The sequence below is a fragment of the Paenibacillus sp. alder61 genome (genome assembly GCF_020179875.1).
Lineage (GTDB): Bacteria > Bacillota > Bacilli > Paenibacillales > Paenibacillaceae > Fontibacillus > Fontibacillus faecis.
On record NZ_JAIUDG010000031.1, the window covers coordinates 1 to 57,671 of the forward strand.

53 protein-coding genes and 1 riboswitch (1 of these 54 running past the window's edge) are annotated in these 57,671 nt (G+C 54.4%); of the genes, 3 read left to right on the top strand and 50 right to left on the bottom strand.

Translation table 11 applies throughout. From position 1 onward, the window contains the following. Window positions 1–43: 43 nt before the first annotated feature. From LBW89_RS24820 to LBW89_RS24870, 11 genes are all read right to left on the bottom strand, one after another. On the bottom strand, window positions 44–511 hold the full coding sequence (locus LBW89_RS24820; RefSeq protein WP_225040713.1) for a GDSL family lipase: 468 nt from the start codon (window positions 509–511) through the stop codon (window positions 44–46). A 45-nt stretch (window positions 512–556) separates the two neighbouring features. After that, a complete protein-coding gene (locus LBW89_RS24825) occupies window positions 557–1,399 on the bottom strand; it encodes a carbohydrate ABC transporter permease (protein ID WP_148449651.1) in 843 nt (280 codons plus the stop codon). 2 nt (window positions 1,400–1,401) lie between these two features. Then, the gene (locus tag LBW89_RS24830) at window positions 1,402–2,304 is read right to left on the bottom strand and encodes a carbohydrate ABC transporter permease (RefSeq protein ID WP_148449653.1); all 903 of its coding nucleotides are present in this window, start codon (window positions 2,302–2,304) and stop codon (window positions 1,402–1,404) included. 48 nt (window positions 2,305–2,352) lie between these two features. Continuing rightward, entirely contained in the window at window positions 2,353–3,636 is a 1,284-nt protein-coding gene (locus tag LBW89_RS24835) for an ABC transporter substrate-binding protein (protein WP_148449655.1), read from the bottom strand. Between the two features lie 136 nt (window positions 3,637–3,772). After that, window positions 3,773–5,011, bottom strand: coding sequence for a response regulator transcription factor (locus LBW89_RS24840; protein ID WP_148449656.1), 1,239 nt, complete (start codon window positions 5,009–5,011; stop codon window positions 3,773–3,775). Further along, a complete protein-coding gene (locus tag LBW89_RS24845) occupies window positions 4,986–6,773 on the bottom strand; it encodes a histidine kinase (protein WP_148449658.1) in 1,788 nt (595 codons plus the stop codon). Before LBW89_RS24845 ends, LBW89_RS24840 begins: the two co-directional genes overlap by 26 nt. A 43-nt stretch (window positions 6,774–6,816) precedes the next feature. Next, on the bottom strand, window positions 6,817–7,749 hold the full coding sequence (locus tag LBW89_RS24850; RefSeq protein WP_148449660.1) for a hypothetical protein: 933 nt from the start codon (window positions 7,747–7,749) through the stop codon (window positions 6,817–6,819). 32 nt (window positions 7,750–7,781) lie between these two features. Further along, the gene (locus tag LBW89_RS24855) at window positions 7,782–8,342 is read right to left on the bottom strand and encodes a hypothetical protein (RefSeq protein WP_148449661.1); all 561 of its coding nucleotides are present in this window, start codon (window positions 8,340–8,342) and stop codon (window positions 7,782–7,784) included. A 9-nt stretch (window positions 8,343–8,351) separates the two neighbouring features. Continuing rightward, window positions 8,352–9,287, bottom strand: a complete 936-nt coding sequence (locus LBW89_RS24860; RefSeq protein WP_148449663.1) for a Gfo/Idh/MocA family protein — start codon at window positions 9,285–9,287, stop codon at window positions 8,352–8,354. A gap of 258 nt (window positions 9,288–9,545) precedes the next feature. Then, a complete protein-coding gene (locus tag LBW89_RS24865) occupies window positions 9,546–10,838 on the bottom strand; it encodes an arsenic transporter (RefSeq protein WP_225040714.1) in 1,293 nt (430 codons plus the stop codon). Between the two features lie 98 nt (window positions 10,839–10,936). Further along, window positions 10,937–12,199 (bottom strand): MFS transporter, encoded by a 1,263-nt coding sequence (locus tag LBW89_RS24870; protein WP_148449667.1) that lies wholly within the window; start codon window positions 12,197–12,199, stop codon window positions 10,937–10,939. A 209-nt stretch (window positions 12,200–12,408) separates the two neighbouring features. Between LBW89_RS24870 and chrA the strand changes: the two genes are divergently transcribed. Further along, complete coding sequence (chrA, locus tag LBW89_RS24875) at window positions 12,409–13,668, top strand: chromate efflux transporter (protein ID WP_225040716.1); 1,260 nt, start codon at window positions 12,409–12,411, stop codon at window positions 13,666–13,668. Window positions 13,669–14,410: 742 nt separating this feature from the next. Further along, entirely contained in the window at window positions 14,411–15,220 is an 810-nt protein-coding gene (locus LBW89_RS24880; protein ID WP_148449673.1) for an alpha/beta fold hydrolase, read from the top strand. Window positions 15,221–15,257: 37 nt separating this feature from the next. Here the strand turns inward: LBW89_RS24880 and LBW89_RS24885 are convergent, their stop codons facing one another. The 31 genes from LBW89_RS24885 to LBW89_RS25035 all read right to left on the bottom strand — a co-directional run bounded on the left by LBW89_RS24885 (window position 15,258) and on the right by LBW89_RS25035 (window position 47,947). After that, complete coding sequence (locus LBW89_RS24885; protein ID WP_225040718.1) at window positions 15,258–16,142, bottom strand: NAD-dependent epimerase/dehydratase family protein; 885 nt, start codon at window positions 16,140–16,142, stop codon at window positions 15,258–15,260. 29 nt (window positions 16,143–16,171) lie between these two features. Further along, window positions 16,172–16,573 (bottom strand): hypothetical protein, encoded by a 402-nt coding sequence (locus tag LBW89_RS24890; RefSeq protein ID WP_225040720.1) that lies wholly within the window; start codon window positions 16,571–16,573, stop codon window positions 16,172–16,174. Then, a complete protein-coding gene (locus LBW89_RS24895; RefSeq protein ID WP_225040722.1) occupies window positions 16,570–17,403 on the bottom strand; it encodes a DUF817 domain-containing protein in 834 nt (277 codons plus the stop codon). Before LBW89_RS24895 ends, LBW89_RS24890 begins: the two co-directional genes overlap by 4 nt. 286 nt (window positions 17,404–17,689) lie before the next feature. Next, the gene (locus LBW89_RS24900) at window positions 17,690–18,907 is read right to left on the bottom strand and encodes an MFS transporter (protein WP_225040724.1); all 1,218 of its coding nucleotides are present in this window, start codon (window positions 18,905–18,907) and stop codon (window positions 17,690–17,692) included. Between the two features lie 288 nt (window positions 18,908–19,195). Next, complete coding sequence (locus LBW89_RS24905; protein ID WP_148449682.1) at window positions 19,196–20,038, bottom strand: aldo/keto reductase; 843 nt, start codon at window positions 20,036–20,038, stop codon at window positions 19,196–19,198. A 79-nt stretch (window positions 20,039–20,117) separates the two neighbouring features. Beyond that, the gene (locus LBW89_RS24910; protein ID WP_225040726.1) at window positions 20,118–21,116 is read right to left on the bottom strand and encodes a dihydrodipicolinate synthase family protein; all 999 of its coding nucleotides are present in this window, start codon (window positions 21,114–21,116) and stop codon (window positions 20,118–20,120) included. Between the two features lie 92 nt (window positions 21,117–21,208). Next, entirely contained in the window at window positions 21,209–22,525 is a 1,317-nt protein-coding gene (locus tag LBW89_RS24915; protein ID WP_225040728.1) for a hypothetical protein, read from the bottom strand. An 86-nt stretch (window positions 22,526–22,611) separates the two neighbouring features. Then, window positions 22,612–23,796 carry a M20 metallopeptidase family protein gene (locus tag LBW89_RS24920; protein WP_148449687.1) on the bottom strand — a complete coding sequence of 395 codons (1,185 nt, stop codon included), beginning with the start codon at window positions 23,794–23,796 and terminating at the stop codon, window positions 22,612–22,614. Continuing rightward, entirely contained in the window at window positions 23,789–25,126 is a 1,338-nt protein-coding gene (locus tag LBW89_RS24925) for a transcriptional regulator (RefSeq protein WP_225040730.1), read from the bottom strand. The genes LBW89_RS24920 and LBW89_RS24925 overlap by 8 nt, the downstream gene beginning before the upstream one ends. Window positions 25,127–25,143: 17 nt before the next feature. Continuing rightward, the gene (locus LBW89_RS24930; RefSeq protein WP_148449689.1) at window positions 25,144–26,016 is read right to left on the bottom strand and encodes a sugar phosphate isomerase/epimerase family protein; all 873 of its coding nucleotides are present in this window, start codon (window positions 26,014–26,016) and stop codon (window positions 25,144–25,146) included. Beyond that, on the bottom strand, window positions 26,003–26,983 hold the full coding sequence (locus tag LBW89_RS24935; RefSeq protein WP_148449691.1) for a Gfo/Idh/MocA family protein: 981 nt from the start codon (window positions 26,981–26,983) through the stop codon (window positions 26,003–26,005). Before LBW89_RS24935 ends, LBW89_RS24930 begins: the two co-directional genes overlap by 14 nt. A gap of 775 nt (window positions 26,984–27,758) precedes the next feature. After that, a complete protein-coding gene (locus tag LBW89_RS24940; RefSeq protein ID WP_148449692.1) occupies window positions 27,759–28,583 on the bottom strand; it encodes a carbohydrate ABC transporter permease in 825 nt (274 codons plus the stop codon). A gap of 25 nt (window positions 28,584–28,608) precedes the next feature. Next, window positions 28,609–29,550: a carbohydrate ABC transporter permease gene (locus tag LBW89_RS24945; protein WP_225040732.1), complete on the bottom strand. Its 942-nt coding sequence runs from the start codon at window positions 29,548–29,550 to the stop codon at window positions 28,609–28,611. A 153-nt stretch (window positions 29,551–29,703) separates the two neighbouring features. After that, complete coding sequence (locus LBW89_RS24950; protein ID WP_148449696.1) at window positions 29,704–31,092, bottom strand: ABC transporter substrate-binding protein; 1,389 nt, start codon at window positions 31,090–31,092, stop codon at window positions 29,704–29,706. Window positions 31,093–31,269: 177 nt separating this feature from the next. Next, the gene (locus tag LBW89_RS24955) at window positions 31,270–33,315 is read right to left on the bottom strand and encodes an alginate lyase family protein (protein WP_225040735.1); all 2,046 of its coding nucleotides are present in this window, start codon (window positions 33,313–33,315) and stop codon (window positions 31,270–31,272) included. Continuing rightward, window positions 33,312–34,400 (bottom strand): dihydrodipicolinate synthase family protein, encoded by a 1,089-nt coding sequence (locus tag LBW89_RS24960; protein WP_148449700.1) that lies wholly within the window; start codon window positions 34,398–34,400, stop codon window positions 33,312–33,314. The genes LBW89_RS24955 and LBW89_RS24960 overlap by 4 nt, the downstream gene beginning before the upstream one ends. Beyond that, window positions 34,400–35,416, bottom strand: coding sequence for an NAD-dependent epimerase/dehydratase family protein (locus LBW89_RS24965; RefSeq protein WP_148449701.1), 1,017 nt, complete (start codon window positions 35,414–35,416; stop codon window positions 34,400–34,402). The genes LBW89_RS24960 and LBW89_RS24965 overlap by 1 nt, the downstream gene beginning before the upstream one ends. A 177-nt stretch (window positions 35,417–35,593) precedes the next feature. After that, complete coding sequence (locus LBW89_RS24970) at window positions 35,594–36,085, bottom strand: RNA polymerase sigma factor (protein ID WP_148449702.1); 492 nt, start codon at window positions 36,083–36,085, stop codon at window positions 35,594–35,596. A gap of 11 nt (window positions 36,086–36,096) precedes the next feature. After that, window positions 36,097–37,029, bottom strand: a complete 933-nt coding sequence (locus LBW89_RS24975; protein WP_170286989.1) for a D-alanyl-D-alanine carboxypeptidase family protein — start codon at window positions 37,027–37,029, stop codon at window positions 36,097–36,099. A 231-nt stretch (window positions 37,030–37,260) separates the two neighbouring features. Further along, complete coding sequence (locus tag LBW89_RS24980) at window positions 37,261–38,382, bottom strand: sensor histidine kinase (RefSeq protein ID WP_148449704.1); 1,122 nt, start codon at window positions 38,380–38,382, stop codon at window positions 37,261–37,263. Next, window positions 38,372–39,067 carry a response regulator transcription factor gene (locus LBW89_RS24985; RefSeq protein ID WP_148449705.1) on the bottom strand — a complete coding sequence of 232 codons (696 nt, stop codon included), beginning with the start codon at window positions 39,065–39,067 and terminating at the stop codon, window positions 38,372–38,374. Before LBW89_RS24985 ends, LBW89_RS24980 begins: the two co-directional genes overlap by 11 nt. A gap of 121 nt (window positions 39,068–39,188) precedes the next feature. Continuing rightward, window positions 39,189–40,292, bottom strand: a complete 1,104-nt coding sequence (locus tag LBW89_RS24990; RefSeq protein WP_225040737.1) for a sensor histidine kinase — start codon at window positions 40,290–40,292, stop codon at window positions 39,189–39,191. Further along, complete coding sequence (locus LBW89_RS24995; RefSeq protein ID WP_148449706.1) at window positions 40,289–40,966, bottom strand: response regulator transcription factor; 678 nt, start codon at window positions 40,964–40,966, stop codon at window positions 40,289–40,291. Before LBW89_RS24995 ends, LBW89_RS24990 begins: the two co-directional genes overlap by 4 nt. Before the next feature lie 5 nt (window positions 40,967–40,971). After that, window positions 40,972–42,738: an ABC transporter ATP-binding protein gene (locus LBW89_RS25000; RefSeq protein WP_148449707.1), complete on the bottom strand. Its 1,767-nt coding sequence runs from the start codon at window positions 42,736–42,738 to the stop codon at window positions 40,972–40,974. 101 nt (window positions 42,739–42,839) lie between these two features. Beyond that, window positions 42,840–43,559 carry an MgtC/SapB family protein gene (locus tag LBW89_RS25005; protein ID WP_211373238.1) on the bottom strand — a complete coding sequence of 240 codons (720 nt, stop codon included), beginning with the start codon at window positions 43,557–43,559 and terminating at the stop codon, window positions 42,840–42,842. Window positions 43,560–43,734: 175 nt separating this feature from the next. Then, entirely contained in the window at window positions 43,735–44,751 is a 1,017-nt protein-coding gene (locus tag LBW89_RS25010; RefSeq protein WP_148449708.1) for a potassium channel protein, read from the bottom strand. Window positions 44,752–44,778: 27 nt separating this feature from the next. Then, on the bottom strand, window positions 44,779–45,171 hold the full coding sequence (locus LBW89_RS25015; RefSeq protein WP_148449709.1) for a DUF350 domain-containing protein: 393 nt from the start codon (window positions 45,169–45,171) through the stop codon (window positions 44,779–44,781). Continuing rightward, complete coding sequence (locus LBW89_RS25020) at window positions 45,171–45,797, bottom strand: hypothetical protein (protein WP_148449710.1); 627 nt, start codon at window positions 45,795–45,797, stop codon at window positions 45,171–45,173. Before LBW89_RS25020 ends, LBW89_RS25015 begins: the two co-directional genes overlap by 1 nt. Next, on the bottom strand, window positions 45,798–46,994 hold the full coding sequence (locus LBW89_RS25025) for a glutathionylspermidine synthase family protein (protein ID WP_148449711.1): 1,197 nt from the start codon (window positions 46,992–46,994) through the stop codon (window positions 45,798–45,800). It lies immediately after the preceding gene. Beyond that, window positions 46,991–47,707 carry a hypothetical protein gene (locus LBW89_RS25030; RefSeq protein ID WP_148449712.1) on the bottom strand — a complete coding sequence of 239 codons (717 nt, stop codon included), beginning with the start codon at window positions 47,705–47,707 and terminating at the stop codon, window positions 46,991–46,993. The genes LBW89_RS25025 and LBW89_RS25030 overlap by 4 nt, the downstream gene beginning before the upstream one ends. Window positions 47,708–47,731: 24 nt before the next feature. Further along, on the bottom strand, window positions 47,732–47,947 hold the full coding sequence (locus tag LBW89_RS25035) for a hypothetical protein (RefSeq protein WP_148449713.1): 216 nt from the start codon (window positions 47,945–47,947) through the stop codon (window positions 47,732–47,734). A gap of 376 nt (window positions 47,948–48,323) precedes the next feature. On the opposite strand from LBW89_RS25035, the gene LBW89_RS25040 reads away from it, so the two are divergent. Beyond that, entirely contained in the window at window positions 48,324–49,214 is an 891-nt protein-coding gene (locus LBW89_RS25040; protein ID WP_170286990.1) for a putative RNA methyltransferase, read from the top strand. Here LBW89_RS25040 and LBW89_RS25045 read toward each other — a convergent pair. From LBW89_RS25045 to LBW89_RS25080, 8 genes are all read right to left on the bottom strand, one after another. Then, the gene (locus LBW89_RS25045) at window positions 49,192–49,692 is read right to left on the bottom strand and encodes a metal-dependent hydrolase (protein ID WP_148449715.1); all 501 of its coding nucleotides are present in this window, start codon (window positions 49,690–49,692) and stop codon (window positions 49,192–49,194) included. The genes LBW89_RS25040 and LBW89_RS25045 overlap by 23 nt on opposite strands. A gap of 139 nt (window positions 49,693–49,831) precedes the next feature. Next, the gene (locus LBW89_RS25050) at window positions 49,832–50,458 is read right to left on the bottom strand and encodes an FMN-dependent NADH-azoreductase (RefSeq protein WP_148449716.1); all 627 of its coding nucleotides are present in this window, start codon (window positions 50,456–50,458) and stop codon (window positions 49,832–49,834) included. Between the two features lie 105 nt (window positions 50,459–50,563). Continuing rightward, window positions 50,564–52,858: a 5-methyltetrahydropteroyltriglutamate--homocysteine S-methyltransferase gene (gene metE, locus LBW89_RS25055; protein ID WP_148449717.1), complete on the bottom strand. Its 2,295-nt coding sequence runs from the start codon at window positions 52,856–52,858 to the stop codon at window positions 50,564–50,566. Window positions 52,859–53,014: 156 nt separating this feature from the next. Further along, a riboswitch (cobalamin riboswitch) is annotated at window positions 53,015–53,216 on the bottom strand. 73 nt (window positions 53,217–53,289) lie between these two features. Continuing rightward, on the bottom strand, window positions 53,290–53,652 hold the full coding sequence (locus LBW89_RS25060) for a helix-turn-helix transcriptional regulator (protein WP_148449718.1): 363 nt from the start codon (window positions 53,650–53,652) through the stop codon (window positions 53,290–53,292). A gap of 583 nt (window positions 53,653–54,235) precedes the next feature. Further along, window positions 54,236–55,621 (bottom strand): NTP transferase domain-containing protein, encoded by a 1,386-nt coding sequence (locus LBW89_RS27785; RefSeq protein WP_148449719.1) that lies wholly within the window; start codon window positions 55,619–55,621, stop codon window positions 54,236–54,238. A gap of 11 nt (window positions 55,622–55,632) precedes the next feature. Beyond that, window positions 55,633–56,355, bottom strand: coding sequence for an SIS domain-containing protein (locus tag LBW89_RS25070; protein ID WP_148449720.1), 723 nt, complete (start codon window positions 56,353–56,355; stop codon window positions 55,633–55,635). A 15-nt stretch (window positions 56,356–56,370) separates the two neighbouring features. Next, on the bottom strand, window positions 56,371–57,363 hold the full coding sequence (locus LBW89_RS25075) for an ROK family protein (RefSeq protein WP_170286991.1): 993 nt from the start codon (window positions 57,361–57,363) through the stop codon (window positions 56,371–56,373). After that, a protein-coding gene (locus LBW89_RS25080) for an APC family permease (RefSeq protein ID WP_148449722.1) crosses the window boundary here: on the bottom strand, window positions 57,335–57,671 show its 3' portion. 1,127 nt of this gene lie beyond the right edge of the window; 337 of the gene's 1,464 nt are visible here — the last part of the coding sequence; the start codon falls outside the window, past its right edge — the gene reads right to left on this strand; it ends in the stop codon at window positions 57,335–57,337. The genes LBW89_RS25075 and LBW89_RS25080 overlap by 29 nt, the downstream gene beginning before the upstream one ends.

The following is a 57,671-nucleotide window of genomic DNA, read 5'->3' on the forward strand; positions in this document are numbered from 1 at the left end:
ATTGAGCCTGAACATCTCAATTTTATGGGAATGGTCTTGTTGGTCAAACCCTAGATCCCTCCACCCGCATAGCGGGTGGTTTTTTGTTTCGCACGCTTCGCGTACTCAACTGGCTAAAGCCACTAACCGAAAACATGGCCTCCAGCCACTGTCCCGCCGCGGCGTGCACCGGCGGCAGCATCTGCCTTCCTTCCCCCGCCTTGACGTTCGTCACGGTTTCGGCCAGAGCATCCCCCGCCAACAGTTTGACACGGTATGTACCGCCCGGAACGTCCACGACAAAGCTGGCGCCGAGCGGAATGCAGAAGCTCTGCTTTAACGGATCCGCCGCCCCCGGATATCCCCCCGGAACATCCGTCCTTTGTTTCCCGTAAACGCGGGCATGCGTTTCAAAGCCGTACCCCAGTTGGGGGTCGTAACGGGTCCCCGGATCGACTTTGACATATCCTTCCGCACAGGGGCCCGGGCCGAAATCGAACTTGAAGCTGAGCGGTCGTTCATATAGCGCCATGCTGCATATTCACCCCCTATAATATAGACGCGGGAACTCCCCGTTTTATCCCTTCAGCCCGCTGGTGCTCATCCCTTGCACAATTTGTTTTTGGAAGATAAAGAATACCATCACGACCGGAACCAGACTCACGATGGACATGGCGAACATGGCGCCCCAATTGGAGGCGGACTCGCTGTCCAGGAACATTTTTAAAGCCATCGAAACGGTATATTTCTCCGGCGAATTTAGGTACAAGACCGGGCCGAGCAAATCCTCCCAACGCCAGTAGAACGAGAAAATGGCGGCGGTCGCCAAAGAAGATTTAATGAGCGGCATAATGATTTGCAGATACAATCTGAATTTCCCGCACCCGTCGATCGTGGCCGCTTCGTCCAGTTCCTTGGGAATCGTCCGGATAAACTGCACCATCAGAAATATAAAGAACGGCATGCCGAAAAAGGTAGGGACCACGATCGGTAAAATCGTGTTCAGCCAGCCGAGCTTGGTGAAAATGATATACTGCGGCACCAGTACGACATCATGCGGCAGCATCAGGGTCATCATCATGAGGGCGAACCAGAGGCCGCGCCCCCGGAATTTCAACCTGCCGAAGCCGAAGGCGATCAGCGAGGAAGAGAGGACCGCCCCGATCGTCGAGATGACCACGATGACCATGGAGTTGCCAATGTAATGCCAAAAAGGATATCCCGCCGTTCCGGCCCAGCCTGCGGCATAATTGCTCCAAATCCAGCTGTCCGGAATCAACCGGTTGGCCGTTACAAAGATCGTCCGGCTTTCTTTGAAAGAACTGAACAACATCCACAGCACGGGGTACAGCATCAGAAAGGCTAGCGCGGCAACGAACACGTGATATACCGGCCATTTTGCAGCTTTCCAGGTTCGCATCGTCACTTCCCTCCCTCATTTTCATAGAACACCCAGAACCGGGACGTCAGGAACAAAACCGCCGTCAACAAACTGACGATCAACAACATTACCCATGCCATCGCGGACGCGTAGCCCATGTTGTTGAACATAAAGGCCTGCCGGAACAAATACAGCGAATACAGCATCGTACCTTCCATCGGTCCGCCTTCCCCTTTGGAAATAATGTAGGCCGGAACGAACGTCATAAAGGCGCTTATCGTCTGCATAATCAGGTTGAACAGAATAATCGGACTCAGCAGCGGCAGCGTAATGCGGAAAAACTTGCGCACCGGGTTCGCGCCGTCGACGCTGGCCGCCTCGTACATCTCGGGGGAAATATTTTTTAGCCCCGCCAAAAAAATCAGCATGGAAGAGCCGAACTGCCAGATCGACAAGGAGATCAGCATCACCAGCGCCGCGTCGGGATCGCCGAACCAACTGACCGGCCCGATGCCGATGATCGTCAGGACATGGTTGATCACTCCCTCGTTGCTGAAAATATTCCGCCACATGATGGATACGGCCACACTTCCCCCGATGATCGACGGCAGATAATAGAGCGTTCGGTACGTGCCTACCATCCTGGAGCCCGTATTCAGAATCATGGCCACAAACAAGGCGAATACCAGCCTGAGCGGGACGCCGATGAAAACGTAAAGCAGCGTGACGCGGACCGAGTTCCAGTACTTCGGGTCGCCGAAAAACATCTTCTTGAAATTCTCCAGGCCGATCCATTCCGGCGCGGTAAACAAGTTGTAGCTGGTAAATGACATATACAGCGAAACGAACATCGGAATAAGCGTGAACGCGATGAAGCCGATGATAAACGGACTGATGAAAGCATATCCCGTCAGCTCGCTTCGCAAAGAAGAATACCGCCTCAAGTCGAATCCCTCCCTTGCGGAAAGCCCCCGTTTCCGGGAGCCGCTGCGCTATTTGTTTTTGGCCAGGACGGCGTTCGCGCTGTCGCGGAAGGTTTTGGCCGCCTGCTCCGCCGTAATCTTTCCGAAGTTGAGTTCCTCCACGATATCCGTCAGGGAAGCGATCACCTCAGGCGAACCGACCGGCGGCGGCGGGCTCATCGGCGAAGCCTTCGGCTCCATGGCCGCAACGAAGTCGAACACCTGACGGGTCGGTTCGCTTAACTCCGAAGCAATGGCCTCCTTGATTTTGCCGGAAATCGGCACCCCGCGTTCCCCCTTAATCAGCTTGTTGGCTTCCACGTCATTCACCCAAAAATCGATAAACTTGGCCGCCTCTTCCTTATGCTTGGAATTGGAAGTCACGGCCCAATACATACTTGGCTGCATATACAGCCCTTTCTCCATATCCGGTCCCGGCATCGGCGCGATTTCAAGCGGACGGTTCGCCACCTGCTGCAGGGCGACGAATTGATTGGACCACTGCCAGATCCCGATTCCCTTGCCTTTAACCAGTTCCGATTCTTCAATAATGCCTTTGGTCTGGTTGGTCAGATCCGGCGACGGAGCGGCTCCCTTCTCGATTAGACGGGCCATGCGCCCGAAGAAATCCACGAACAAAGCGTCGTCCTCATACCCGAGAGCCGTCCCGTCGGCGTTATACAAGGATTGTCCCTTGGTGCGGAGATAATAATGGAAGAAGATATCGGGGGCTACACCGCTGTCAAAATAAATCTTGTTCGCGGCCGCTTGAAGCGCGGTCTTCTCGTAGGTATCCCAGGTCATCTCCTCCGGCAGCGAGTCGATCCCCGCCTTTTTCAGAGTGGCCGGGTCATAATGGAAACCGAGCACATTTACCCCGGAAGGGATACCGTACTGTTTGCCGTTAACCACCCCCGTGCTGATCACGTTCTCGCTGACATCGCCTAGATTGATCTGCTTGCCGGCATAAGGGGCCAAATCCTCCAACTGGCCGTTTTTGGCGTACTGGCTAATATAGGAAATATCCATTTGAACGATATCGGGCAGCTGGTTGGCCGCCGCTTGAGGGGCCAGCTTCTTCCAGTAATCATCGAACGAAGCGTACTCCACGTCCACTTTGACGTTCGGGTTCTTCTCCATATACAGATCGATGACTTTTTGCGTGTACTCGTGCCGCGTATCCGAACCCCACCAGGCGATCCGCAGGGTAGTCTGACCATCGGCCGACGAGCCCCCCTTTCCTCCGCCCGAGCTGCAGGCCGTGGCCATCGCCAACAAAAGTGCAAGTACGATCCATTTTCCCTTCTTTCTCATGCCATCTCTCCCTTTCACGTTGATTTCGCGAATATTATGACAGCGCTTCCAAATTGGCTATACCGTCATTTTCGCAAAAGTACGCTTCCGGTTGAATACAAAAAACCGGCTTGATCGTTCAAAAAACAGAGGAGACTCACCTCTCCTCCGTTTCGCACTTTCGGTACTCCGTCGGAGTCATTCCCGTCCATTTTTTAAAGACCTGGCTAAAATATTGGGCATTTCCGCCGAACCCGTAGTTTTCGGCCAACTCGAACACTTTTACATCCCCGTCTCTGCGAATCTGCTCGCATGCCCGTTCGATCCGGTATCGGTTCAAGTAATGGGAGAAGTTCTCGCCCGTCCCTTTTTTAAACATCTTTCCGAGATAATCCGGGTTCATATAGAGCATCTGTTGGGCTACGCCGTTCAGGGTCAGGTTCGCCTCCCGATAGTGGCGGGTTACAATTTCGATCATCTTCTCCACGACCGAGGTATGACGGCTTGACATGGTATCCTCTTGTACGATCAGCTGCCCCCCGCCGAGTCCGTATGAACGGTCCAGACACAGCAGCGCCTGTTTATACAGCTGCCGGGAATGGACGATACGGTCGGCTTCGCTTAGAACCGCCGTCACTTCCAGTTTGTACAGCCGGGTGAACGTATTTCTGGCCAGATCGACCTCGGCCTTTAGCCGGTCCAGGTCGGTGTGATCGGACAACAGGAGCAGCAGATTTCCCTCCAGGGTCGTACTCATCAGCGCGTTTGGCAGGAAGTCGCCGGCGATATTTTTTAGAGCGAACAGATGGCTGAAGTCGTAGCCGCCCGCAATCCGCAATAGCAGCAGCCGAATCGGATGGTCCTCCAGTTCCAGATTGAACATTTCCTGATAGTACTTGACTTCCAGGGGACCGTACGTCCGGTTCGTAATGAACTCGAGCAAAACCTGTTCTTTCACATGAGGCAGAACGCGCTGGAAGCGCTGTTTGATCTGTCCTTCCTCCATCTCCTGCCGCTCCATTCGCCGTCTTTCCTGAAGGAGCTCCGCTAAAGCACTCTGAATCTGGTTCTCGTTGCAGGGCTTCAATAAATAATGTTTAACCCCATACCGCATCGCCCGGCGGGCGTAATCAAACTCCCTGTAACCGGACAGCATGATAAACCGCGTTCGAGGATATGCGGCCGAAGCTTGCTCGATCAGGCCGAGACCGTCCAGGCCCGGCATAGAAATATCCGTGATTACGACATCGGGCCGGGAATGGCTCATCTTGTCCAAAGCTTCCAGACCGTTTTTGGCCGTATCCACCAGCTCGGCGCCGACGGCTTCCCAGTCGACCACCAGGGACATCCCCTCCAAAATAACACGCTCGTCATCCACCAACATGACTTTGTACATCGGTCACTCCCTCCTCGATCCAAGGTATGCGGATTGTCACGGTCGTTCCTTCTCCAGAGCGGCTTTCGATGTGAAACACCCCCGCTTCGCCGTAGGCCAGCTTGAGGCGTTCCCGAATGTTGGTCAGGCCGATTCCCTGTCCCCGGGTCCGGACGTTTCCGACACGCAGCTGCTCCAAAAATTCGGCGGTCATTCCCGGGCCGTTGTCCTTCACCTCTAAAATGACCCGCTTGCCTTCGGTCGTCACCCGAATTCGAATTTGGCAGGGCTCGACCCGGGGCTCCAATCCGTAATGGATCGCATTTTCCACTAGCGGCTGCAGGATAAGCTTAGGGATAAGGGCGGCGGTGGAGGCGGAGTCCACCTCCATCTCGAAATCCAGCCTCTCCTCATAACGAAAACGCTGAATGATCACATAATTTCGCACGATATCCAGCTCCTTCTCCAGCGTGATCCATTTTTCAGACATATTGGAGGAATTCCTTAACAGGAAACCTAAAGCCTCCACCATTTCGGAGATTTGGCGCTGTTTATGCATTTTGGCCAACCAGTTGATCGATTCCAGCGTATTGTACAAAAAATGCGGATTAATCTGCGCCTGCAGCGCCTTAAGCTCCGTCTCCCGGATCACCAGCTGCTTGGCGTAGTTCTCGTAAATCAGCTCGCGAATCCGCTGCATCATCATCATAAAAGTACGGTAGAGTTGGCCTACTTCGTCCTGGAGGGAGCCGGGAAGGGGACCGAGGGCCGCCTCCTCGAGTTTGTCCAGATCCCCCTTTTCGATCTTGCGCATCTTCTTGATCAATAGCGCGATCGGGCTGGTGATGCTGCGGGCAAATCGGGCGCCGACAGTCAGCGCCGTCAACAGAATCGCCACGAAAATGACGATCACGAGCCGCTTCACCCATTGAGTCTGCTTGAACATTTCGTCGAAGGGCGTCATGTAAAAATACACCCAATTCGTATACGTGGAGAAGGTCCGCGCCACGAAGTAGCGCCCCTGTGCGAAATGCGCGATCCCGTAAGGCTCCGTCCGGTTCATCTCGGACAAAATCTCCCTTTGATCCACCGGGGAATCCGACGGGTAGACCACCTCCGTGCCGTCGCTGATGACCAGCCGGGAGCCTTCCCCCGGCTCCTGCATCTGGTCCTCCACGATCCGGTCGACCCGAATGCGGATCACCAGCGTGCCGAGCTGCTCCAGCGTAAAGGCTCCCTCCGTAAATGACCGGATTTGCCGGACCGACAGCAGCCGGGCCTGACGGTCTCCCCCGGTGTACCAGGAATTGGAGCCGGCGTGCTGTTGTCCGAGCGATACGAGCTCAGGGAGCATGGAAACCGGAAGCCCTTCCCGGTTGCCCGCGGCCATAACCGTATTCTCATTGTCGATCAGCAGCATGGAATAAACGTATTTCTCCGATCCGGCGTATGCGACGAGGCGGTTGGTGATCTTTTTGCGGAGGGCCGTTTTGGCATAAGCCGTGTCTGCTTTCGCAAGCTCCAGCAAATACCTCTGCAGTTGTTCGTCGGACATCACTTTAAACGAGAGATTCGCCATTTCCCGCAGTTGGTTTTCAATCCCCACCGAGGACAGATTCAAAACCTGGGAGGATTTCTCGTAGATTTGTCTGTCGTAAATCTGGAATACGTATTGAAGCACGGACAAGTAAAAGCCAAAGCAAAACAGCATTAAAAGCGAAATAAGAAGGATCATCTTACGATGAATCGGCAAACGATTGAAAGCGCTTTTAACTTTGTTCATCCCAATGGCTCCTTCGAAGGATTGAAATGAAAACAACTGCTGCTTACAAATAATTCTCCACTTCCTGCACGTATTTCCGCCGCACATCACCCAATTCTTGTTCGACCCGACGTGTGGCCGACTCCAGCCCGTTGACCGCTTTATTTACCTCGGCCAAACGCAGCTTCACCTGATCATGCAGTTCATGGATCCGCCCCTGGACGAGCCAATCGGCGATCAGTCCGTCAAAGAAATAATCGGAGAAGCGGAGAACTCCCGAAATCTCCAGCCCTGAAGTAAAATCGCTGCCGCCTACATCCTGGAGTTCCTTTTCGAAGCGGCGCAAGTTCGTCTGGGCCGCATACATATGCTCTAGGGCTTCATCGAGCCGGCTATGCTTGAGATGCGTGGACAGCATGCCCCCGCCAAGCATGTCATAGGTTCCCCAATTTCTGGCTGACCGCAAGTCTTCCTCCGCCAGCTCCAGGTCGTGCCGTACGGATTGCCCCGCACGAATCGCTTCTTCCAGCTCTCTCAACTCCACGGTCAGAACAGCCTGCCGTTCGGCCGACTCCCGAAGCGGCTCGTTGTTCTCAAGAACGATCTTCTCTTTGGCTTCAAAAATCGCATCGTATTCCCGTTTCCAGTTACGGACTGCCCCCAACTGGCGTTCGAGAAAGGCGATTTGTTCCCGCGTATCCCGAACGGCCCGATCGGCTTCCTCGTATTTCAGCCGGGCCGAGATCACCTCCCGCTCCTCCTTGTCGAGCTTCTCCGCTTTTTTACCCGTCATCGTAAACAGCAAATTGGTCAAGGACATTCCCGTTAAACGGGCCACATCCTCCTCTTCGCCCGCAAGCCGGCCAGCCGCGGCCTTTCTGGCCTGCTCCAAGCCGGACAACTCTTCCTGCAGCTTTTGGAGTCGATGCTCCCATTTTTCTTTGCGGCGCCCCTTCTCCTTCACTTCCGCCAAACGCTCGTTCAGATTTTCAAACATTGGGATCCCCCTCTTGTCCGGAAAAATAAAATTTAACTTCTTGGATTAAACGGATGTTCCAACTCTCTCCCCGCTCTTCGCATCACCATAAAGATCAAGAAATAAGCCACGATGGAACACATCGTCATAAGTTGAATCCACGGTTCGATATCGACATAGCGTGCAACCGGCACAGCCGCCAAATACGCGGCGGTGCTGCCGAAATAGAGACGCCAGCGGAAACGCAGCGATGAAGCCAGATCGCTTCTTCCCCTCAGCAACGCTAGTTCCCTTGTTCCCAAGCAAAGGCTATAGAACAACACAAGCTGCAGTAAACCGGAGGCATAATCCAGAACCGGATCGTCATTCGGCAACAAACCGGATGCGTCCGCTTTGAAGTAAAGTGGACGAAAAAAAGTGACTGCCGAAATGACGACAAGCAAACCCGCAGCATAACATCCCCAACGAAACACCTTTTCCTTCCGGCGAAGGGCCTTCAACTCGTGGAAAATTAACAGATATCCGAGAGGGTCCGGAAGCACATCAATGGGGGCGTGCAAATCCAGCAACACAAGCAGCATGCCGAAGGCGATCCGGTAAAAAACCAGCTTCATTAGCCGCCCCTACGCCTGTTGATCAAACGCAAAAGCGCCGACCGCCTCTGCCTGCCTAACGATAAGCTCACAAACCCGGTGGCTCTCCAGGGCATCCTTCGGAGAAATGGCTGGCGGCCTGTTCTCGCGTACACAGGCGATGAAATGCTCGACGATCGCAACAAATCCTCTGCGGAACAAAACCGAATCCCAATCCTTGAAGTGATGATGCCGCTCCCCTCCCGCCGAAAAATGCACGGTTGTGTTGAGCCCATGTACCACCCATTTATTCCCCGGACTCATGACCTCCACAATTTCATCGTTGGCTCCCGAATCCCGGTTCATGATCCCCGTACAAATAAAGCCGTCCCCTTGAAGCTGCAGCTGCACATGCACCAACTTCCCTTCCCGGACGCGGGTGAAAATCCCGGGCTCTTCGGTAATTGGGCCGGGGGCCAGGAAGCGGATCGTATCCACGACATGGATAAAATCGTCATATATGAAGCGGCGGGCGAAGTCCGGCGAGAACAGCCGGTTCTTTTGCAGCAAAATCGCGTGCCTGTCCCTTTGCTCCTCCAACGCGGCAAGCATCGGTGCAAAACGGCGGTTGAACCCGACCATCAGGATGCGGCCGGCCTGCTCCGCGAGCGCCGTAAGCCGTTCGGACTCCTCGTAATCATAAGATATCGGCTTGTCGATATAAACGTGAACTCCGCTCCGCAGCAATTGCTCGGCAATAAGGGCGTGCGACTCGGTCGACGCATGTATAAACGCCGCATCGATATTTAAGCCGATTAACTCTTCCACGCTCTGAACGGCCTCCGCTACCCGATACTTGGCCGCAAGCCTCCGCAACGTCTCCCGATTTCGCGTGCAGAGTACCGGCTGGATGTCCTCCATTGCCGCAATAACCGGCAGATACGCCTTTTGGGCGATATCGCCGAGCCCGATAATTCCGATTCGCATGAAGATTCCTCCTATGTAAAAAATTCCTAATCCTTTTTCATTTTGGCACACGGGTGAATCCGTGTAAACTCGCATGGAAATCGTCGTGGGACATTCGCGTAAGCATAATAATGAATAGGATGAAAAAAGCCGGAATAACTGGAATTATAAACGCCTTCCGTTATTTCCGGCTATAGGATTTATTTGCTTTCCGCTACGGATCCCCAAATCCCTAATGCCAGCGGGTGGCGTTCGGGTTGGAAACAACCGGGCAGAACTTTAAGAAGCGATCAGCAGCCACGCGTATAGTCCCGATAGTGTTATCAACAGTGTCGGGACCGTCAGCAAAATGCCGGTTTTAAAATAACGGCCCCAGGTAATCCGGACTCCTTTTTTGGCCAGAACGTGCAGCCAAAGCAAGGTAGCCAGCGATCCGATCGGCGTAATCTTCGGCCCGAGATCCGAACCGATCACGTTGGCATAGATCAAGGCTTCTCGGATTAGACCTTCGGTAGGGGTACTGTCGATAGCCAGCGCATCGATCATCACGGTAGGCAGGTTATTCATTACGGATGACAGAATGGCGGCCAGAAAACCCATACCTACCGTCGCGGTATACATTCCGCCCTCGGCAACCCGCTGAATCGCGGCGCCGAGATAATCGGTCAGGCCTGCATTCCGAAGCCCGTAAACCACCACATACATCCCGATGGAGAACACGACGATCGACCAAGGCGCCTCCTTGATCACGCGCCGGGTATGGACCGCGGGGCTGCGCCGGGTTGCCAGGATGAACAACAAGGCTACGGCCCCTGCCGCCAAAGACACGGGAATTCCGATGAACTCGGCGGATAAATAGGCGGCCACCAGTAATCCAAGGATAAACCACGACAACCGGAACATCGCAGGATCCTTAACGGCTTCGCGCGGTTTTTTCAATTGCCGCAGATCATAGTCAGCCGGAATGTCTTTCCGAAAAAACAAATACAGGACCAGCATACTTGCGCCCAAAGAAACCAAGCTCGGCACAATCATGCGCGAGGCATATTCCGTAATGCCGATGCCGAAATAATCGGCGGATACGATATTCACTAGATTGCTGACCACCAGCGGCAAGGACGTTGTGTCGGCGATAAATCCGCCCGCCATGATAAACGGCAGCACTTTGCGTTCATCGAAGCGTAAGGCCCGAACCATCGCCAGGACGATCGGGGTCAGGATCAAAGCCGCCCCGTCGTTGGCAAACAGTGCCGCGACGGCCGCCCCAAGCAGAATGACATAAATAAACATACGCCGCCCGCTTCCTCGAGCCAGCCTTGCCATGTGGAGCGCAGACCATTCGAAGAACCCGATCTCATCCAGCAAAATGGAGATGATGATAATGGCCACAAAGGCCAGCGTCGCATTCCAGACAATCCGGGTCACGTCGCCGACATCGGCGAAACTGACAACCCCAAACATCAAAGCCAGTGCGGCCCCTCCGGCGGCAGACCAGCCGATGCCGAGTCCTCTCGGCTGCCAGATGACAAACACCAAAGTAATTAAAAATACGCCCCCTGCAATATACTCCACTCCAATTTCTCTCTCCCATCAAATACAGCAGTAAACAATTATTTAAAGGCCAACTTATACCCTAAAAACGGGCCTGCCGCAGCATGCCCGCACCACCCCTACTTAGCTTCCACCGCCGTTTCAAAGGATTTTCGATGCATCCAGCCCACTCCGGCCGCCAGCAAGCTTATGACCGCAGCGAACAGATACATATTCACGATGCCGAACCATTCGGCTACACCGCTCATAAACAGCAGCGACAGGCCAAAAATCGTATTCAGCAGCGTCGATTGCGCCGAAAAAACTTTGGGCAGCATCTCCGCTCCCACACTGCGCTGAATGAGCGTTCTCCGGGACACGGCGGCCAGCTCCGTAAACGGCCCGGTCAGCAGAACGATCAGCAGTGTCAACGGGGCATACTGATTGAGCGCGAACCATGCCGTAAACGCGGCATAACCCAGCATTCCCGCCAGCATCGCCGGAAATATCCGCTTCTCCAGCCGCTCCACGAGAGCGACGACGACCAGCCCGCCGAGTACGGCCCCGGCAAAATAACTCGCGTTAATATAGCCCCACCACTTCTCATCCTTCATCAGAATTTCGTTAACGAACACCAGCAGAAACGCGCCGGCCCAAACCGAACCTCCCAGCATATCCGTGGCATCCATAAAAGTCAGCGAACGAAGCCGCGGAGATTTCCACAGCGTCACCCATCCTTCCTTTAAAGTATCCCACCGGGAAGCGGAGCCGTTATCGGCTCCCCCATTCGAACGGGATCCTGTTCGGATATCCCAGAGACTTCGACGGGCGGGTTCAGTCGGATCCTCGATCCAGATCGTAGCTAACATTGCCGCCCCGTAACATACCGCAACGCCAAGCAGAACCGGATAAGCTCCGAATGAGGCGACCAGGACGCCGCTGATCGCCCAACCCGCGAACTGAACGATCTGATCGGTCGTGGCGATCAAACCGTTGGCTTTCATAAGAACCCGGTCGTCGGTAAGCCGCGGAATCAGCGCATTCCGAGCCGGTGTCGTCCAGCCGTCCAGAAACGAAATGCCGATGATGAGCCCATATACCGGGAGCATCTCTTCCCCGCCAAACCATGGAGAAACATAGCCCGCCAGCAAGCCGAAGAGGGCAAATTGCCCGAACTGCGACAAGGTCAGCAAAAAGGGCAGCCTATACTTGTCGATCATCAGCGGGGCGATGAACCCGCTAAACAATTGCGAGGTGACTCTCAAAAAAGGAACCAGCGTGGCGAACACGACCGAATTCGTCCGTTCCAGCACGAAGGTGGTCAGCGCAACCAAATAAAGCACGTCGGCGCTGTTCGACAGCGTCTGTGAACCCCATAATACGTAAAAAGATCGTTTGAACATCTCTTTGTTTCTCCTTATGCATTTTCAATTATCCAATTTCCTAAGTCCAGTGGCCAAGAGTTGCAGCTAGAACATCAAATCGGTCTCATCGTTTAAACCCTTCCTACTCATTCAAATTATATTAATGATATTAATATTACTATAACGTGGATCTGCGTTTACAGTCCAATGCTATAATAACTCGAATCTTGACCTTAAGGGAGTGTCTCATGAACAAACACACTTCAACCCGTATCCCGTTACCGCGGAGAATCCGCCGCTTCGGTGAAATCTTGGCGGTCTCCGCCAAATTGGGGCTGACCTCCTTCGGGGGGCCGATCGCGCATTTGGGCTACTTTCACGAAGAATACGTGAACAAACGCAAATGGATAAGCGAACAAAGCTACGCCGAGCTGGTCGCGCTGGCCCAGTTTTTGCCGGGACCGGCGAGCAGCCAGGTCGGCATCGGCATCGGCCTGCAGCGCGGCGGGCTGGCCGGAGCTGTCGCCGCCTGGCTCGGCTTCACCCTGCCGTCCGCGGCGGCGATGGCCCTGTTCGCCCTGGCGCTGCGGGGGATGGACGTGAGCGGCTCCGCCTGGCTGCACGGCCTGAAGCTGACCGCCGTGGCGGTCGTGGCCCATGCCGTGTGGAGCATGGGCCGCAAACTCGCGGCAGGCCCGAGCCGCGCCGCGATCGCCGTGCTGGCCTGCGCGCTGGCGCTGCTCTGGCCGGGGGCCTTCGGCCAGGTGGCCGCGATCGCCGCGGCGGGGCTGGCCGGGCTGTGGCTGTTCCGCGGCGGCGGGACCGAGGCCGCCGGCCCAAGCGGCGGCGCCGATGCGCCCGCGCCTCAACCGCCGCTGCAATGCGGAGCCGCCCTGTTCAGCCTGGCGCTGTTCTTCGCCCTGCTCCTGCTGCTGCCGCTCTTCACGCGGCTGGCGGGAGCGGGAGCCGGCGCGGGCGGCGAGGCACTCCTGCTCGTCGACAGCTTCTACCGCGCGGGCTCGCTCGTGTTCGGCGGCGGTCATGTCGTCCTGCCGCTGCTGGAAAGCGAAATCGTCCCCGCCGGTGTAATCGGCGGGGACGATTTCCTGGCCGGGTACGGCATGGTGCAGGCCATGCCCGGCCCCTTGTTCACGTTCGCCTCGTATCTCGGCGCCGTGTGGGGCGGCATCCCGGGTGCGATGCTCGCCACCCTGGCGATTTTCCTGCCCGCGTTTCTGCTGATCCTCGGCGCTCTCCCGTTCTGGAGCCGCCTGTCCCGGCATGCGCGGGCCCAAAGCGCCCTGCACGGCGTTAACGCCGCCGTGGTAGGCCTACTTCTCGCCGCGCTGTATGATCCGATCTGGACGACCTCGGTCCGGAATGCCGGCGATTTCAGCCTGGCTTTGCTGCTGTTCGCCATGCTGGCCTGGTGGAAGCTGCCGCCCTGGACCGCCGTCGTGGCCGGCGCCGCGGGCGGCCTGCTGCTAGGCCTGCTGACTTCCCTTTGATCCCTTTACTCCTCATAGATCATCTTGTGCGTCATGCCGCCGTCCACCACCAGGTGGGCGCCGGTCACGAACGTGTTTTTATAACCATACAGGTTGAACTGTTGATTTGCATATTAGACAGCGGTATAAAGAGTTCTTATCACACTCTTGACCTGCAACTAAGGGTTTGGTTCGAATTAAAGGGAATTCTTCACGTTAATTTGGTGCGTAATCGGCTGCAGAGGCGAATTAGCTGGAAAACCTCCCGCTAATTCGCCTGAAATGGTGTATATCGGCAATAGGGCCGATAAATAGCTGGAATATTTCCAGCTAAATCCGATGGAAGAGCCAAGATCGGTACATTAACAGGATATTTTCCCGTTAATGGTGTAGACTACGGCGGACCTATATAGAAGTGATGGATTCGAAGAAATGAGGTTTGATTAAAGTAGCACAAATTGACTATGAATTGTGATTATGAAATCATGAAATAGGGTGATGAAATGACGAAGTTGGTGAATACGGAAAATACGGATCGTTCCGCTAGCAATAGGGGAGGTAACCGGAAAGGAGCGGGCCGCAAGCCCATAGGCGTAACTAGAAAAATTTCATTGACTTTACCGCAGGAATGCTGGAAAGAAATAGACCGGTACTGTCACAGAGGAGATTATTCTGTCTCCGAAGTATTGCGATCCATTATCGAAGACAACCTTCATAAAGCCGATCTATTATGAACTCGTGGTTGTAGGAGGAGGTTCATGTTATGGCAGAAGACACTTTAAACATGGATGGTGGACACCTTTTTTACCAGGTTTCCGGAGAAGGTGATCCCGTTGTTCTGATCCATGGAAATTTTAATGATCATCACATCTGGAATGAACAAGCTGACTCTTTTGCCGCACATTACAAATTAGTCCGGTATGATTTAAGAGGATATGGTCTTTCCAGTACGCCAAATACCTCCTTCTCCAATATAGAAGATTTAAAGACACTGATTGATTTTCTGAAGCTCCGTAACGTTACATTGGTTGGCTCTTCCATGGGGGGCGGCATTGCTACAGACTTTACTCTGACTTATCCTCATTTAGTCAAAAACCTGATTTTGGTGGCGCCTTCCATAAACGGCATTCCATATCCAAAAATGATGATGTGGCAAGGAACTAAGAATTTTATCAACCTTCGTTTGAAAGGACGGAAGAAGGCCATTGATTCATTCATAGCTAATCCTTACTGGCAATACTTCTTTCCTTCCGCAAGAAAAAAAGAAGCCCGAACAAAATTGATCAACAATGTCAGTAATCCCAATAACTTCTGCAGGTTCTCCCCCAGTCTTTCAGTTGCAGTTAAGCCTTATGCTTTTCATCGATTGCATGAAATAAACATACCGACTCTCATCATCATTTCGGATCAGGATCATTCATTCAACAAGAAGTCTGCGGAAACTTTACATAAAAATATTAAATCATCCTCAAAAATAATCCTGGAAGACTGTGGTCACCTCCCATTTATTGAGGCATCGAATGAATTTAATCAAGCGGTTCTTGATTTTCTGTCAAAATGCCCGCTGAACTAAAAAAGGGTGCTTTGCCACGCAAAGCCCCCCTTCCAGTTCAACCCCGACCTTGGGCTATATTCCGAATCAGGTCCGGCAGCCATTCCTGCAGGGAACTAAAGCGGTAGCCCGCCGCCCGGGCTTTGGAAATATCCATATACCAGGAGGCGCCGACCCCAAACGGCGAGGCGTCGCCCGGATCCGTTACCGCTTGGAGCAGCGCCGGCTTGCCGGTTTCCCGCTCGATCAGCTCCATTAGACTGCGCAAAGTGATCGTCCCCTCCGAACTTGCATTGATCGGCCCCCGTAGGTCCGAGCCGCCGAGCCATTGCAAAAAGGAAGCCGTCTCGGCCGAAGAAATAAACGACATCGCCGCCTCCGCATTGGGCATCCCGATCGGCGTCCCCTTCATCACCCGTTCGATATGGAAATGGAGCCGCCGGGTGTAGTCATCCGGCCCCAAAACGATCGGAATCCGCATGGCGGCTACCGGAAATTCCGCCAATTGGAAAAAGGCCGCTTCCGCCTGCCTCTTTCCTTCCCCGTAATCAAAGTCATCCCGATCCCCGCTCTTCCGTTCATAGGTATACGGATCAAAGTCCTCCTCGACCAACGGGGACGCCCCGAACCCGTAAACCGACAAGGTGGACGTTAGGATGTACCGCCCCACATGCCCGTCAAATGCCCGAATCGCCGCTTCGGCTTCACCGGGCGAATAGCAGATATTATCGAACACCACATCCCAAGGTCCGGCCGCGGCCACGCTGCGAAGCGAGCCTTCATCCGTCCGGTCCACGGTTCTCCGGATCACGGGGTGGTCAAACGCCGCCTTCGTTGTTCCCCGGGTCGCCACCGTTACCTCGTGAACGCCATCCTGCAGGAGCAGATCAACCAATCTTTTGCCGAAATATCGCGTTCCGCCAAGCACCAACACTTTGCCCATACGTTTCGACCTCCTGTATACATCTTTTATCAGCGGCTGTCGAACAGACTTTTCATCAGGCTGAGCCCGCACAGCATCGCAATGTAAAACTGTCCTTCATGAGCTGCTATACTTTTATATAACGAGGAATAGGGCATATTTAGATACAGGTTCGCCACCGGGTAAAGCAGCAGAAGGAGCGCCGGGAGAAATACGAAAAAAAACAACGGACGCGTAAACGCCCGGCGGTTCGGCAATCCGCCCAGCAAGCTTACGTAGGCGCCGAGCACCAACCCATAAAGCATATTGCCCAGTTGTTTGTAGCTGATTTTAAGAAATTTGTCAGGATTTTGCTCCATCATCCCTACGAAGCGATTTCCGTAATAGAGCAGTACAAGCGCCCCCAACGTCCATAGCGCATAGTAAAAATACCCCTTGGATTTATTCATCATTTAGCCCCTCTATCTATGGTTTTCGGATTATCGATATTCGGATCGGGGTTCGCGTTTTGGGGGCCTGCCCCGATTCCCGCTTTAACCCGCTTTAACTGTGCGACGATAATGATGCTGATCACCACCAGCAGAAACCAGGAACTGATTTTGCCGAGATGCACCACCCGCCAGATTTGCTCTTGGTCGGGATAGCTCCAAGCCCCCAGGAAGGTCGATATATTTTCGGCAACCCAGATAAAGAAAGCGATCAGCAAAAAGGACAGGGTCAACGGCAGCCAATACGTTCTCCCGAGCAGAGTGAAATGAACCCGGGTCTTGAAAAAGACGATAATCAAAATCGCCGTCAACCCCCAGCGGTAGTCCCCGATATAATGATGCGTGAAAAAATTGAAATAAATGGCCGCGCAAAGCGGAACGACATAATAAGCCGCGGGCCAGCCGGTCATCCGCAGGTCAAGCCTCCGCCAAGCCTGGCAAATGTAACTGGCCACACTGGCGTACATGAACCCGCTGTAAAGCGGAACGCCGAACACTTTGCTCCAGCCTTCCCCGGGATAAGACCACGAACCCATATGAACTTTGTAGAGTTCGAGAGCCAATCCGACCAAGTGAAACACGCAGATGACCTTCAGCTCATCGATCGTCTCCAATTTAAAGGCGACCATACCGACTTGAGCCAGCAGGCACACGACCAGAATCAAGTCATAACGGGGCACGCCGGGAATTTCCACGATTTTGGTTAAACCGAGAGTCCCGAAAATAATGACCGGAAAAATGCACGACAGCGCCTGAAGCCAGGCGAATTGCAGCAAACTGCGGATGAAACGCATAGGACCTCCCCGTATTCCGCTAAGCTCGCGGTTCTTTTTCTAAGATATCATATCTTCGCCGCAAGCGACTATAGCAGGGTAAGACGAGGCCTATCTCTAACCAGGCTTTGTCATGAACCCCGCTTCAGAAAAACACTCCGGTCTGTGCAAGGGGCTCTGCCGTAACCTCCATTGCGTAACTGGCTGGCTCAGTTACATCATTACGCTGCTTTCATACAGCAAAAAGAGCCACAGCGTGTGTGACTCTTTGGTTCCTTGACTCTCCGCGCTTAACTCTCTACTTGACTCAAGCCCTCAGCGCCTCATCCTTCGGAAGCACCACGGTCAACAGACCGAGCAGCGGCAAATACGAGCAAAGCTGCATGACGAACCGGATTCCCCATTGGTCGGCAAAGTGGCCGAGCAAGGCCGAACCGAGCCCGCCAAGCCCGAAGGAAAGGCCGAAAAACAGCCCGGAGACCAGCCCCACTTTGCCGGGGAGCAACTCCTGCGCGTAGACGACGATAATCGAAAACGACGAAGACATGATGAAGCCGGCCAACACGACGAGCACGCCGGACCAGAACAAGTTGGCGTACGGCAGCAGCAGCGAGAACGGAGCCGCTCCGAGAATCGACAGCCAGATAATATTTTTGCGTCCGTACCGGTCGGCCATCGGTCCGCCGAAAAACGTGCCGACGGCGGCTGCCGCGAGAAACGCGAACACATACCATTGCGCCGCGCTCTTGCCGACGCCGTAATGATCGATCATGAAGAACGCATAAAAGCTGGAGATGCTGATGGAGTAGACATTTTTCGAAAACAACAGCAGCACCAAAATCGTGATCGCCAGGCCGATCTTCCCCCGGCTTAAACCGGATCTTACTTCCGCCCCGGGGTGAACCGCCGATTTCCGCGGCCGCGGGCGAATGTCCAGCGACGCATACCAACGGGCTACATAAAACTGGATCACGATCGCCGCAATCGCCGCTAAAGCGAACCAGACGACACTGTGCTGGCCGAGCGGGATAAAAATCAACGCCGTCATCAGCGGTCCGAGCGAGGTCCCGATATTCCCGCCGACCTGAAAAATCGACTGGGCCAGCCCCCGACGTTCCCCCGCCGCAAGGTATGCGACGCGGGACGATTCCGGATGAAAGATCGAAGAGCCGAGCCCGATGCATGTAACCGCCAGCAGAATGATACTGTAAGCGGGCGCAAAAGCCAGCATGACGATCCCGATGAGCGTAAAACAGACCCCGAGGGGCAAGATGTAGGGACGCGGACGTATGTCCGAATACAGTCCGACCAGCGGTTGAAACACGGATGCCGTGATGTTCATAGCGAACGAAATCCAACCGATCTGTCCGTAACTGAGCGTCAGCGAATCCCGCAAAATCGGAAACAAGGCGGGAATGGCCGACTGCATCGTATCGTTCAGCAAATGCACCATGCTGATGGCAAACAGAATGGGAAATACCGTTGCCGTCCGCGGTATGGACTTGCCTGCTGTTGTTTGACTCATTTTTATCTCCCCATCCGTCTCTATATAAGTTGAACGCGGTCGCGCCCGGCACCTATTAACGCAATTAACGGGAATTTCTCCCGTTAATTTGGCACGTATGCTACTGTAGAGGCCAATTAGCTGGAGAACCTCCCGCTAATTCGACTGAAATTGAGTATATTAGCAATAGCGCCGCGAAATAGATGGAGTTTTTCCAGCTAAATCCGATCCATGGGCCTATAGCGGTAAAATAACGGGAGATTTTCCCGTTAATTAAGAAAACCATCTCATACGATAACCTTAGAAATTTTAAAAATTAAAATTATCCGGGTCTGAACCGAAGCGTTTATTTTGATTCAAGCCATCGATGGCCGCGATATCTTCCGCGCTCAGCTCGAAATCGAAAATATCGGCGTTTTCGATAATCCGCCCTTCGTTGACCGACTTTGGAATCGTGATGACGCCGACTTGCAAATCCCAGCGCAAAATGACCTGGGCTGCGGTTTTGCCGTATTTTTTGCCGATGGAGACCAGCGTATCATTCTTAAGCAGATGGCCTTGCCCCAACGGGGACCAGGCCTCCAACTGGATACCTTTGCCCTGGCAGTAGGTCAGCAGTTCTTTTTGCGTCAGCTGCGGGTGGAGTTCCACCTGGTTGACGGCGGGCACCACTTCGGCCTCCGACAGCAGGTCCTCCAAATGATGGATTTGGAAGTTGCTGACGCCGATGGCGCGTACCTTCCCTTCTTTATATACCTTTTCGAGGGCGCGCCAGGTTTCTTTATACTTGCCTTTGACAGGCCAATGAACGAGGAAAAGGTCGATATATTCCAGGTTTAGTTTGTTCAAACTCGTTTCGAACGCCTGCAGCGTCGTCTCATACCCTTGATTCGAATTCCATACTTTGGAAGTAATGAACAATTGATCGCGGCGAAGGCCGTTCTCTTCCATCGCTTCTCTTACCGCTTGTCCGACGCCCTCTTCATTGTTGTAGGCTGCAGCGGTGTCGATGCTGCGGTAACCGGCGCGGATCGCCGCTTTGACCGCCGAAACGACTTCATCGCCTTCTTGGGCTTTGTAGACCCCTAAACCAAACCACGGCATATGCACACCATTATTAAGCTTTACAGTATCCTGCAAATTTTTGGGCATGGATCATTTCCTCCTTGGGTTTTGGGTTCGTTTTTCCAACTATATATTATGAATGACTTTGTTACAAATGGAAAGCCGCTTAATATATTCCGTATTGTTGAATGGCCGAGCGCAGCCGCTCGATCTCGTCCGCTCGCATTTCAAAGCCGGCGATATCGTGGACCGCCTCTTCCGGGAGGATGCCTTCCGATCCGAGGCAAGCCAGCAGCCGCAGCACATATTTATCCATCGGGGCGGTAAAGACCGCCTGGCCGTACCCGTCCACTCTGGCGCTCAGCTCCACGAACCGCGCGTAATCCTTTGCCATGTAAGCGGTGATCATGTCGCTCTGGATATTCGGAAAGGCCGCCCCCAAGCCGACAAGCGCTCCGGCCGCTCCGCACATCAGGGAATAACCGAACATCCGGTCCTCTCCGGTAATCAGCAATTTGTCGGGGAACTCGCGTCGGATCAGAGACGCCACGTCCTGCAGCGTCATCACGCTATCGAGCGCAGCCATCTTCATCCCGGCCACCTGAGGCAAAGCCAGCAGTTCCCGGAGCACCTCCGCCGAATATCTGACTCCCCCCGCTTCCTCGTATAAATAAAAAAGAATCAGGGGCAGGCCCGCCTCCGCCAGCTCGCGATGGTACTCCACAATCGCGTCGTTGCGTTCCCGTTCTCCCAGGTCGCCAAAAATGACCGGCGGGAACACCAGCAGCGCGTCCGCTCCCGCCCGGCTTGCCTCTTCGGCCATAAGCCGGCTGTCCCGCAGCCAAACCTCCCTGCGGCGGGGCCCGGCGAGCGTTGGGTCGGGGATGGCCCCGGCTCCGGCAACCAGGATTTGATCCGGCTTCAAGAACTCTTTCCACGTATCGATGACAACCGCCCGTTCATCCCGTGACAGATGCAGTCCCCGGCCGGTATGAACCCATACCGAAACGCCCGCGATGTTTTGGGCGCACAGATACGCCGCGTAGCTGCGCTGAGCCTCGACGTGAACGGTGCCATTCCGGTATCTGGGCACCGGAACCGCCGGAACCAGGCCGCCATGCAGCCGTTCTTTCACCCGGACAACCTTGTGTGTGATCTCCGTCATTCCCGTTCCCCCTTTCCCGTTTATGTATTCCCTCTGTATTCCTTTCTATTTTCGCTCTATTTCCTTTATTTTCCCTCTATTTTCCTCATGTTTTATTTTCCCTCGTGCTTCAAAAACCAGTTTTTCCCCCGATCCCGGTACCATTCCGTAATATCCATAAAGGAGGTGACTCCTTCCGGGTTGCGAATCTCCTCCGCGTGCCGCAAATGCAGCATCCAAGGGACCAGCCCGTGTTCGGGGTGAAAATACAGATCATGCAGCGCACGCTCTGTTTTTGCGCCTTTGCGCATACCGTAAGCGCCGGCCGGTTTTTGGAAGATCGTGTGCATCTGCAAGCTTTTTACGCCGCGCAGCGCGTATTCCAGCGCCATTTTTCCCGTACAGACGTTTCCCGTCCCGGACAGCGGCGGAATCGGGCGGGCGAGCCCCTCCGCAAGCTCCAGCTTGCGAAGCAGGGTAAGCATCCGCAGATTTCTCCGGCTTAAGTCGGGTCCGCCGTATGCGGCCCCGATCTTCCCGGCAAATTCACGGGTTTGATCGTACAGCCGGTTTGCGTAGATGATGTAGTCCGGCGGGGTGAAGCTGCCCTCGATCAAGGTTCGCAATGCCCCAATCTGGAACTCGTCGGCAAACATCGAGTTCATCAGCTTGATTCCGAGAACGATCTCCCCCGGAGGAAGCGACGATTTGATCTTGACCGGCACCTCGCGCAGCCAGCGGAGGACCGCGCATTGCTGCCGGGCCCGTCCCGAACCGGCCAGCGTCGGACTAAAGTCTTTTTCCATTTGCAGCGGCCCCTCCGCCCCGGATTCCCTCCAGACGCCATGCAGCCGGCGGGTCGTATATTCGTACTCTTCCTGCCGGAATTCCTCCGCCTCACCGCCGGGCAAATGGTATTTGCAAGAAGGGACGATCACCGTGCCATGCTCTCTTCCGATGTCCAGAGCTTTGCGAAAAAAAGCGAGATAATCCCCGAACGAGCCGTGCCACCCGCGTCCTTGCCAGGTGACGTTCCAGCCGGTTTCCCCCGTTTCCTTGCCGGTGATCTTTCCGACCATCATCCGGGTCTCTTTCACGGCCCATTCTTCCATGGACCTTCTTCCGTCGGCATCCTCGGCGATGACCGTCTTGAGTACGACAAACCCGAGCCGGGCGCGGCAGTCCTCCTGAACCTGCCGGACGTTCAACGACAATTGGCCCGACGCCTTGCCGAACGGATTCCGAATCGCGCGGAGACCGTAGCGGGCAGTGACGTCCAGGCCATAGGTTTCAAGCAAATAAGTTTCGATCCGCTCCGGCAGTCCCTCGCGGAAACGTTCGTAGTCCTCGCGGATCCGGGAAACGTCCCTGCTGTCCAGCAAGGGACGGTCGGGCAGTATCAGGCTGTTGCGCATCTTCATCCCTCCCATGCGGCTCATCCTCCCTGGAGATGGTTCCCCATGAAGAGTTTATTCAACAGCCGCTTGGAACTGTCCTGCCCGAAAGACCCGTTTTTTCAGCGGGTCCGCAAAAAATCCCGGGCGAATTCCGCCAGAAAAGCCGCGCCGTACTCCAGCGCCCGCTCATCGATGGTCATCTGCGGGTGGTGAAGCGGGTAGTTTCCTTCCCCCGCCCCTTTGGCGCCGACGAGCAAAAAAGCGCCGGGCACTTGCTCCATGTAAAACGCCATATCCTCGCTGGTCATCGGGGACCGGTCCAGCGGGGCCACCGCCTCCTGGCCGAACAGGTTCAGGAGGGAGGCTTCGGCGCGCCGGATCAGGCCGGGGTCGTTGACGGTCGGCGGGTAGCCGAGCTCGTAAGCGACCTCGGCCCGGGCGTTCAGCCCGCCGGCGACCGCCTCGGCCAGCGCCGCGATCCGGCGCTGCATGTGCTCGCGCGCTTCGCTGCTGACGGCGCGCACGGTGCCGCGGATCTCGACGCGATCCGCGATGATGTTGGGCAGGCTGCCGCCGCGAATCGAGCCCATGCTGAGCACCACGGGCTCGGCGGGATCGCTCTCGCGGCTGACCAGCGCCTGCAGCGCCGCGAGCACATGCGCGGCCGCCAGAATGGCGTCGACGCCCTGATGCGGGGCGGCGCCGTGCCCGGCTTTGCCGTGGACCGTGATGTCGACATGGTCCATGCTCGCCATCACGGTCCCGGGCCGGACGCCGAAGCGCCCGGTCGCCAGGTCCGGCCACAGATGGAGGCCGACGATGCCGTCCACGCGCGGCGACTCCAGCACGCCGGCCTCGACCATATGCCGGGCTCCGCCCAGCATTTCCTCGGCCGGCTGAAAGATGAACTTGACCGTCCCGCACAACTCCTCCCGGGCGGCGGTCAGCATCCGGGCCGCGCCGAGCACCATGGCCATATGCCCGTCATGGCAGCAGGCGTGCATCACGCCGTCATGCTGCGAAGCAAAGGGCAGGCCCGTCGCCTCCGTTAACGGAAGCGCATCCATATCGGCGCGCACGGCGAGGCAGGGACCCGGCCGTCCCGTTTCCAGCAGGGCGACGACCCCTGTCCCGGCCACGCCCTGCCGCACGCTCAATCCCAGCCGCGTCAAAGCGTCGGCGACGAACGCGGAGGTGAGCTGTTCCCGGAAGCCCAGCTCGGGATACTGGTGCAGATGCCGGCGCACCGAGATGATTTCATCCCTATGGGCGACGGCCAGCTCTCGAAAATTACTTTCAATCATAGTGCGCTTCCTCCAGATTCAGAGTATAAATCTGCCTAGGCCGTCCCCGGCCCGCCGGCTGCTCCTCCCCGACGATGCTGGCCATTTCATACCGCTCCAGCGCGGCCATGATGCGCCTTGCGCTGCGAAGGGTAATGCCGAACCCCTCGGCAAGCTGCGAGGCCGTGAAAGTGGACGTTCCCAAACGCCGGCACAGCGACATCAGCTTGTTGATCGTTCCGACGCTGAGCCCGGCTTTTTTCGCCATCGAAATCAGCTCGGGGTTCTCGCTACGGGCCGAATATTCCAGCGTCATTTCGGAACCCATCGGACCGTATACGATTCCGTCCTGCATGATCAAGTAGCAGTTGCCTCCTCCTCCCGATTTGGCTTTCATCAGCGCTTCCCGCGCTTTCCCCTCGGCCTCGTTTGCGGTGCGTCCGATCCCGATTCCGATGCTGGCATGCCACTGCAGCCGTTCCAGGATTTCCAGGAGCAGGGGGGCGTCCTGAAATTTGCGGGTCACCTGCTCGATGATGCCTCGCGTCGTCACGAAAGAAACCTCATTCGAATCGCTCCATTTGATCAGCGACTGCGTCTCTTCCCCGAAGTCCACGAGAATTTGCTGAAGGATGATCTTCTTGCGCTGAATTTCGTATTCGGAGGAAGCCTCCTTGGCCACTTTGGCAAAATTGTCGATATTCATAATGCCGACGGCGATCTGTGAACTGCAAAAACGCAGGCTTTTTCCCTCAAGAAGAGCCCGGTTCAGACAGTCGCGGATCGCCGAATGGGTCGGTACCACCCGGTAGGCCGGCACACCCAGCTCTTTTAAACGGTGATAGACCGAGGTTACGCAGGTGACCGTCGCCGACACCCGCCCCTGTTCCCACAGCCCGTGATGATAAGCCACCAGCTCTTCGTTGCTCATGCCGAATTCATACGGAATGACGTGCAGGTCTCGGGCCGGCAGACCGAGTTCGTTTAACGGCTCCTCCACCTCCTTGCGCTGCAGGACGTCCACGCTGATACGCAATTGGTCTTCCAGCCCCTGAACCCCGTGCCGGTATAAGTCGAACAGCACCTTGTAAAGGGCGGTTCCGGAATAGTACACATGCACCATCGGTTTATCGGGGGCGGCCGCGAGCGCGATCCGGTAAGGTATCGGCCCGGTAAACAGCAGAATATCCGCCTTGTCCCTCACCCGGTCGATGATCTCGAGCGTTTCCCGTTCATGCCGGTATGGGGCCGGAAACATCGCCAGCTCCGCAAAAAAATACCCGAACTCCAACACCGTTTCCACCAAATCCAAGGGACCGATCACCGCGACCCGCAGCTTGATCGTCATCATCCGCCACCTCCCGCTTCTTATCCGTTCCGTTCCGGTTGTTGCTCCATGGCAAAGTGTCGAATTTCGGCCAATGACCTTTTCGTGTTGCTGACCACCTGGTCTGTGTTTCCCATGTACTCGAAAGAAATAAAGCCGCCATACCCCAATTCCAGTAGCGTCCGAAAAATCGTTTTATGGTCGGCGTCTCCCTGAAAAATCGGCACCGGCTCGCTCCGGCTCCAGTCCTCATGATTCCAATGGTAATCCTTGAAGTGAACATGGCCGATGTCAGTAAAAAAACGCTTCAGGACCGGCACCGGGTCCAGATGGTCGACGAACAGATTAAATCCGTCGTAAATCAGTTCGATGCCGGGAGCCGGGATGTCGCGGACGAGCGCCGCCAGGCTTTCGGCCGTATCGGCCAGCGTATTGTTGTGGATCTCCACCGCGAGCCGGACTCCCTCGGAGCGGCATATCTTGGCCGCTTCCGTCAGGCCGGAGACGACCGCGTCCCATTCCTCCGCGAGGACGGAGCGGGACGGCCGATGTCCGGCGAAGCTCCGGATCCGCGGGCAGCCGAGCTCCCGCGCCCAGACGGCGGCCGTTCGGATACGTCTGAGCTCACTTGCCGATTCTTGCTTCCCCTTGGAGAAACAGGTGTATTCGCTAATCGCCGGAACGTGGAGCCGGCGCTGTTCCAGCAGCGTGCGCAGTTGGCTGAGGGAACCGCCGCCGTCCAGGAAGCCCCGGATATGCCCGGCCCAAAGTTCGACCCCCTGCAGCCCGATTTCCTCCGCCAAGTTCAGCACGTTTTCCAAGGGTTCTTCTTTCAGCCCCGTAGAACAGAAGCTGAACTTCAGGTCCGGCTCTTTCCCCCGGTTCCAGCCATCCGCCTCGCTATGGTCCAACATCCTGCTCCACCCCCGTCCGGTCCGATGTATAAACGGCCTCCAACGCCGCGATCACGGACCTGGCGTATTCGCCGCTGCTGTCCGGCTCCACGCCCAGTTCGATGGCCCGCAGCAAATCCTCGAACTGCAATATAAACGGGTCTTCCTCAGGGAGAGGCTGCACCTGTTCGTATTTCCCGCCTACGCTCACCCAAAGTCCTTCGGAGGAAACCAGCTTCGCCATCCCCCGGGTAAAGATCAGCTCCGTCTCGTCCCGCGCCACCCCCTCATACCCCGACTGTAAGATGACGGCGCACAGGCCGCTGTCCGTTTCCAAAAACAGACAGCCGCTGCCTTCCACATCCCCCCGGGGGCCTTCGTAGGTCACTTTGGCTTTGACTCGCCGGACCCGGCTGTCGGTCAGCCACTGAACCTTGTCGATCGAGTGGGCGCCAAGATTCATCAGGATGCCGCCGCCGGATTTTTCCTTTTCCAAAAACCATCCGGGCCGGTTATCCCGGTAATAGTACTGATGCCGCGTGTCGTGAATCGCCAGCAGCCGCCCGAGCTCACCGCTTTGGATCAGCCGTTTGGCCAGTATATTGGCCGGCTTGTAATGCTGGGTATGTCCCACCATCAGCTTGACCCCAGCATGCTTAACCGCGGCCAAAATGTCGTCGCACTGCGCGGTATTGAGCGCCATCGGCTTTTCAAGCAGCAGGTGGCATCCTTGCTCCGCGCACCATACCGCACAGGGGGCGTGCAAGTAATGCGGAAGCGCGATGACGGCGATATCCGGCCTTTCCCGCAGCACCATTTCCCGGTAATCGCGGTAGTAGGAGATGCCGTATTCCTCGGCCAGCGCTCTCCCTTTGCCCTCGTCCGTGTCGGCCACGGCCGCCGCCTCCAGCTTGTCGAGCCGCCCCACCGCGTCCAGATGATTGCGCGCGATGATGCCGCCGCCGATCAGAGCTACGCGATATCTCATGTCGTTCCCTCCTCTAGTGCTTCATCAGACAACCCTGCTTGCATGGAATGCCTTGCTCATCATTTTCTGTTCGGAACTAGCAAGTTGATGACTCGTTCACGATCGTTCCTAATCGTTCCTGATTCCTCCTTGACTCCTGCAGTTTCAGATCAATAGAATCCACCTTTCTGGTGTTGCCCGATACCCTTTTACAGCCTGGGGAGGCAAATAAGAGGCATTTGTGCCGTAATTTTATCGAATTCGGCCTTCGAGGCACTATTGTTGCATTAACCCGAGGGATCTAGTCGCTGTGACCACCTCTCTTTGAATCCGGGCCGGTGGATAAGGGTCTTTTGGGCCGCTATTTTGTCGAATTTGGCTCTTCGGGGAGAAATAGAGGTCATAAAAGGCCTTATTTTTGGGAAAAGCGGGCAGAAAACCGATTTTTGGGCTCACATCGGAAAAATAAGACCCTTTTTGGCCGCTATTTTGGCAGTGAAAGCGAATTTGGCCGAAATAACGGCCTAAAATGCCGCTATTGAAATGGGCGGCAAGTGAGATAGCGGATAGGCAGCATCGTGTTCATGCAACGCCGGTAATTAGGCCTTTTTTGGCCGCTATGGTTCTCGTGGAACCGAATCGGTCAGAGATAGCGGCTAGATCTAATCCTGCGCGCCAGTTTAACCCGCTACGCCGAGACGAAAAGTCTTAAATAGGCGCCCCCCATGTTAGAGTTTTAGTGCAACACCGTGCTCATTTCCCAGGTGAAGCCACCCCCCGGCCGGATTTCCTCGGGTCACTTGATCCCTGCGGAGTTGCTGCCTTGCACAAAATATTTCTCCGCGAACAGGAACACGAGCAGGATCGGGATCAGGCTCATCAGCGCGGCGGCCACCATGTACTGCTCATTGCCGGACCATTGCCCCGCCATGGACAAAATCCCAATCGGCAAGGTGAAGTTCTCCTTGGAGGTCAGGAAGATAGCCGGGGACAAAATTTCATTCCATTTGGTCATGAACGTAAACACGGCCAGCGTCGCGAACGTCGGCTTGCACATGGGCAAAAAGATCCGCCAGTAGATCTGAAACGGATTGCATCCGTCCAGCTTGGCCGATTCCTCGTAATCTTTGGGGATCGCGAGGAACGCCTGCCGCATCAGGAAGATGCCGAAAGGCTGGGCCAACCATTCGATCAGCCAGAGCGGAGTGAGCGTATCCAGCATATGCAGCGACTTGAAGATGACGAATTGCGGAATGATCAGCACCACCGGAGGAATCATCATCGTGCCGAGCACAACGAGAAACAGCGTGTTTTTTAAGGGAAATCTCAATCTGGCAAACGCGTAGGCCACCATCGAACAAGAGAGCAAGGCCCCGATGACGGACAGCACGGTTACGATGACACTATTGGTCGTGTATTGTCCGAAGGGACCCAATTTCCATACCTCGGCGTAGTTGTCCCACTTGACCGGATTGGGAATCCACTCCGGCGGTACGCGGGTGTACTGGGCGTAAGATTTCAGTGAATTGAAAATCGTCGTTAAAAACGGCAAGGTCATGATGAGCGAGCTGGCAATAATCACCGTATACCCGGCGATCTTTCGCATCCGGTTTATCTTCATACCGTTCCCTCCTTTCTCTTTGGACTCATTCGTAATGCACCCATTTTTTTTGCAGCACGACTTGAACCACCGTCAGCAGGAACAGGATCACGAACAGTACCCAAGCGATCGCCGAGGCGTAACCCATCCGCAGGAACGAGAATCCTTCCTGATACAAATAAATCATCAGCACCAGGCTGGCCTTGTTGGGCCCTCCCGCGGAAGAAGCGTCCATCGCTCCGCCGGTCATGACATAGATCTGCTCAAACGCCTGAAACGTGGAAATGGTGCTTAGAATAAGCACGAGAAAGGTCGTTCCGGAAATCAGCGGAACGGTAATATGCCGGAATTTCCGCAAGGTCCCGGCCCCATCGATTTCCGCAGCTTCGTACACATCGGACGGCACATTTTGCAGCCCCGCAAGGAAAATCACCATGATATAGCCGATGCCCTTCCAGACCGCGATCATCACCAGCAGCGGAATGACGAGATGCGCATCCTGCAGCCATTTTTGCGGATCGAGGCCCAGCTTGATCAGGAACGCGTTGGCGAACCCGAACCGGGGATTGAAGATCGCGTCCGACACGTACATAATAACGGTCCAGGAAGAGATGACGGGCAGAAAATGCGCCAGCCGAAACAGCTTCAGCACCCGTAGTTTCTGATTTAAGGCCACGGCAAGAATGAGGGCAAGGATCGTCTGAAGCGGGACGAACAAAATGGTAAAATAAACGGTATTCCAGAGCGCTTTCCAAAATACGGACTCATTAAACAGTTTTGCGTAGTTGTCCAGCCCCGTCCATTTCGGCGGGTTCAGAATATCGTAGTCCGAGAAACTGAAGTATAGCGAGGCCAGCAAAGAGCCCAGCACAAAAACGATAAAGTGAACAAGATAAGGGGTCACCATCAGGAGGCCCCACTTGCCGTCGCTATCCAGCCGTTTTTTCCGCTTTATGGCCGGCAGATCGCCGCCCGTTCTTTTTGACAAGACAGTTTCCGTATTTTCCACCATGGTCATCACACTTTCTGTTAGCGATTTGGAGGGCGGGGACTTCCGCCGCAGTCCTCTTGCCGAGAGCTGCTTGACGGCGGAGCCCCGACCAGGCCAGCCATTAGTGAACGGCGCTTTGTGGCGTTATTTCTATTTCTTGTAGAATTCGTCCAGCACTTGCTGTACTTCGGTGTCCGCCTTCTTTAAAGCTTCGTCGACGGGAACCTCTCCTTCGAACGCCCGGTTGATGTTGTCGTTGAATTTGCCGACCCATTCGCTCCAGACGGCGTTGACGTCCAGGGTGCCGGCGAATTCGAAGCTGTCGAGAAACGCCTGTTTGTTTTCGGGCTTGCCGCTTAAAAACTCGCTGGAATTGGCGACCGATTTTTTAACCGGAACCGCTTCGCCGAGGGAGGCCCATTCCTTCTGTACTTCGTCCTCGGTGGCCCAATATTTGATCCATTCCCAAGCCGCGTCGCCTTTGGCGCCTTCCGCCTTTTTATTGATCACCCAGGAGTTGGCGATCACCGGCGAGAACCGCTTCCCTTCCGGCCCCTTAGGCAGTATGGTTACATCGTAGTTCAGTTCGGCCGCGTTGGCGTCGATCGTGCGGGCGTAGATGCCGATCCGCATGGCCGCCGCTTTGCTCGGAAACGGAGCCATATTGCTCTGGAAGCTCTTGAGATCCGAAGGCGTCGTCAACAGTTCCCGGTTCATGCCGTCGACGATCCAATCCAGCGCCTTTTTGTTTTCCGGGCTGTTGATCACCGACTTCGTCAACGTTTCGTCCAGTACGCCTCCTCCGAACGACTTGAGTACCGTCATCCAGCCTTCCGTAATGCTGAAGAACGTCAACCCGTACTGGCTGATCTTGTTCTTGTCGAAAGCGGGGTCGGTCGCAAACTTTCCGGTGGAATCCTTCGTCAGCTTCTCGGCGGCGCTCTTCAGGTCGTCCCAGGTCCAATCGGCGGTGGGATATTCCACTTTGGCCTCATCGAACATATCCTTGTTATAATATAGGACCGCGATTTGAATGCCTTGCGGAACCCCCCAATACTTCCCGTTCGCATCCTTGTTGAAATCCAGCCCGAAGTAATCGTCTTTGTTCAGGTCTTGTTCGATGAGGGGCGTCAAGTCTTTCAGCACGCCGCGCTCCGCGTACTTCGGAACGAGCACGCCGTCGGAGAGCCAGAGATCCGGGGCGCTTTCGGCGGCGATTTGCGTATCCAGCTTTTGAAAAAACTGATTATAGGGGGATGATTCCGTTTTAATCGTAATATTCGGATGTTTCACCTGGAACTTGTCGATCAGCTCCTGCATTTTGTCGTCGGACTGGGCCGAGGAATAGAAGCCAAGCCTGAGTTCCACTTTTTCCGCCTGTTCCGCCTTCCCCTTGTCATCCCCGCCCGCTCCGGGACTTTCGGCATTTCCTCCGTTCGACTTCCCTCCATTCCCGCCGGAACACGCCGTCAGGAGCATAGCCGTTACCAGTGTCAGACTGAGCAGTAAGGTTCCCCATGATTTCAGCTTGCCTTTCATCGCATGACCCCCCATAAATGATGATCCTTAAAAAAATAAAGCGCTAACAAAACATGTCAGGTATGATTTCTCTCCTCCGAAATTTTAAATCGTTCCCTTGATGTGTCTAATTTGTGAACTTAACCCTAAAATAAGGGAACCGGAATTAAAGGTCAACGTCCTTAATAAGACCGTATTCTAGATTTTTACCAAATATGTTTGCGGCGCTCCCCCGGTCCCGTCTTCCTTGACAAGCAGCACTTCGCCTGTAAGATGGTTTCCGGCAAACCGATATCCGCGGACCCCTTGATGGGAAAAGACCGCATACTCCCGCTTCTCCCCCCGCCGGACGGAAATGGCTGTAACCTTGTCGGAAGAAACCGGTTGTCCGTAGCTGTCCAGCACCTCGATCGTTTCAATCTGAGGTGCCTGCTCTTCCCGCAGTTTTTGCGGATACAGCAGCGACACGAATCGGGTAAGTCCGCTTCCGGTTTGCGTAAACACCGCTCTGACGGTAGGCTCTTTCCGATTGTAATGACGCGACACCCAGGCGGATTCGATTTTCTCGTCAGCCGGCAATACCGGGATAATCCGCAAAGCGGTTTCCTTGTCGGTGTCCGCCGCCGTCACACTTCCATCCGCTTCCAGCCGGACTTCCAAGCCTTCGGCAAAGTGAAACGGCAATGTGTAGTCATGCGGCTCCCGCGATTTGCAAGTATCGACGACAATCCAATAATCCGGTTTGACAAACAAAATTTGCCGACGGACCTGTACCGGGTCTTCGAGACGGAAGTAGCCGTCATGGCTGCCTTGGACGTAGTCGAAGGAATCGGTCGCCGACCACCAGCGATCCAGCGGATTCGCCACTTCGTCCCATTTCCAGGAGTCGAGGTAGGTGGAAATGGTGGCTCCGTCGACGCCTACGGTGTTATGCTGCAAGGATTCCTTAAAATAACGCCTGAATTCATCCTCCATGTACGTGTATCGACCGGGGTCGGTCAGAAACTCCCGGCCGCCCGCGAACAGGCTGATATGCAGCAGGTCGTCATGGCCATGCGCCCGGATGGCGTCCATATGTCCGGCGTCGAACAGCAAATAACCGGCCTCCGGATGCCAGCCGGTCCGCATCACGGCATAACCGCTTTGCGGGAGTTCCAGAGAGTCGAACGGCGGGTTTGCCGTCTGAATTCGTGCATAGCGATCGTAACCCGATTCGCCGAAGAACCATATACCTTCATAATCAAGCGTAGCATACCCCATTCTTTTTAAATCGCCTCGGCCGAACAAGACGGCGCCTCGACTTAGCACGTCACGGATATCGGTCCCGTCGCTGTCCCCCAGCATCGGCTGGCGGCCGTCCGGCTGAATCAGCGCCAAGGAGGCCGTGTACATCCGTTGCAGCGTCCGCTTCAACTCGGCGGGCAGTTCAATCCCGTTCCGTTCGGCGAGCCAAACCGGTTCGAACAGGCAATGCAGTACTTCATGGTGGTACATGGTACACTGCTCGTTGTGCATGCCGTCCTCGAACACCTGTACCGCGCACATCTCGACAAGCCGCTTTACCGCTGTGTCCAGCCAGGCTTCCGAAACGTCCAGCTCCGGATACAGCAGGGCGATTTGGAACAACCCGTTCGTCTCCAGGAACCCCCAGTTGCTTTGCCGGTCATGCGGGGTGTAGGCGATGTTTAGATACATGCCGTGAAGCTTAACGGCTTCCCGGAACAATTCTTCTTCTTCGTCCCGCCACAACGCCGATACGTTGACGCAGTGATATCCCTTCAACCAGTTGGCGATCCGGATACCGCTGTCCAGCTTGCGCCACGTATCCTTCACATTATAAGCCCGGTCCGCGCTGGCCCGAACCTCCTGTTCCGTGAGCGGGTTTTGTTTCAGCCAATCTTTCATCAAGCTGATGAAGCCCCGCACATATTTCTCGTCCTCCGTCAGCCAGTAAGCCTGCCCCAATTCGCTCATATAACGGGCCCGGTTCAGCATGACCATCCATTCGATGTCCCCTCGGTACCGGTAAGTCCAATCGATGCCGTCCGGAAACTCTACCTCCGTCTCACAGCGTTCCATGTCCCAGCGATGGGTAAAAATAAAAGTGCGTTCGCACGCCAGATCGGCCCGATGCAAAACTTCCCGAACTTCATCTGGCCACTCCTTCATTACCGTTGACACGATAAAACCGCGATCCCGCGGCTCCCAAAAAAAGCGGCGTTCTCTTGTCGCCGACGACTTCATCGTTTCGCTCCTTCCAGCCACGCATCAAGATGACGGCCGATAAACGTGTCATCGTTCAGATGCGGGTAAGCCGCATAGACCCGGTCGATTTCCTCCAACTGACCGGGGGACAACTCCTCTTGCGGATTCAGGCACCAGCGGCCCTCCAGCAACCCTTGACGCCGCAAAACTTCATGGATGCCCGCGATGCTGCCGCGAAACCGATGCGCAGGATCAAACAGCGCCGCGTTGACATCCGTAATCTCCTGACCGCGCGTCAGCAGCTCAAGGGGAATCGCCGCGTTTCCCCCTTCACGCCGCAGCGCTTTAATTTCCTCCAGCAATTCGACCGCCTTGGAGGTCCAAACCGCCCAGTGGCCGAGGAGACCGCCGACAATCTCCTTCTCCACCGTCACACCGCCGAAGCGGAAGGTGTACTTCGTCAGCAAATCGGCCACGATGTTGTCGTCATTGCCCGTGTATAAGGCGATTTCGTCCCGCCGCTCCGATCCGCAAACCGCCCGCACGACATCCAGGGTCTGATAGCGGTTAAACGGAGCGATCTTGATCGCCGCAACGCCCGGAAGATCCGCCAGGCTGCGCCAGAAGGAATAAGACAGCAGACGCCCCCCGACCGCTGGCTGCAAATAAAAACCGAACACCGGTATAACCTCCGTGATCGCTTGCACGCGTTCCAGCAGCTGTTCTTCGCTCCAATCGTCCAAGCCGCCCATGCTGACCAGCCCGAGCTCGTAGCCGAGCGAGGCCGCCAGCTCCGCCTCGGCGAGCGCCTGCTTCGTCGGGCCGCAGATGCCGGCGATCTTTAGAAAGGGCCGGTCCAGATGGGCCGCGCTCACCTCCTCCGCGGCAAGCCGCAGCACCGGTTCATATAGCCCAATCTGCGGTTCCCGGATTTCAAATTGCGTGGTGTGTACGCCCACCGCGATCCCGCCGGCTCCGGAAGCGAGATAGTATTTCGTCAACGCCCGCTGCCTTGCCTCATCCAACCGGCGGGAAGCATCGAGCGCAAGCGGGTGCGCGGGAATGACGGTGCCGCCCATGAGCAGCTCGCGGGCTTCCCGGCTTAGTTCCTTGACCGCATTCATCAGAACGCCCCCTCCCTTTCCTGAAAATGCGTCGGCTTGCCCAAGGTTTCGCCGCCCGAGTCCACCCACCCGGCCGTCCACTCCATCATTTGCCGCAGCGTCACTTGGGGATAGCCGAGCAGCCGATGGCTGACGGAGGCGTTATTGAGCAAAGCCGTCGGACCCTCTTCGCCGACCAATACCGGTTCGGTTCCCAGCATCTCACCGAACCGTTCGGCCAGCCAGCGGACCGACACCGTTTCCGGTCCCGTCACATTAAGCGTGACCGGCGGCGAATCGCAAAGCAGCAGAGACCGGATTGCCATTTCGTTCGCGTCTCCCTGCCAAATGACATTGACCATGCCCATGTTTAAATCGATCGGCCGGCCCTCCTTCACCGCGCTCGCTACCTCCAGCAGAATGCCATAGCGCAGATCGATGGCGTAGTTTAACCGGAAGTTCAACAGCGGTGTCCCGTTTTTTCGGGAAAAATATTCAAAGACCCGTTCCCGTCCGAGACAGGACTGCGCATACTCGCCGACCGGCGAAGGCGGCGTCAGTTCCGTGGCGCCCCCCCGGGATAATGGGGTGAACGGATAGATATTTCCGGAGGAAAAAGCCACGATCCTGGCATCCTTGAATTTTTCGGCGACGCGTCCAGGCAGATAGGCATTCATCGCCCAGGTGAAATACTCCCTTCCGGTCGTACCGAATTTATTGCCGGCCATGTAAATGACATTCCGCGCGTCCGGAAGCTGTTTTAACGCTTCTTCCGACAACAAATCGGCCGCAATGGTCTCGATGCCTTCAGCTTCAAGTTCCTGCTGCAACCCGCCCGAGGAGAACCGCGACACGCCGATGACACTGCCCGGTTTACCCGCGGCCTTCAAGGCCCGTTTGGCCAGCTTCGCCAGGCTTGGCCCCATTTTTCCGCCGACCCCTAAAACAAGGATGTCCCCGTCCAATCCCGCCAAATCCCCGATCAATCGTTCGGAAGGCGTGCTGAGCGCATCTTCCAGTTCGGTTACCGTTTTCATCCCATCACCTCATTAGATCGTTGAATACTGTTACGGCTATGGTTTTACAGTTTCCATGGTAGGCGGCGTCCGATTAAAAGACAACGACTTTAAAACGTCCTTAAAAGCGTATCCAAACGTGTGCGGGCATGCCAAAGAGACCGGGAGAATTCGCTCCCGGCCCGGTGTATAAAGGAATTATGCCGTTTGTTTTTCTTTCCGCAATCTTTGTCTGGCCCGATACAGCAAAATTTTAAAATGGGAGAGCGCCACGCCCATCAGGTCAGCCGACTCCTGGTATGTAAAGCCATGGACATCATACAACAACACGGCATGCTGTTGATTCGGCGGAAGCAGGGAAAGCATCTTCAACAGCTCCTCACGGCTTTCCACGGAAATTAAGCTTTCCTCGGGCGTATCCTCGCTCGCGACATTGTAAAAGAACTCGTTCTCGTATGAGGAGGAACGGCTCTCTTTGCGCAGCCGGTCGATATATGCGTTGTGGGCCACCCGGAGCAGCCAGGCTTTCGTCTTCTTTCCTTCGAACTCGTTCAGCTTCCCGCAGGCTCTGCAGAACGTTTCCTGCATCAGATCCTCGGCATTGTGATGATCCCGGCACAAATAGAACAGATACCGGTAAACGTCATTTTTATATTCACGGTAGATTAAATCCATGGATGAATTATTCATGATGAACCTCCTCAATTTCTGAAGCCGTACTCCAGCAGCTTGACGGTGTCGGACCATACGCCTTGTTCGCTGGAATGCAGCACCACCGTAATCAGCTCTTTCCCGTCTTGAACGGCCGAGCCGACGAGGCAGTAGCCTGCTTTTTCGGTGTACCCGGTTTTGATGCCGTTGGCGCCTTGAAAGTACCAATCCTCCCCGGGGTTCAACAGTTTATTGCGATTTTCAAATGGCCGGACGTACCGTGCGTCGGATGCCGCAACGTAGCGGGTTTCCGATACGATCGCCCGAAACTCGGCGTTATCCATCGCTTCCCGCGCAATCAGCGCCATATCATAGGCCGTCGTGTAATGCTGCGGATCATGCATTCCGTGCGGATTGACGAAATGACTTCGTTTAGCCCCGATCTCCTTCGCTCGCTTATTCATCAACTCGGCGAACAGAGCGTTCGCTTCCTCCGGCCCAGGTTCCTTCCCGGTTTCCAGCCGCGTCACATAGGCCGCCGCCGTTCTGGCCGCATCGTTTCCCGAAGGGAGCAGCATCGCCGCCACAAGCTCTTTCACCGTCAGCGTTTCCCCCGGAACGAGCCCGGCCGAGCTTTCGTCCGCGGCAAGCAGGAGCACTTCATTCCCAACCGTGACCGTTGCATCCGGACGGCTCTTTTCCAGCAAGATTAAAGCCGTTAATATTTTCGTTGTACTCGCCGGGTACATTCTTTTTTTCGCTTGCTCGCTGTATATAACTTTACCCGTGTTCCGGTCCATCACCAGCACGGCGTCACCCTCAAGCCCGGGGATGTCGGAATGGCGAAGGCTGCGGATTTTTTCCTCGACCCGCGCAACCAGCGCCGCCCCTTTTTCCCGTACCTGTTCCAACGGCTGCTTTTCCACCGCCATCAGAATCAATGTAAAGACAAGCAATCCGATGATCCATTTTGTCCTCTTCAAACCCGCCGACATCTCCTTCAGATTGCTCGAACTCCGTAGTATACCTCTTTATTATGAAGTCCATAGCTTTCGCCACGGCTAAGAAAACCTTAAGATTATCTTAAGATTTCAATGCATTTTCCTTAAAAGGTGGATTTTTCGTTCACTTCACCAGGTGGATTATCGGCAGAACGGGGACCCGCGAAATAAAAAAAGCCGGATGCAAGGTTATCCTTGATCCAGCCTTTGTGTTTAAGTTCGGGGATGGAGCGCCGCCTCGGCACTCTCTTGTTTTAAGCGGACCGTAAATACGGTCCGGTCGTCATCGCTATCGGCGGAAATGACGCCGTCGTGCAAATCCACGATATGTTTCGCAATGGCCAGGCCGATCCCGGAACCTCCGGTATGAGCGGCGCGCGATTTCTCCACGCGATAAAACCGGTCGAACAAATGCGGAAGATCCGATTCCGGAATTCGCTCGCCGTAATTGATAATCTCCGTAACGACTTCATTGCCGTCGACCCAGCCGCGAATGTCCAGCAGACGGCCTTCACTGCCGTAACGGATGGCGTTGGTGATGAGGTTTTCGTATACCCGCCGCAGCTTGTCGCCGTCTCCGATGACAAACAACCCCTGCTGGTCCCTGAAGAACAACCGGCATTCCATCCCGCTCTCCTGCAATTGCCATCCGAAATGGGCGGATATCTGGTACAGCATTTCCGCGAGATTAATCCGGCTCTTGTGAAGCTTCATCTCTTTGTTCTGCATCCGGGTATATTCGAAAAGATCCTGCAGCAGCTGCTTCAAGCGCAGCGATTCCTCATACGCCATATTGACATAGTATCGGAGCTCCACCTCGTCCCGGTAGCGGTCCTGTTCAATCAAGCCCAGATAACCGGTAATCGAAGTCAGCGGCGTCCGCAGATCATGCGAAACATTCGTGATCAGGTCATTTTTAGTCTGTTCCGCCCTTCGCTCCTCCTCCATGGAAGTGCGGAGCCGTTCAAGCATCCGGTTGATGTCCGTGGCCAGCTGTCCGAGCTGCCCGACATTCTCCACCGGAATTTTGGAGGCGGAACCTTCCTCGATTTTATGCACTTCCTCGATCAGCAGCTTAAGGTATTTTTGCTCATGGCGGCGCACGGAACGCCGATAGAAATATAACGCAAACAGCAGCATCAGCGGAACGCCTGACAGGTAATAGGCGTCGGGAAAACCGATATTGCGGTTGACCCAATAGATAAACGTATAGAATGTCACCGTGGGGTAAAACAAATAGAACGCCCGCGCCAAAAGAACCAGCACGAGCAAAGACGCCAGCGAAGCCACGACCGTCCAGAACAGCCAGGCCAAAAAACGGAGACTAGCCTTCAATTTTGTAGCCTACCCCCCATACCGTGCGGATCAGCTTCTCCCCGTCCATTTCCTTTTCCAGCTTGTCCCGGAGCCGGCTGATATGCACGGTGACCGAGTTGCTGCTTTCGAAATACTTATCCTTCCAGATCAGCTCGAAGATTTCCTCCGATCCGAACACCCTTCCGGGATGACTGGCCAGCAGGAACAAAATGCCGAATTCGATCGGGGTCAGCTTGACCGGGCGGCCGTCGACGGCCGCCGTATGCGTCTCCTTATCGATCTGCAGGGAACCCAGCTTGATCAAGTGATCCTGTGGAGCCTGCGGCGGCGTCGCCGAGTACGAAGAACGCCGCAGCAAAGATTTCACTCTGGCGACCAATTCCAACGGATTAAACGGCTTGACCATGTAATCGTCCGCCCCCGTCATCAGGCCGGTAATTTTGTCCATGTCCCCGTCCTTCGCGCTTAACATCAGAATCGGGGTCGTTCGAGTTTCCCGAATTTTCAGGCACACCGATATCCCGTCGAGTCCGGGCATCATGACGTCCAGCACGACCAGATCGATCGCTTCCTTCTCCATCATCTCCAGGGCTAACAGCCCGTTATCCGCCCGGTGTACGGTGTAGCCTTCATTCAGCATGTAAATTTCTATCAGTTTCGCGATTTTCTCATCGTCATCCACGATTAATATCCGTTTGCTCATAATTTATACTCATCCTTTTTAACGCATGCTAGTTTCACTCTATAACATCATACCATGGCGTCAAAGCTCAAAAACCAACTAAAAGGTTAAAAAAGGATGACGAAGTGATTACGAAGCGGCTTTAGCCTTTCTTTCGGCGAACTTCGGGTCCGTCGGCCCAATGGCAGGGAATCCGGACCGTAAAGCTCGTCCCCTCTTCCGGAGCCGATGTTACGCCGACATCTCCCCGGTGAATATCGACGATCCGTTTGACGATCGACAACCCTAAACCGCTGCCCCCGTCGCTGCGATTCCGGGATCGGTCGGCCTTATAAAAGCGTTCGAACAAATGCGGCAGATCCTTTTCGCCAATCCCGATCCCCGAGTCCGAGATTCGAATCACGGCATTGTCATTGGCCTTTGTCAGAGAAATGCCGATTCTTCCCCCGTTCGGCGTAAACTTGATGCTGTTATGCAGCAGGTTTACCCATACCTGACCGAGCAAATCCTCGACTCCTTCGACCTCGACCTTTTCAAGCTCCAGATCCACCTGAAGCTCCTTCGCCAGCCATTGCGGCTCGCTGGCCAGCACGACGGTTCGCCATTGGCGGTCTACTCTGAAGCGGCTGGTCTCGAAATCGGACCGGTCGCTCTCCAACGACGACAGTTTCAGGAGATTTTCGCTCATCTGCGATAATCTGCGGCTTTCCCGTTCGATGATATCGAGGTAGTGATTCCTCTTGTCCACCGGCAGGGCGGAATTCCTCAAAGCCGCGGTGAATCCTTGGATCGAAGTTAGAGGCGACTGAATTTCGTGGGATACATTGGAGATAAAATCCTGGCGCATCGTCTCCATCCGATTCAGTTCGCCGGCCATTTCATTAATACTTTCCACGATTGTCTGAAATTCCGACTGTCGGGTCGGGAAATCCAGCTTGACCGAAAAGTCCCCTTTGGAAATCCGCCGCATCGCGTCGATAATCGCGGCCAGCAAAGCCAGCTCTTTATGCCGAAAATACAGAGCCAGGACGGACAAACAAATGATAAAAATCGTGACGCCCAAAATAACGTCGATCAGTTGCGCAAAATAAGCCGAAGGGGTTCCCACATACCGATACAAATATCGGCTGATATAAGTGGCGCCCGTCCAGCATACGGCCAGACTGAGAATCATCCCCGCCAACTGAAGCGTTTGGCTGATCACTTTCCATGTTAGCTTCAGCGCATGGCGTACCCGGGAATTCAACCTCCGTTCACCTCCAGCCGGTAACCAAGGCCGCGCACCGCCCGGATGCGGAATCCGTGCTTCTCTTCGGGAAACTTCTCCCGGAGCCGGTTGATGTGAACGTCCAGAGTCCGCTCGTTTCCTTCGTAATCATATCCCCAAATTTCCTCAATCAGTTGTTCCCTTGTCAACGTTCTGCCCGAATTGCTGCCGAGGCGGAACAGAAGCTCAAACTCCTTCAGCGGCAAATGATACGTTTCATCGGCGGTTCCGGCCTCAAATGTCCGCCGGTTCATGCGGAGATTCCCGATCTCCACCGACTGGGAAGCGATGATCTGATATCTTTTCAGCAGCGCCCGGACCCGGGCCACCAACTCCGCCGGTTGAAAAGGTTTGACGAGATAATCGTCAGCGCCCAAATCGAAGCCCTTCACGATCTGCCGCGTCTCCCCTTTGGCCGTCAGCATCAACACGGGCATCTCGTACAAGCGTCGCAATTCCCGACATAGCTCCCAGCCGTCCAGGTTCGGCATCATGACATCCAGAATCGCCAGATCGGACTTGCTCTGTTCCAGCCTTCTTAAGGCGTCCAGGCCGTCGATAGCCTCTTCGGTTTCCATCCCCGCCTCTTCCAGAAAGACCCGCACCAATTCGCGAATATGCGGGTCATCGTCCACGATCAAAATTTTAGCCATTCGCCTCATTCTCCGGTTTCATAATCAACTTCCCGTTCTTCGGCAATTTGCAACTGCTGAGCGGCAAACTCCCGGTACATTTCGTGGCTTTTCAGCAGTTCTTCATGCTTGCCGCTGCCGGTTACTCTGCCTTTGTCGATAAAAATGATCTGATTCGCTCTCACCACCGTGGAAAGTCTGTGCGCAATGACAATGGTCGTTCGGCCTGCCATCAAGTTGTTGAGGGCCTGCTGAACTACATGCTCCGAACGGCTGTCCAGACTGGAGGTCGCCTCGTCGAGCATGAGGATTTTCGGATCCCTGAGCAGCGCCCGGGCGATCGCGAGCCGTTGCCGTTGTCCGCCGGACAATTTCACGCCCCGCTCGCCCACATCCGTATCGTACCCCTGCGGCAGCTCCGCGATAAACCCGTCGGCATACGCCATCTTGGCCGCCTCCGCCAGCTCATGGTCGCTGACCTCCCGCTCCACGCCATAGCAGAGATTTTCCCGGATCGTTCCGGCGATCATCGGGCTGTCCTGGGACACATATCCGATGACCCCGCGCCATGATTTAAGCGAGAAGGCGCCGATCGGCTCATCCCCCAGCCGAATCTCCCCCGCCTGCGGGAGATAAAAACGCTCGAGCATGGAGAAGAGCGTCGTTTTTCCGCTGCCGCTGGGCCCTACAACCGCGGTCACGGTTCCCGGATCCATGCGGAAGCTCACTTCTTTCAGCACCGGCTCATCCGGCTTGTATCCGAAAGTAAGACGGTCAACCTGGACCGGGAGCTGGGTGGTGCTCACGGGTTTGCCCGAATGGAACGATTCTTCGTCGGCATCCAACGTTTCGATAATCCGCTCGGTCGCCCCTTTGGCCTTTTGCAATTGCGTGAAAAAGGTCGACAGCTGCGTCATCGGCATAACGATCTGAATGAGATATAGAATAAACGCGACCAATTCGCCCGCCGTCAGCGCCCCGGAAGAAACCTGCATCCCGCCGTACCCGATCACGACCACGAGCAGCATCATTAACACCACGGACATGAGCGGGCTGATCCAGGCCATGACAAGCCCTTCCTGAACCCCGAATTTCAGCAGGTTCAATATGCCTTTTCTGCCCGTGTCATACTCCCGTTCTTCCGCGTTGGACGATTTCACGAGGCGGATTTCCGAGATGACCTGACTTAAGGTGGCTGTAAAAGTAGCCGTCTCGTCCTGCATCCCCAGTGAAATCTTGTACATTTTCCGGCCCAGCGGATACAGCACCAGCGCCGCGAGCGGAATCACGATAAACATGATCAGCGTCATCTTCCAGTTCAAGTACAGCAGAACCGCGATCGATCCGATCACGGAGATGATGCCGCTGAAAAAACTGGCGACATGTTCCGAAATCAGCGTCTTGATCACACCGGTATCGTTCGTCATCCGGCTGACCGACTCGCCCGTCCGGTTGTTGTCGAAGTACGCCACCGGTAAACGCAGCAGCTTCTTCCACAGACGGTCCCTCAGCGAAGCCACCATCTTCTGGCCGATATAGTTCAGCAGGAAGATTCCCGTACCGGACGCGACCGTCTGAGCGGCGAACGCACCGGCCAGCGCCAAAATCTGGTTCCTGTCCAAGGCGGCGAGCGAAAAGCCGTCCACCAAATTTTTCGTAAACATCGGAATGACCAAACCTACCAGCGTCGAAACGACGCTCAGGAATATAGCCAAGATCATCAAGCCGACCGAAGGCTTGGTTTCGCGCATTAACCGATAAAAAGATCCTTTTTTGATAGCTTCCGTTTGCATGTTCCTTCCCCTTTCCTGTTCGGAGCCTTCACCGCCGTCAAGCTCAGGAAAAAGAATAGCAACGCTTTTTAAACTATAAATAAACTGGGATTTCTAAAATGCTAGAGATTTTCCACTTCCACGCTGACCACATGATCGATGTGCCGGATAAAGTGATACAGCTCGGTGGTATATTCTTTTTCGGAAGCGGTGATGACCATATCGACGCGTTGGCGTCCTTCCTCAAGATCCTTGATTTTAAGGCGGCGAATCCGGTGCTGGTTCCGTTTTCGTCTGCTCTCCGTCTCCTGATCTTTCCCTCCGATGATCCGGATCAGTTCCGCCACATCGCCATGGTCTTCCATGATGACTTTAATGGAAACATCCCGCTGATTCAGCTTGTAAGGACCGATCCACTTGATCAGCGAAGGGATGAAGTTGACGGACAGCATCAATAAAACGACGGCAAGCGCCGCCTCCCAATAAAAGCCCGTACCGATGGCGATTCCGATGCCGGAAGCCGCCCAGATCATGGCGGCCGAAGTCAATCCCGAAATCCCCTCGTTGCTTCTGCGCAGAATGGCGCCCGCCCCGAGGAAACCGATCCCGCTTACGACTTGTGCGGCGAGCCGCATCGGGTCCATATTGGGATGATCCGGTCCGGCGAATTTTTCAAACGCTTCGATCGAGACGATCGTAACGAGACAGCTTGCGATACAAATGACCATGCAAGTCTTGATCCCGAGCGGTTTTTGTTTAAGCTGGCGGTCAATCCCGATAAAAAGGCCGAACAACAAGGCCATACAGAGTTTAAACATCATTTCGTAATCCACTTGTTCCATAGGGGTACATCTCCTTAAGCATATAGAGTGAGTATAATTGTATTCGGTATTTTGACGCAAATACATTTGGTTCCCTGTACTTTTACCCAATTTGCTTGATATATTTCACCCAGCAAAATCCCCCCGGCTTTTTTGCCGGGGGGCTATAGAGAACGCTGTGTATTATTGAATCGTGTTATACGCCTGAAATCCGGCGAAACGTCGCCTCATCCGCGACGATATACAGCCTCGCCTCCGGTGGAATCGGCTCATCCAGCTTGCGGTTGATCGCCAAGTCGTTGCGGTCCGCCAACAAGGTCGCACCCTGGCTCAGGAGGTCCATGAAGGCGTCCCGGTATGTTTTCCACTTCGTGTTTCCCGGAACTTCATAAATATCGGCGCCATGCTGGCGGCTAAGCAGCTGCCGAATTACCTCGGGATTGCCTTCCTGCAGGGCCGACCTTACCGCTAACCGGGAAATCGCATCGTGCGATAGTACGAATTCGTTGATTTGAACATGTCTAAAATTTTGAATATTTTTCTCCTGCGTGATTTCTACTGTGGTATGTACATGAGGGGCAATGCGCTCGATGCTGGAAGCCACCAGCAAGGACTTTCCGTCGATCAACGACGCTTCCTCAATCCGCGAATCCGCAAAAATAATCGCCGCCCTGGCTTCCGAAAGGTTAGCCTTTGCCAGAATCTCGTCGGACGAGGGATCACCACTGATAAAATGAACCTGATGCAGATGCTCCAGAGGATGTCGGCTGCTTTCGTCGATGATGACGATTTGGCCGGCAGGCGTGTAGCTCATGATTTCCTCTACCGCCGCTTGCGCCTTTTTGTTCCAATTAATCAGAATAATATGATGGCTGCCCCGATAGCTCAAAGTCCCGGCTCCTCTCTGCCGTTGGATACTGCCCATGGAATCGATGGTTCTGCCGATGACCAGACTGAGCAGTCCAATACCGAAGATATACAAAAAGATCGTAAATACTTTTCCCGCCACGGTTTTCGCAAAATAATCGCCGTATCCCACCGTCGCCATGGTCGTTAAGACCCAATAGGCCGCGTTAAACCAGGTTCCAAATGTACCGGGCTCCAACAGATAAGCGACGGTAGCGCTAAACAGAACGAAGCCCAGGATGACCATACCGATGGTTGTCTTTGGCATGCGCATCAGCTTCGTAGTTATTCGAAGAAAAAAGTGCACGTCCATGCCCCTCCCCGAATGTTTCCGTCAGATGATAAGGCTGCTGACGGCAAATGCGGTTCCGATAAACACCAGGCAGAGAAAAATTCCTACGGCCACATTACCTTGCTGTAATTGCTCGGATATTTTAAAGCCCGGGGTGACCAGTTCAAAAATCCAGTAGGCTGCGATCAGACAAACGTATCCTACGGCAAACCAAAGGATCATGAACCAAATGGACGTATTCGTATAAGCGGCGATCCCCAAAACGATCGCCGTGCCCATAAACTTGCCGCCCATCGCCAGTGCGGCCGCTTTATTCCCCTTCTTCAGCTCTTCCATATCTTTATAAGGCGTCATCCAGCTGAAAATCAGCATGCCAAGCAATTGCAGCCCGATGATTACCGCAACGCTTACGAGAATATTAATAACAATCGTCATCACTTTGCCCACCCCCTAAATTTCGCAAAAGCCGAATCATAATCGGCAAAATCGTGAACTTCCTCCAGAATCACCGAGGCTGTTTTTGCTTTTTCCAAAGCTTTGTATCTGGCGTCGTCAATCGGCTGCTTGATCCGGTTTCCGGAAGGGAGTTCCAAGACGGCGAAATTTCTGGTTTTCCCTTGATACTCGGTCTTGTAAACGCCGACCAGATTCACATTCGTCGTGACGGATACTTTGAGTTCCGCGAGGTCTTTATCGGCGGCCGCCTTATCGGGATAAGACTTGATCGTATTCCAGGCGGACAAACGGACTTCATTCTTCTGGTTCTCATCCGTCGTCAGCTCGGCGTCCATAAACTGCAGGACCCAAACTTTGTCCCCTGTCCCGTAGTTATTGTCGTTCGGCAGCAGTTCGTTGTCGGGGAGTACCGTCATATCGCTGCCCACTAAATCTCCAACGGTCCCTTCCTGAATTCTGTAATCCCAAGGAACCCGAACAGAAGTCAGTGTGGACTCGGCCCCCGAATCCGTATGGAAAACGCTGGATTGCCCTCCGCAGGCGCTGAGCAGAACCAGGAACATGCATCCGGTCAGAACCCATCCCAGCAAACGCTTGAACCTCATTTATTTCACTCCTATCGCAATAAAATGACTGGCATTGCCCGTAATCGGACCGCCCGCACGGCCCAGCAAACCGCAAGGGGTGCCGTTGATCACAAACACACCGGTCAACAAATGCAGCTCTCCTTCAGCCGTTTCGATTTTGGCGAGCTCCGCCCGCTTCTGATAAACCGAAGGGAACAACACGCTGCTGTCAAACCCTTCTTCATCCTCAATCTCCAGATGTCCGGTCTCGTCAAACATGCGGACGGAGCCGCCCTCCCGCCCGAACATCGATTTGGATACGAAGTTTCCGGAGAATACCGGCTTGTTGTATGTCGGCAGCATATATGCTTCGATGGCTTGGCGCTCTTCCTCATCAAACAGCAGCCCGAGCTCGTAAAGACCCCAGACCGCGGCAAGCAGCCCCTTGGATTGGAGCAGCAGGCTGTGAGGCGGGTTGAACAAGGTCAGACGGCCGGATTCGATCGCATAGGCCATCGCTTCCCCCGCATCGTCCACCGCCATCCATTCTTTGGGATACAATGCGAACAGACGGTTTATCACTTTTCCGTCCTTATTTTTCAAATAGCCGTTATCGAACCATAATTCCAAGCAATCCTCGCAAGTCATCGTTCGCCCGCTGTGCCGAACCAAAGCCTCGATCGTTCCCGAGTCCTCCAAATGACTGCCATAAGCGACGCACGCCGCACTTTCCGGTTCCTCGACGGCCCATGCCGCCGCCACCAGATCTTTCATCACCTCATTCGGTGAGGAAGCCCCCGCCTGGCTCAAAATCCAAGGGGTGGCGATCGAAGCCTCCACATAGCCGGTCGGCGTATCCGCATTCAGCTCCAGCAGCTTGATACTCCCGTCGTGAGCCACGGCAAAATCGAACCTTGCGTACCTGCTGATTAACCCGGGTTCGGCCAAAAGCTCGCCGTCGAGCATTTCCCACAGCAAAGGCGGAATGCCGAGCAGTCCGTAAAGATCCGGTCTGCGGTGCACATATCGGACCGCTTTATCAAGGATCATCCACAGCATGCGGGAAGCATGCATCAATTCTTCATAAACGGGTTGCCTCATCCAAACGATCTGGTCGATCCAGTAAGCTTCGTCCTCCAAATCCGCCCAGGTAAACCCGAGCTCGTAAAGCTGTTTTACCCGCCCGGCCCGATCGGGATCCGGCTCGCCCGTTACTTCGAATACTCTGTCGGTCATCCGCCAAAAAATCCTTTGCCCGAACTCGATCTGCTGGAGGATCCCGATATGGAGCTTTTGCTGCTGGATTTCGAACTGGAAGATGATCCAAGGCCGCTGGATTTACCGCCGATTCCGCCCGGACTTGAAGATGTCGAACGCCGTACGATCGAACCCTTCGTTGAAGTCGATGTTTTCGGAGGGACCACCGAACCGGCTACAGGTTTGTTCTGGAAAGCGCCGCTGGAATAGGAACGGGGTTTATACGGGGTGGACGTACCCGCGTAGTACCCGCCATGATTCTTGTGCCAACCGCTCGATGAGTAGTTGGAACCGCTGTTAAACAACAGGTGGTAAAGGAGCATATCGTCCCAGCCGAAGCCGGTTCCATACCCTCCGTAATTGTTAATGACCGTCGTTCCGCCGGAACCTGTGCTGCTGTCTCCGGAGCCTGCCGGAGCCTCCTTGCGCTCTTCCTCCTCGAACGGAATCGGAAGATTCCAGTCGACGTTCTTGTCAAAGTACGCCTTGACCTCTTCGGTCGACCAAGCCACAAGCTTGGGTTCGTCGCCGCTCGCTGCCCCGGTCGCCTCGGCGGTACCCGCGGGGACAAGAAAAGCGTTCGCCAGCAGCGCGATTCCCAGCGAAGTCGACAAGACGCGAAGCGGTTTACCGTCCGGCGTCAACAGTTTGGATTCGGCGGCTTCCGCTACCTTTTTTTTATCTTCTGCCAAAACGAATTCCTCCTTTCCCAAAGCCTACTCGTTTCGGACTGGCACCAGCAGGAGCTCCAGTTTTCCTTCATCGACGTTCAGCCGTCCCTCGACAGCTTCAAATTCCCTGCCGCCAACCACTATATAGTTCGCATGCTCCAATGCGGTAATCATAACCGGAGTCCAAACGCGCTCGTCGATTTGCTGAATCTCGCCGTCAGGCAACTTCTCGAACATTTTGACACTCATGTTGTTTTCCATCAATACTCCCCTTCCCTTTCGTTAAGCTATGTTATGTTACGAAAATCATGTCGGATGGTTTCAATTCATGACACGATCCCATAACTTTCCTTAGTGTAAAAAGCCCTTTTTTCATCATAGTCAACTTGGGAGAGCTTGCCAAGAAGTTATTTTTGCCGGACATTAAGATTTGTCAGACGGAGCACTAGTGTTATAATAGATGGGGCTAATATGCCATCAATATTATAGAACGGAGATTCGCCATGATCATTCAATTCATTCGTTATCGTCGATAAAAGGTGCAGATCGAACAAGCTGGGTATTTTTGTAAATTATGCCCGGTTTATTTGACTGTGCCTTTTTCGTTCAATTAAACGAATGAATGGGGTGCATATACGTGAGTCCATCGCAAAAGCAGGAGTTAGCCGCAGGACGGCTCTCCGGCCAAGTTTCGCTTCTCCGCTGCCCGGTTTGCCGGGAGCCGCTTCATGTCGCCGGCGGAAAGAGCTTGATCTGTCAACAAAAACATACCTTTGATATATCCAAATACGGCTATGTAAACTTTTTACGAAAACCTATAGAAACCAAATACGGGAACGCCTTGTTTACCTCGCGGGCGGAGGTTAGCCGAAGCGGATGGTTCGCCCCGTTAACCGGTCGCATCTCCGCGATGCTGCTGGAAACTCTGCCGAACCAACGCAGGGGCCTTTCACTTCTTGACGCCGGGTGCGGGGAAGGTTCGCATTTGGCGGCCATCGCCGAGCAAATTTCCGCCTTAAGCGACCAACAGGTGACAGGAGTCGGGCTGGACATTTCCAAAGAAGGCATCGCGCTTGCCGCCAAGCGGCATAGCGGACTTACCTGGTTCGTGGCCAACTTGGCGGAAAGCCCGCTCTCCGACCGCAGCTTCGACGGCGTTCTCAACATCCTCTCCCCATCCAATTACGGGGAGTTTCACCGGGTCCTTACCCAGGGTGGCCTGCTGGTCAAGGTGATTCCCGGTCCCGACTATCTTCGGGAACTGCGGGAACTTCTTCATCCGGGCAGCCGCAAAGAATCCAGCCTAGAGGCCGAAACCCGGCATCGGCTGCAAAACCTCTTCCGGCTGGAGGAGTCCTCCCGCTTGACGTATCGACGTGAGGTTCAACCGCCTTTGCTCGAGCATCTGATCGCCATGACCCCGCTGTCCTGGGGGGCCGATTCCGAAGCTCGCCGCAAGGCCGCCAAGCTGGACCGTCTCACCGTAACCGTCGATCTGATCCTGCTTATAGGACGGAAGCGTAGTTGAGAACCGGATAGATCACAACCGCTGCCCCGAGCAGCAAACGGAAGACGCCTTCGGTGAAAGACCCGGTCTCGATCGCCAGGAATTTGGGAACAAGCCGAAATTTCCGGTTCCAGGGCCAAAGCAGCGCAACACCTTGATCGTTGAACATATCGATCAGGGTGTGGGAAGCGTAAGCAAGAATAAAAGTCCAGAAGAAGAACGCTGGTAAAGCGGACAAAAGACTGCCAAGCGCCAAAATGAACAGAAGCGAGTGCGTCAACGTTCTGTGCTTAACCTTAGCCAATTGGAGAATCCAGGACAAAGGCAGCAGCAGCTTGGCCATCGTCGATCCTTTCTTGTCGATATCCGCCAACGGTCCGGCAAGGCAGCCGATCGTCAGCGCCGCCGCGCCTTCCCAGCTAAACAACGGCTGATGATAATAGGCCAGCACACCTTCGGCGGCAAGCAGACCGGCAAGACTATGGGTTTTCTGCAACATAAAACGAATTCCTCCAAGCTTATCCATGATTGTAAAGTGGATTATACCAAACATATGATCGCATTGTCTCGTCAAAATGAAAAAAAGGCCTATCCGCCGAGATCACATCTCGAGCGGATAGGCCCTTTTCAATGTTAAATTAGAATTTGGCAGCCAGCTCAGCCGCACGTTTCACACCGTCCTGGATAATGGACTCCGCGCGATCGGGGAATTGGTTGTGCCCTTCCACAATTACGGTTTCCGGGTTTTGAATGCCCCAGAAGCCCAGCGTGGTCAGCATGTACTTCATGGACATTTCCGCCGCCGCTGCCGGACCTTCGGAATAAACGCCGCCGCGCGCCTGCAGGAGGGCAACTTTCTTGTCTCCTACCAGACCGACAGGTCCTTGCTCCGTATATTTAAACGTTTTGCCCGCTTGATTCAAATAGAACAGGTAGGTCAGCAGTTGAGCCGGAATCGTGAAGTTCCACAACGGGAAAGCGAAAACGACTTTTTCGGCGTTCAAGAACTGATCCAGGTATGTGTTTGCCAAATCGGCCGCTTTCTGTTCTTCCGGAGTAACCGGCATTCCCTTGCCCAGCTTGAACAATCCGTTCAACATATCGTTGTCGTAGTATGGAAGTTCGGCTTCGAACAAGTTCAGTTCGGTAATCAGATCATCGGGATGCGTCTCACGGTACGTTTTCAGGAAGCTTTCATACAACTTGACCGTTGCCGACTGTTCGGCCGGGCGGTTATTGGCTTTAACAAACAAAACATGTGACATAATGGTTTCCCTCCAAAAAAATATTTAAACTAACTAATATTCTTGTACTATATTTAGTATAGTAACAGAGCAATATCCACTATGTCAAATGTTGTTTGTCATAACTTAATTAACGGGGATGGACGAACCGATCGCTTCCCGGCTGCGCTTGGCGGCCGAAACCATATTTTTCAGCGCCGCTACGGTTTCTTCCCTTCCGCGGGTTTTCAGCCCGCAATCCGGATTGATCCAGAACAGCTTCGGATCAAGCACTTGCAGCGCCCGGCGGACCATCGCCATCATTTCCTCTTCGGAAGGCACCCGCGGACTGTGGATATCATACACTCCAAGCCCGATGCCGAGCGGATAAGTATTCTCTTCGAAGCTCTGAATCAGCTCTCCGTGACTGCGTGACGTCTCGATGGAGATCACGTCGGCATCCAGATCCCGAATCGCATCGATCATGTCGTGGAACTCGCAATAACACATGTGCGTATGAATTTGCGTAGTATCCCGAACTGAAGATGTCGTGATTTTGAACGCTTTTACCGCCCAGTCGATATAGGCCCCACGGTCGGCCGGCTTCAGCGGGAATCCCTCCCGGAGCGCGGGTTCATCGACCTGGATCATCGTAATCCCGGCCTCTTCCAAAGCCTCCACTTCTTTGCGAAGCGCCAGGGCGATCTGATAAGCTACCGTCTCACGCGGTAAGTCGCTGCGGACAAACGACCAATTCAATACCGTGACTGGCCCCGTCAGCATGCCTTTGACCGGTTTCGAGGTCAATGACTGGGCGAATGCGGTCTCCTTGACCGTCATCGGACGGTCGAACTCCACGTCGCCGTAAATGAGCGGGGGCTTCACGCAGCGGGTACCGTAGGATTGGACCCAACCTCCCTTGGTAAACGCAAACCCCGGCAGTTTTTCCCCGAAAAACTCAACCATATCCGTCCGCTCAAACTCTCCGTGAACCAGTACGTCCAGGCCGATGTCCTCTTGAATCCCGATCCAGGTCCGGATCTCCTCCCGGATGAATTCGTCATACCGCTCGGTCGTCCATTCGCCTTTGCGCCACTTTTGGCGGGCCGCGCGCACTTCGGCGGTTTGCGGAAAGCTCCCGATCGTCGTGGTCGGCAGAAGCGGCAGGTTCCATACGCGCTGCTGCTCCGTGTGGCGAATTTCAAACGGGCTGAGCCGTTCGGCCGGCTGCTGCGCGATACGGTTCACCGCCTCCTGGACGTTCTTGCGGCTGCGCGAAGGGTCCGCGTTCAAGCGTTCCAGGGCCTGGCGGCTTTCGGCCAGCAAGGCCGGGTTTTCGCCATGCAGCGCTTGGCGTAAAGCCGCGATTTCCTCCAGCTTCTCTTCCGCAAAGGCCATGGCATCCTTAAGCACCCCAGGCAAACCGTCTTCTCCTTGTGCCGATACCGGTACATGCAAGAGACTGCAGGAAGGCTGTATGATCAGGTCGGAATCGTCCGCCAGCAGCCCGGCGATCTCGTCGATAAAAGCCTGCACGGCCGGCAGATCGGACCGCCAAATGTTGCGGCCGTCCACCACTCCCGCCGCCAGCGTCTTGCCGCCCGGAAAACCATGCTGCCGCAGAGCCTGCAGGTTCCCTTCCCGGCCATGCACGAAATCCAGCCCAATCCCGCGCACCGGGAGAGCGACGATTTCCTCGTAGCGTTCAACGGCGTCAAAATAGGTTTGCAGCAGAATCCGCGCTTGCGGTACCTCCGCCGAAATCGTCCGATAGATATCCTGAAGCAGCGCCAGGTCCTCATCCGATACGAAGGTTACAAGCCCCGGTTCGTCGACTTGGATCCACGCGGCTCCTTCCTGCTCCAGCTCGCGCAAAACGCGGACATACAACGGCAACAATTTTTGGCTCCATTCCCGCAGGTTGCCGGACGCCCCTTTGGACAGCTTCAGGAAAGAGTACAATCCGAGAACGACCGGCTTGCCGTCGATCCCCAACTTCTCTTTGGCTTCACGATAGGCCTGCAGCGGAAGATTGGCCGTAAGCTCAGGTTCCCTGTTCCCGAGCTCGGGGACGATATAATGGTAGTTCGTATTAAACCATTTGGTCATCTCGCTGGCCGCGGCGGTTTTGCTGCCTCTGGCCACCGCATAGTAGGTCTCGAGCGGAACCGGTCCTCCGTCGTATTCGAAACGTTCGGGGACGAGCCCAAACATCACGGCAGTGTCCAATACCTGATCATAATAGGAAAAGTCACCGACCGGGATCCAATCAATCCCTTTATTCTTTTGCAACTTCCAATGCTCGCTGCGGATTTCGGCCAACTGCCGGTGAAGCTCCGCCTCCTCTAGCTTTCCGCTCCAGTACGCCTCGATCGCTTTTTTCCATTCCCGCTGCTTGCCGATTCTGGGGAAACCCAAATTTCCGCTCGTAATTCTACTCATAATATAAAGCCTCCTCAACTAGTCTCTCGATAAATGATAGTAAATGCGTTAACGCGGTAAAATAAAAAAGGCCTTCTCTAGGCTATGCTAAAGAAGACCTTCGTATAGTTGTCCGATGGTTCGAATCTTTAACACCTCCCTATCTCCCGTAGGTACAGCAGTGTTGCCGAAAGAGGCAGGTCTCCTGGCTTCGGAGTTTAGCGCCGACCATGCAGCCTTCCCAGTGTCTTTCCGACACCAGTGGCCATTTCACGCATGGCGGCTCCTCCGTTACAGTGGCGGGACCGCGCCGGCATTTCACCGGTCTTCCCTTTTAAGCTTCAACCGCGGCTGAAGCACCTCTTCCCACATTATGCAATTTTTAAGTATGAACTAAATACTAACGGATGTTACGGCATAATTCAACAGTAATCTTATCGGAATCTACTATATTAATTAAAATTATCCGCTACCGCTTTATTAAGCATACCGATACAGCGGTCGAGATCCGTTTTGACCTGCTTTTTGTAAAGCTTGGCTTTTTCCGCCCCGTCATCGGTAAAATGGTACAGCACGATTTCCTGAAAATCGACGCTGGGATCATTGCCTTTCAAATGCTTGGTCCGGTAAAGAATCCCCTCCTGCACCAATTCGTGAAGGGCCCGGTAAATTTCACTCTGCGGCGGCACATAGCCAAACGGTTTGAACTCTTCTTTTAGTTCCTCCAGCATTTGATAACCGTATCCCCTGCGCTGCTCCACTTTCGTGATCAAAAATAATTTCAAGTAAGCCCGCTGTGCAATCATAAATGCCATAGCCCTCACCCCTGTTTCTTATGACCAATATAACTGAAGTGTAAAATTTGTACAACCGGGGAAGCTGCGCTGTTATTACTGTAGATGTAAGTTTTCAAGGTACGTGGATAGGAACTGTTAAAATCGAAGTTGCTGGATACGTTTAGGTCTGTTTTTCTATTATGAATTTTTCATATATTGAAATTATATAAATAGAAAATCGTCCGGGTTCATAAAAACAGCTTCGTTCAAGTGATTAATATCACAATAGTCGTTCCGATTGCCTTTTTCGTCCTGCATGCCACTTTCTAGCCCACGTCCCTTTTGGGCCTGCTCAAAATGAAAGGGGGCGTCGGCAAACCCGGGGCACCGATCAGGCCAAACGAGAGCTGGGATACAGCTAAAAAGCCATACTAAAAGCGCGGACGCCAACCTGTTTCCTTGGCGATCCGCGCTTTTTGATTTAACATTCTGCCGGTCGCTTCCGCCGGACCTTCCGCTGACCAGTTATCGCTGCAGGTCGCACATGACCTGTCTTCAGTTTAATCCCGATCACCGCCATAAGCGTGATTCTCACAAAAGGCAAAGATCCATCCTGGGGGTGTTACCAGCCATAACGATGAGGGCCCCATGCTTTTTTTACGAGCTGTTGTTGATCCAGGTGAAGCAAGGTGCGCGACGGAACATCCTGCTCCACCAGCACAGCCGGTCCGATCACGCTGTTGGAACCGATTTTGACACCGGGCATATATAGCGACGCGATACCTGTCCTTGTATAGTCGCCAAAATAAACGGCATTTCCGAACTTTTCCGGAAACTCCGTTCTGCCTTGCACCTTCTGCATTTGCGGCAAATCGTCAAAACGCAGTACGCCGATCGTAACCCCGGCCGCGATATCGGTGGAAGTGCCGACAACGCCGAAAACTTCCCCATAGTGAGTAAAGCTCACATTATCAAACGTGATTCCTTCAAATTCGGCGCAATGACCGATACGATTCCGGTTGCCGATAACGCTGAAATCCCCGATTTTACAGTAGTCCGTAATAACGCAGTCGGCGCCGATTACCGAATTGGCGCCTATAATCGCTCCATTCTCGATAATCGTTCCCTTACCGATGACGGCATTTCCTTTAATTTGCACGTTCCTGCCAACAATCACCCCTTCGCCCAGGATAACCTGTCCTTTGATCTCGGCAGACGGATGAATGACGGCGGAATCCGGGATGCTGCTCTCCATGAGAGTTTTAATTTCGTGGTCCAATACAAGATGAGCGGCCTGCAATAAATGCCACGGTTTATCTATATCGATCACGGCGGTTTCTGCGCAATGCGCGGTTACGCGACAACCGGCTTCGATCATGATCTGTAACGACTGCTCAAGCGCCGCTTCCATCGGCGGCATCATACCGACATTCACATGGGTCATAAACCCGGGATTTTGAGTTAGTGCGGATTGCAGAGCCGCCGTTCTGGCTGCATAAACACCCAATAACCGATGATTTACGTAGTGCGGACGCGGATGTCCATAAATCTGCAGCACCTCCTTGTCGCTGACGTTGGCGCAGAACCAATCTTGCGTCCGCTCCTGATCCAGCGGTTTAACCAGAAGATCCGCATCGCTTCCGGAATCGGACGATTGACGAATAAACTTTTGCATTGCCGCTTGCGTCGTAACGATATCCCCGTAAACAATCAGCACCTTTTCGTCAGTAACCATCGGCAGCAACCGTTCCAACGTGTCCGCCGTCCCTTGCGGAGCCGACACCGACACTACTTCTACACCTTCGATTCCGTGGCACAGCGATTTCAAACGCTTGTCGAGATAGTCCGCCGCAACGATAATGCGTTCCATAGACAGACTCTTCAGATGACCGATCATTCGCGAGAGAACAGACTGGCCGGCAACCGGCAAAGCGGCTTTCGGCCAATATTCATTGTAGGGCCATAGCTTGGAGCCCTTTCCAGCAGCAAGTATAATCGCAGTTTTCACTTAACCCGGCCTCACTTTACGTAGGTTTTAAACAATTGATCGTTGTATTGGTCGGCACCATCTAAATTGCTGCTCTTAAAAACGGGCGGCTCGAACCCCGCTTCCACCAATTCATTTAAAATCGTCACCAACAGGGTTTGCGCCAATGCGATGCCGGCAAAGCTGGATGTCGGCCCCGTAGGCGTTTCCAACCCGTTCACGCGGAATGCGGCGTCGCCCTTTTCGGCGCCGTTGTCCAAAATGACATCGGCTAATTCATACAATTTCTTGCCGCTTTGATGGCGCGAAGTGACTTGCGAAGAATGCGACATGCTGGTCATGGCAATAACGGCCGCCCCCATTTCGCGCGCTTTGATGGCCATTTCCACGACGACAGGGTTCCGGCCGGAATTGGAGACGATCATAACCGTATCCTGGTTTCCGACTTCTTTCAGCTTGAGCAGCACCTCGGCATATCCTTCAAGGCGTTCCAGATAAGTGCTCTTATTGGGCTCTTCATGGAGCATCAAACTGGGTTCCAGAATCGCTTTAATTAATGCCAAACCGCCCGCTCTGTTATACAGTTCTTCCGCAATCATATGAGAATGTCCGCTGCCGAAAACGTAAAATCGTCCTCCGGCCAGTATCGACTTTTTCACGATTTGCGCCGCTTGCAGGATATTTTCCTGCTGGTTAAGAACCGCCTCCTTCAAGTGCTCCATCAAGAATTCGCCATAGGTTTGAATTATGTTCATCTTGTTTTTCCTCCATTATATTTTTTTAGTTAAACTCGCAATGAGTCGTTTCGCTCCCCATAACCCGCTCTTATCTCCCAGCTCCGCAGCTTTTACCTGAATTCGGTCCTGCTGAATCTTAAATAAATGTCTGTTCATTTCGGAGGCAATAATCGGAAACAGCACGGCGCTCTGCTGCATCACCCCCCCTCCGAAAATGATGGCTTCAGGGTTTAGCACATGCGCCAAATTGGCTGCTGCAATCCCCAGATATGTTCCTGCATTCCGGATAATGGTCTGACATGCCGAATCCCCTTGTTCGGCCGCTAAAAAAACGGTCTCTGCCGACACCTCATCCATCCGGCCGTTGGACAAACTCGCGACGATATCCGATTTCCCTTGCAAAAGCAGTTGTTTACCTTGCAGCCCGATCGCGGTGCCCGAAGCTATCGCCTCCAAACAACCATAATTTCCGCAGGAGCATAAAGGACCGTTAGGGATTATCGTCATATGCCCGATTTCCCCCGCCAAATCCTGGTGGCCGCGGTACACTTGGCCGTCTATAATCACAGCTCCGCCGATCCCCGTACTTACCGTGATATACACCATTTGCTTCATACCTCGGCCCGCACCGTACCAGGCTTCACCGAGGCCGGCGCAATTCCCGTCGTCGTCGATGTGCACGCTAATTCCGCCGCACTCCGCCCGGAGCCGCTCAGCCACCGGATAGTTGACCCACTTCAGATTTCCGGTAAAATGCACGATTCCTTCTTTCGTGTTTAGCGGCCCCGGCACACTGACGCCGATTCCCGACAAGGTACTGCCGGACAGATTCAATTCCTCTTTAAGCTCGGTAAGAGTGGCGGCGATACGCTTGGTAATATCGTCGGGGCCTTTCAAAGCATCCGTAGAGATGCGTTTCGTCGCTAAAAGAGCGTCGTCGGAAGCAATTCCCGCTATTATTTTTGTGCCTCCGATATCAACCACACCATACAAAACTTCATGCTTCCGGGTTGATTCTTGTATCATTTTTTTTGAATCCTTCAAGTTCATCAGGTCGTTCATCCCCCGCATGGTTCATGATCTTCTCAAGGCGGTCCAGCATGTCTCCGCCCTTCTTTCTCAACAAGAAGCCGCAAATCACTCCGACCGCAATGTAAATTGCGACTAGCAGTAAAATCAGATTATAAGGCCAAGTCGGCAGTGGAAATAAAGTTCCGTAAATCGGCAGCAGCATGAACAATCCGCCGATCCCCGGTGTGATGGCATGAATCCACCAATTAAAATGTAAGGGATCGTGCCTTTTCATAAATCGGTATAACGAAATGGAAGCAATC

What these genes read in the sequence shown, in the direction of transcription:
- LBW89_RS24895 (WP_225040722.1), bottom strand. Translation starts at nt 17,403, where the DNA reads ATGCGTTTCATCCGCAGTTTGCTGCAATTCGCCTGGCTTCAGGCGCTG.
- LBW89_RS25070 (WP_148449720.1), bottom strand. Translation starts at nt 56,355, where the DNA reads ATGAACATAATTCAAACCTATGGCGAATTCTTGATGGAGCACTTGAAG.
- LBW89_RS24915 (WP_225040728.1), bottom strand. Translation starts at nt 22,525, where the DNA reads ATGGGAGGGATGAAGATGCGCAACAGCCTGATACTGCCCGACCGTCCC.
- metE (WP_148449717.1), bottom strand. Translation starts at nt 52,858, where the DNA reads ATGAGTAGAATTACGAGCGGAAATTTGGGTTTCCCCAGAATCGGCAAG.
- LBW89_RS25050 (WP_148449716.1), bottom strand. Translation starts at nt 50,458, where the DNA reads ATGTCACATGTTTTGTTTGTTAAAGCCAATAACCGCCCGGCCGAACAG.
- LBW89_RS24995 (WP_148449706.1), bottom strand. Translation starts at nt 40,966, where the DNA reads ATGGCTAAAATTTTGATCGTGGACGATGACCCGCATATTCGCGAATTG.
- LBW89_RS24840 (WP_148449656.1), bottom strand. Translation starts at nt 5,011, where the DNA reads ATGTACAAAGTCATGTTGGTGGATGACGAGCGTGTTATTTTGGAGGGG.
- LBW89_RS24960 (WP_148449700.1), bottom strand. Translation starts at nt 34,400, where the DNA reads ATGAATGCGGTCAAGGAACTAAGCCGGGAAGCCCGCGAGCTGCTCATG.
- chrA (WP_225040716.1), top strand. Translation starts at nt 12,409, where the DNA reads ATGAACAAACACACTTCAACCCGTATCCCGTTACCGCGGAGAATCCGC.
- LBW89_RS24970 (WP_148449702.1), bottom strand. Translation starts at nt 36,085, where the DNA reads ATGAATAATTCATCCATGGATTTAATCTACCGTGAATATAAAAATGAC.
- LBW89_RS24885 (WP_225040718.1), bottom strand. Translation starts at nt 16,142, where the DNA reads ATGGGCAAAGTGTTGGTGCTTGGCGGAACGCGATATTTCGGCAAAAGA.
- LBW89_RS24835 (WP_148449655.1), bottom strand. Translation starts at nt 3,636, where the DNA reads ATGAGAAAGAAGGGAAAATGGATCGTACTTGCACTTTTGTTGGCGATG.
- LBW89_RS25075 (WP_170286991.1), bottom strand. Translation starts at nt 57,363, where the DNA reads ATGATACAAGAATCAACCCGGAAGCATGAAGTTTTGTATGGTGTGGTT.
- LBW89_RS24905 (WP_148449682.1), bottom strand. Translation starts at nt 20,038, where the DNA reads ATGCCCAAAAATTTGCAGGATACTGTAAAGCTTAATAATGGTGTGCAT.
- LBW89_RS24920 (WP_148449687.1), bottom strand. Translation starts at nt 23,796, where the DNA reads ATGATTGAAAGTAATTTTCGAGAGCTGGCCGTCGCCCATAGGGATGAA.
- LBW89_RS24890 (WP_225040720.1), bottom strand. Translation starts at nt 16,573, where the DNA reads ATGATGAATAAATCCAAGGGGTATTTTTACTATGCGCTATGGACGTTG.
- LBW89_RS24910 (WP_225040726.1), bottom strand. Translation starts at nt 21,116, where the DNA reads ATGACGGAGATCACACACAAGGTTGTCCGGGTGAAAGAACGGCTGCAT.
- LBW89_RS24950 (WP_148449696.1), bottom strand. Translation starts at nt 31,092, where the DNA reads ATGAAAGGCAAGCTGAAATCATGGGGAACCTTACTGCTCAGTCTGACA.
- LBW89_RS25045 (WP_148449715.1), bottom strand. Translation starts at nt 49,692, where the DNA reads ATGTTGCAGAAAACCCATAGTCTTGCCGGTCTGCTTGCCGCCGAAGGT.
- LBW89_RS25025 (WP_148449711.1), bottom strand. Translation starts at nt 46,994, where the DNA reads ATGACCGACAGAGTATTCGAAGTAACGGGCGAGCCGGATCCCGATCGG.
- LBW89_RS25015 (WP_148449709.1), bottom strand. Translation starts at nt 45,171, where the DNA reads ATGACGATTGTTATTAATATTCTCGTAAGCGTTGCGGTAATCATCGGG.
- LBW89_RS24850 (WP_148449660.1), bottom strand. Translation starts at nt 7,749, where the DNA reads ATGTTTGAAAATCTGAACGAGCGTTTGGCGGAAGTGAAGGAGAAGGGG.
- LBW89_RS25035 (WP_148449713.1), bottom strand. Translation starts at nt 47,947, where the DNA reads ATGGAAAACAACATGAGTGTCAAAATGTTCGAGAAGTTGCCTGACGGC.
- LBW89_RS25060 (WP_148449718.1), bottom strand. Translation starts at nt 53,652, where the DNA reads ATGGCATTTATGATTGCACAGCGGGCTTACTTGAAATTATTTTTGATC.
- LBW89_RS24845 (WP_148449658.1), bottom strand. Translation starts at nt 6,773, where the DNA reads ATGAACAAAGTTAAAAGCGCTTTCAATCGTTTGCCGATTCATCGTAAG.
- LBW89_RS24955 (WP_225040735.1), bottom strand. Translation starts at nt 33,315, where the DNA reads ATGAAGTCGTCGGCGACAAGAGAACGCCGCTTTTTTTGGGAGCCGCGG.
- LBW89_RS25000 (WP_148449707.1), bottom strand. Translation starts at nt 42,738, where the DNA reads ATGCAAACGGAAGCTATCAAAAAAGGATCTTTTTATCGGTTAATGCGC.
- LBW89_RS24855 (WP_148449661.1), bottom strand. Translation starts at nt 8,342, where the DNA reads ATGAAGCTGGTTTTTTACCGGATCGCCTTCGGCATGCTGCTTGTGTTG.
- LBW89_RS24985 (WP_148449705.1), bottom strand. Translation starts at nt 39,067, where the DNA reads ATGAGCAAACGGATATTAATCGTGGATGACGATGAGAAAATCGCGAAA.
- LBW89_RS24930 (WP_148449689.1), bottom strand. Translation starts at nt 26,016, where the DNA reads ATGTTGGACCATAGCGAGGCGGATGGCTGGAACCGGGGGAAAGAGCCG.
- LBW89_RS24880 (WP_148449673.1), top strand. Translation starts at nt 14,411, where the DNA reads ATGGCAGAAGACACTTTAAACATGGATGGTGGACACCTTTTTTACCAG.
- LBW89_RS24860 (WP_148449663.1), bottom strand. Translation starts at nt 9,287, where the DNA reads ATGCGAATCGGAATTATCGGGCTCGGCGATATCGCCCAAAAGGCGTAT.
- LBW89_RS24965 (WP_148449701.1), bottom strand. Translation starts at nt 35,416, where the DNA reads ATGAAAACGGTAACCGAACTGGAAGATGCGCTCAGCACGCCTTCCGAA.
- LBW89_RS24935 (WP_148449691.1), bottom strand. Translation starts at nt 26,983, where the DNA reads ATGAGATATCGCGTAGCTCTGATCGGCGGCGGCATCATCGCGCGCAAT.
- LBW89_RS25020 (WP_148449710.1), bottom strand. Translation starts at nt 45,797, where the DNA reads ATGAGGTTCAAGCGTTTGCTGGGATGGGTTCTGACCGGATGCATGTTC.
- LBW89_RS24940 (WP_148449692.1), bottom strand. Translation starts at nt 28,583, where the DNA reads ATGAAGATAAACCGGATGCGAAAGATCGCCGGGTATACGGTGATTATT.
- LBW89_RS24870 (WP_148449667.1), bottom strand. Translation starts at nt 12,199, where the DNA reads ATGTTCAAACGATCTTTTTACGTATTATGGGGTTCACAGACGCTGTCG.
- LBW89_RS24925 (WP_225040730.1), bottom strand. Translation starts at nt 25,126, where the DNA reads ATGATGACGATCAAGCTGCGGGTCGCGGTGATCGGTCCCTTGGATTTG.
- LBW89_RS24820 (WP_225040713.1), bottom strand. Translation starts at nt 511, where the DNA reads ATGGCGCTATATGAACGACCGCTCAGCTTCAAGTTCGATTTCGGCCCG.
- LBW89_RS24825 (WP_148449651.1), bottom strand. Translation starts at nt 1,399, where the DNA reads ATGCGAACCTGGAAAGCTGCAAAATGGCCGGTATATCACGTGTTCGTT.
- LBW89_RS24900 (WP_225040724.1), bottom strand. Translation starts at nt 18,907, where the DNA reads ATGAGTCAAACAACAGCAGGCAAGTCCATACCGCGGACGGCAACGGTA.
- LBW89_RS25005 (WP_211373238.1), bottom strand. Translation starts at nt 43,559, where the DNA reads ATGGAACAAGTGGATTACGAAATGATGTTTAAACTCTGTATGGCCTTG.